The organism is Paenarthrobacter sp. CCNWLY172 (assembly GCF_037402035.1).
In the GTDB taxonomy this organism is placed as follows: domain Bacteria; phylum Actinomycetota; class Actinomycetes; order Actinomycetales; family Micrococcaceae; genus Arthrobacter.
Genome location: NZ_JBBEGB010000001.1, coordinates 515877 through 573547, shown reverse-complemented (window position 1 = coordinate 573547; position 57671 = coordinate 515877). Strand labels below are relative to the sequence as shown.

Sequence of the window (57671 nt, the reverse complement as noted above, 5' to 3'; positions counted from 1 at the left end):
ACCTTGCCGTCACCGGAGCCCTCTCAGATGGCGGGGACCTCACAGGCAGACAGTTGGCCGCTCCCTTGAGCCGGGGGCAGATCCCCACTGAGTCCAGCCTCCTGGGTCCCGGGCTTCTCACTGGATCACCCGTGGGCACCGCAGCCGTTCCCCTGCGGATGGCCGACCCGTCGTCCATCCAGCTCCTCTCCCCCGGCCAGTTGGTCACGGTGGTCCTCACGGCAGCCGGATCCTATGACGAATCCAGGGAAACACAAGTACTCGCCGGTCCCGTCCCCGTGCTCTGGACCTCAGCCCACGGGGGCAAGGCAGGCGAATGGCTGGGCACCAGCGACACCGAAGGCTTGGTAGTGGTTGCTGCGGATCCACAGCAAGCAGAAAAGCTTGCCGGCGCATCAACGCACGGCAAGCTTTTCTTTGTTTTGGTCAACCCGTGATGGGTGGTTCAGATGGCGGTGGACGGTCAGCCCCAGTGCGGCGGCTTTTGTTCCTTAAGCCACTGCTCATGGTCGTAACCGGACTCATCGCCCCAGCGCCGGGGATCGTCTTCCGCTGCTTTGGTGGGCAGAATGCCACTCACGCCTGGTTTGGCTGCGGCGGCCGTGGCGTCCGGAGTTTCTTCAGTGGTGTCGGCGGCGGGCGCGGAGGATTCGGTCTCGGACCCGCCTTCAAGACCGGTTGCTTCTTCCATCAGTGGTGCTTCTTTCCCGTTCTCTGCTTCGCTGTCTGCATCATTGGCAGCGTCGTCAATCTGGTCTGGTGCCTGCTGTGCCGGACTTGGAGCGAACGTTTGCTGCCCCTTGTCCACACTCAATTGTTCAACGTCCATGTCCAGGAAGCCATGCTCAGGCGACGCCGACCGCGGAATGTGATTCTCCAGCCCAAGGTAGGAGCCGATGCGATCCGCGCAGGACGAAGGATCAGTGAAGACCTCAATGGTCCACAGGGACATGTAGCGCCATCCCATGCGCTCCAGCAGCTGCGGACGCAGCCGGCTGCGTTCCCGGACGCTCATCCGCCGATAGCGTTCAGTGCCATCGGATTCGATCGCGACAGGTGTGGGGATTTCTGCTCCCTCCCGGCCGATCGTGTGGACGGGATCCGCCGCAGCTGCGATGTCCAGAACGCCATCGTAGAGATGCCAGACCCGGGCTCCCCGGGCCCGCAGGCGTTCTCCAAGGTCAGCAACCAAGGGATCCTCACCGAGCGCCTGCTCACTGGCAACAGCACGGGACGCGGGTGTACCGAGGTTGCTGTTTCCCGAGAGTTCCCGGTCCAGCAGCTCGTAGAAGTCCACTGCACCATGAGCCAGCCGATCGAGGTCAAGGTCCTCGGGACGGAAGCAGCTCAGGACGTGCATGGAACGCCGTGCGCGGGTCATGGCCAAAGCGAAACGGTTCCGGCCACCCTCAGCGGACAGCGGACCGAACGAATGGAGTGCCCGGCCATGTGGTGTGCGGCCGTAGCCAAGCGAGAAGATCACGTGGTCCCGTACCAGGCCTTGGGCCCGCTCCAGATCCACCACACGGAAGGACTCGGGACCGGCGCCAAAGAACGTGGACAGCAGGGGGTGGTTGGGCAGTTGAAGCCTGATGGCCTCGCCGATGCGGGCAGCATGGCGCAAGCTGGCAGTTACCACCGCCAGGGACGTGCGGGGACGCAGCCTTGCGTGTTCGAACACAAGGTCCACCACGCGATTGACCTCGGCAGTGACGGACTCGACGCCCTCATGGTCAGCACCCGGAAGCCCGGTGCCATCGGGGATGTACTCCACCAGGATGGAACGGTCCAGTCCTGTGACAGAGTTGCCGTCGGGCAGGCGGCGCAGGCCACCGTCGTAGTAATTCTTGCTCAGCTGAAGGATCAAGTCCTCGTCTACGGCGCGGTAGACCCAGTTCAGTTGCCAGGTCGGAAGGACCCTGGCCAGCGCCTTGAAGGCGCTGTCAACATTCTCGTGGCTGGCAACACCGGCTACAGGCGGTTCCACAGCAACGCTGAAGGTCCGTGCATGCGCAATCTTCGCATCACCGAAGGCCACCACCTGCTTCGCCCGGGCGATGGCAGGAAGTACGGCCTGCAGCGAGGTGGATTCGGCGTCGATGATCACCACGGCGTCAAACTTTTGCTCGGCCGGGAGGACACCAGTCAAGAGGTAGGGGCTGACAGACCAAACGGGCACCAGGAGTGGCACAAGCTCAGGCGCCTGGGCGCTCAGCGCCGGCAAAGTAACCCGGCCATCCTTCAGCAAGGCCCGCAGCAGTTCCGCCTGCCGGGGGTGCTCAAGCAGGCCTTGGCGCCATTTCTGTGCCAACTGCCACCGGAGACGGGCAGCACCACTGGCGATGTGGGCCTGGTCAGCAAGCCGGTATTCGGCTTCCAGGCGGCGCAGCGAATCGCCATCGGACATCGCCAGGTAGTCGTCGCCGCTGATCATGGCTTCCAAAGCGGATTGCCACCAGGCCAGATCCAATTCGGCGGCCACGGAGCCGGCAGGAACCTCGCGGGCAGCCAGGTCGGACAGCAACTCACCAAGGCCGTGCTCGCGCATTTCCTCGATCAGGAGGGTGCGTTCGGGAAGTGTCTCTAGTGTTGCCGTGTCAGCAACAAGCCGTTCCAGCCGCTCCATCAGTTCCAAGTACGGTGTCCCGTGCAGGGAGCCACCAGCGCTGGTGTGCTTGAGGGCAGCACCGAGGCGGTGCAGCTCGCCATCCAACTCCCGGTACAGCGCACCAAGATCGGCGAGCCCGGAAGGCACTGCCGGGTGGCGCTGGGTGGTGGCGTATCCGGCCCACAGAGCCCGCTGCTCCTGAACCAGGACGAGGGAGCTGTGGAGGTCGGCGATGTGGACTCCGGGCCGCACATATTCCTTGGCTACCCGGCGCAGGCGGGAACGCTGCATGGAAGGCATCTCCAAGTTGCGCTCACGGCGCCACGCGGAACTGGCAGTCGCGGAAATGAGGTCGTGCACCGGCCGGTCAAAGATGTCCGGGGTGAACTTATCCAGGCTCTCCCGGACGGCGATGAGCAGTTCGAGCTGCGCACCCCACTCGGTGAAGGTGTCCCCCAGCCGGATTTCAGCGTGATCGGACACCTGCTTCATCCGGTCCCGCAGGACGGGAAGCTTCTCCTCGGCCAGACGGGCGAGGTGTTGGGCTTCCTCGGTCTCCTTGCGCGTCACCAGTCGCGCTCCATACCAAGGGCTGGAAGTGGACGCCCTGCTGAAGCTGCCAAGCTCCGCTGCCCGGCGCAGGCGGCCGGCCAGTTCTTCACGGTCCTTGATGTTGTCCAGGACGCTGCGCTTCAGTCGGACCGTGGTGGAAGGCGCGGGATGGATGGACGTCAGTTCTGCCAGCGACTGCATGGCCTGGTACGGCGAGCAACCCCACCGCTCACGGACGTTGTGCAGCGAGGCTACATGGTCCATTAAGGCGTGGCGGTGTCCGGTGAGCGTCTGGTGCAAGTTGCCCAGTTGAGGCTCAAGCGCTTTTTCGTTGCGCATGATGGCGCGGACCAGCTGGCCTTTGAGCTGCTGCGGCGTGGTCCCGTTACCCGGGCGGAACAGCATGGAGTCGAGGCCGAGCGATTCCAAGTGGGCGGAGAGTCCCGCCAGGCTGGACTGCCTGTCCCCAACCACCAGTACGGATTTGCCTTCGCTGACCAGCGCACCGATCGCGTTGATGGCCGTTTGCGTCTGTCCGCTTCCCGGCGGGGTGCTCACTACCAGGGAATCTCCGGCCCGGACGGCATCCACCACGTACTGCTGGTCCGTGTCGGCGTCCAGCAGGAGGAGCTCATCTGCCGGATCACGCAGGTCGAGGCTCGGGAACCGGCCCGCCTTAATGGGCTCGGGCTCAATGTCACCACCGTTTGCCGCAACAGCAAGCGCTGCCACGGTGGGGTTGTTCATGTTGATCCAGGGATCATCAAGGTTTCCCGAGAGGTCAGCCAGGGTGGTGACCAGCAAGTTGAAATCCACCTCGGCGCCGTGAATCGGCTGGACGAGTGTGGCCAGGCGGTCAAGTACCGGCTGGGGATCGAACCGGGCCGTGTTGTAGGCCATGCGCGCCACGGCGTTGACGTCAAAGACTATGCCGTGGACTGACTTGAGGTGGCGCACCAGGGCAGGGTTCATGCGTGCCTGCTCGGTGAGCTGGAGTTCAAAATCGTCTTCACCCGGCCTGATGGTCAGGATGATGGAAGCGAGCATCACAGGGGCCGAGACACGCTGCGGTTTTCCGCCCACGGCAGAGGTCCACACCACGGTGCCCGCAGACAAATATCCGGCTTCAATGCCGCGATCATTGCTCAGCTCAAAGATCTTGGACCTGATGTTGCGGGCGGCACGGGCCGCCACCAAGTATTGCTGCCGGTCCCGGATCAACGTGGACAGACGGGTTCTGCGACCTGCCAGCAACTGCGCCAACCCCGAGGGGTGTGCGTTGCTCAAATCGATGGCGCCTTCGGGCGTCTTGACGAAACGCAGCATCGTGTCCGCCCCGGTGACGGGTTTAAGACCAGACAGCCATTTGCGGAGCTCTTCGGAGCCCTCTTCCTGGCCTTGACCTAATGACACAACTTCTGCCTTCTTTTCTGTACTAGCTTTAGACGCCTTGGACCATACCGGCATACCTTCGAGGGTAGCGGGAATACCTTGGCAGTCCGCTCCGCAACGCTGTTCCGACGCGAAATTCGCCGTCATTTCACAGGTGCCTGCCGATTTCACAGGCCGCGGCACCCGGTGGGTTCAAGCACAGTGGCCGGCCTCCCAGAGGAAGCCGGCCACTCAGAATGCTATTCCCACTCGATGGTTCCCGGTGGCTTGCTGGTGACATCCAGCACCACGCGGTTCACGCCGTCGACCTCATTGGTGATGCGGTTGGAGATCCGGGCAAGGAGGTCGTAAGGCAGTCGCGACCAGTCCGCCGTCATGGCGTCTTCGGAGGACACCGGACGCAGCACGATCGGGTGCCCGTAGGTACGGCCATCACCCTGGACACCAACGCTTCGGACATCGGCCAGGAGGACTACCGGCATCTGCCAGACGTCGTTGTCCAAGCCGGCAGCCGTGAGCTCCGCACGGGCAATGGCATCCGCCTTGCGCAGCAGGTCCAGGCGTTCCTTGGTCACTTCGCCCACGATGCGGATTCCCAAACCGGGGCCAGGGAACGGCTGGCGGCCGACGATTTCCTGCGGCAGCCCAAGCTGGGCGCCGACTGCGCGTACTTCATCCTTGAACAGTGCCCGCAGCGGCTCAACAAGCTCGAACTGCAGGTCCTCGGGAAGCCCGCCCACGTTATGGTGGCTCTTGATGTTGGCAGCACCTTCGCCGCCACCGGATTCGACGACGTCCGGGTACAGGGTTCCCTGAACCAGGAACTTGATCTTCTCGCCTTCGGCAGCAGCCTGGGCGATGATGGCCCGCTCCGCTTCCTCGAAGGCACGAATGAATTCGCGGCCAATGATCTTGCGCTTGGTTTCGGGATCGCTGACCCCGGCCAATGCTGACTGGAAGCGTTCCTGCTCATTGGCTACGTAGAGGTTGACGCCCGTGGCTGCCACGAAGTCGCGCTCAACCTGTTCGGCTTCGCCTTCACGCAGGAGTCCGTGGTCGACGAAGACACAGGTCAATTGGTCGCCAACGGCGCGCTGGACCAAAGCCGCAGCAACAGCGGAATCAACGCCGCCGGAGAGGCCGCAGATAACCTTGGAGTCCCCGATCTGCTGACGGATCCGATCCACCTGCTCTTCGAGGATATTGCCCGTAGTCCAGTTGGGGCTCAGACCCGCACCCTTGAACAGGAAGTTCTCCAGGACGTGCTGGCCGTGGACTGAATGCTTGACTTCGGGGTGCCACTGGACACCGTAGAGGCGCTTCTCGTCGTTGGCGAAGGCAGCCACCGGCGCACCAGCCGTGGAGGCGAGGACTTCGAAGCCCTCAGGGGCCTCGTGAACGGAGTCACCGTGGCTCATCCAGGTGTTCTGTGAGGAGGGGACGCCGTCCAGGATGGACCGGGCATCGCCTACGACAAGGGCTTCAGTAGCGCCGTACTCGCGGAGACCCGTCTGGGCCACCTTACCGCCCAACGCGTTGGCCATCGCCTGGAAGCCGTAGCAAATGCCAAATACAGGCACCCCGGCTTCGAAGAGATCAGCGCCGACGCTCGGGGCTCCCTCTGCGTACACGCTGGAGGGTCCCCCGGAGAGGATGATGGCTGCCGGGTTCTTGGCCAGAAGCTGCTCGGTGGTGAAGGTGTGCGGAACAATTTCCGAATACACATTCGCTTCGCGGACGCGGCGGGCAATCAGCTGCGCGTACTGGGCACCGTAGTCAACAACCAGCACCGGCTTCTGGGAAGTTTGGGGTGCGGTGGGAGTAGTCACCAGACAAGACTACTTTGCCGGGCCGCCCCGGTGCACGTTGACGAGGGCGGCCAGAGGCCAAAAAGGCCGCGTCGTTAGGCATCTCACAGTGCGTCAGGTCGCGTAGCCCGCAGCGGGACACTGTGGGCGGTCCTAGTAGCGCTTGGACGCCTGCGGGTTGGCTGCCAGTTCCGCTTCAACCTGCGCGTGGAATTTCTTCTCCACGATGAAGGACAGCAACGGAATGACACCACCCAGGGCCAGGAGGACCATCTTGGAGAACGGCCAGCGCATGAGGGACCACAAGCGGAAGTTGGAGACCAGGTACACCACGTACATCCAACCGTGCACGATCAGTACCGACGTGGAGATGTTGAACCCGCCGATCACGCCTTTGGGCTCGGACTCAGCGAAACCAAATCCGAAGGGCTGGCCGGTGACGGCGTTCGTGCCGCCAGCGAAGAGCGAGACTCCAAACCCATAGCGGGCGATCAGTTCCGCACACAGCAGGAGCAGCATGGCGCCGGTCAGGTACGCCATGACTTTGTAGAACTTCAACGCCGAACGGATCTGGGCTTCCGTTCCGCCGAACCGGCGCTTCTTGGGCTTGGATCCGGATTGCTCTGGCTGGATGGCCGGTTTTGGCTCAATCATTGCTGCACCTTTTGTTCTGGCTCTGGGTTTGTAGTTTCGTGGGCATCCACGGGATTGGCAGGCTCCGCCTCGTGGTCATCCCCGTATTCGTCGTCCTCGTCCTCTTCGAGGTCGCGCCGGTAGTCGTCCTTGACCAGACGCCACCAGATGAAGATCGAGAACCCGGCGAACACCACCCATTCCACTGCGTAGAAGAGGTTCAGCCAGTTGATCTGCTCTGCAGGCGGCTGGGGCGGGATGTTGAGGGCCTTGACGTCATCGCCAAGGGGAATGGCCACGCCGTCGGAAACCTCCGACGTCGCGGCGACAAAACCCGGGTAGCTGGACACTTCCCACAGGTTGATGAGCTCCGCGGCAGACACAGCGGACGCACGGCCTGGACCGGCGTCGACGTTTGGAACGGGCGCTTCAGAAGGAATAAGGCGACCAGTCAAGGTGATGGTGCCCGACGGCGGCGGGCCGGCCTGGTCGGCATCTGCCACCCAGCCGCGTGCCACGGGGATCCACGTCTGGGGCGAGGCAGCAACACCGTTCAGCGTCGGAGCGTCGTTGACAGCGAAAGCCGAGATTATCCAGAAGCCTTTTTGATTGTTGTACAGGCGACCCTCTACAAGAACCTGCTTGCCGGGATCATAGGCCCCGGTGGCGGTGACCATCTGGTCAGAGACCGAACCCGGGAAGAACTGGCCGGGTTTGAGGACGTCCACCAGCGGTTTGACTTCTTCGATGCTGGACGGCGCCGGGGGCTCGTGCTGGGCGGACCGGCTGAGCTGCCACTGGCTGAGCAGCACAAACACCCCGGATAACAGAAGCGCAAAGACCAGTCCTGCGATCCAGCGGGGTTTCAACGCGGTTTTCAACACCCCTTAACCGTACTTCGTCCGGCTGTAGAACAACGAAACGGCTGAGGCCTGCCCCGCCCTCTAGTGATCGAAGAACACCAAGCTGGAGTTGATGAGCTCAGAGATGACCTCGGGATCGTGGGCCCGCCGGAGGGACTCACGGAAAGACTCCTTGGACAATGAACGGGCCAGGGTAGCCAAAACCTCAAGGTGGTCGGAGAAGGAACTGGCAGGAGTGGCGATGAGGAGGATCAACGTCGCCGGGCCGTCGGTTGCCCCGAAGTCCAGGGCGTGGCCGAACTTGGTCACACCCACCGCGATGGAAATCCTGTCCACATATTCACTGCGCGCATGCGGGAGGCCGATGCCGCCCGGAAGTCCCGTAGCCAACTGGTGCTCACGGGAGTGCACCTGCTCCAGGAATCCTTCAAGGTTGCTGATCCTGCCGGCAGCGTGGAGCTTATGGGCCAGTTGGGCAGCGGCGTCGATCTTGTCCTCGGCGACGAGTTCAAGGATGACGGTGTCCGGGGTGGTCAGTTCCGCGTCATACCGGTCAAGTGGTTCAGCCAAGTCGTGTTCCCTCCAGTGTGGCCTTCCGGCCGCATTTTCCTGAGCCGGTCAGCGAAGGGGAACGATGTCATCCACTCCCATGCGCGCGGCATCTGCCGATTCATCGTCAGGCTGCTGCTGACTGAGCCGTTCAGCTTCCACGCGTGCCAGGTAGTGCTTGATCTCGCTTTCGCGCTGAGTCTCGCTCCAGCCAAGGATTTCTCCCATCAGCTTAGCCACTACGGGGAGGGCTGCCACACCCCGGTCCCACGATTCGATCGAGATCCGGGTCCGACGCGTCAAAACGTCGTGGACATGGCGGGCTCCCTCGTGGGTTGTCGCGTAGACGACTTCCGCGGCGAGGTAGTCATCGGCTCCGGGCAGTGGTTGCCCCAGTTCCGGTCGCTTGGAGATCAGTTCCAGCACTTCGGGGGTCATGGACCCGTAGCGGTTCAGCAGGTGCTCAACCCGGGCGACGTGGACCCCGGCTTCTTCGGCAGAACGCCCGCGGCGGTTCCAGGCAGCCTTGAACCCTTCGGCTCCCAGGAGCGGAATGGTCTCGGTGCAGCTGGAGGGAACACGCTCGTCCATGGCCCTGGTGGCCTCATCCACGGCGTCCTTGGCCATGACCCGGTAAGTGGTGTATTTGCCCCCGGCCACCACCACAAGCCCGGGAACGGGATGTGCCACCACGTGCTCGCGGGAGAGCTTGGCCGTGGAGTCGTTCTCACCGGCCAGCAAGGGCCGGAGGCCGGCATAGACGCCTTCCACATCCTCACGGGTCAGGGGACGCTTGAGGACCTTGTTTACGTGCTCCAGGACGTAATCGATGTCCTTGCTGGAAGCGGCCGGATGCGCCTTGTCCAGCGTCCAGTCGGTGTCTGTGGTGCCGATGATCCAGTGGCGGCCCCAAGGGATCACAAAAAGCACCGATTTTTCCGTGCGGAGGATCAGGCCCACTGTCGATTGGAAGCGGTCACGCGGCACCACCAAGTGAATGCCTTTGGAGGCGCGGACCTTGAGTTGGCCGCGATCCGTCACCATGGCCTGCGTTTCGTCCGTCCAGACTCCCGTTGCATTAACCACTTGCTTGGCCCGGACTTCGAAAACGCTGCCGTCTTCCTGATTCTCAAGCTTTGCCCCCACCACGCGTTCACCCTCGCGAAGGAAGTCCACCACCCGAAGCCGGTTGGCGGCATGGGCGCCGTAATGGGCCGCGGTCCTGACCACGTTGACCACCAGACGGGCATCATCCACTTGTGCGTCGTAGTAGCGGATGGACCCCACGAACGCGTCGTCCTTAAGACTGGGAGCCGCGCGCAGGGTTCCGCGCTTGAAAAGGTGCTTGTGCATGGGAACGCCGCGGCTGTGCCCGGAGGTCAGGCCCAACGTGTCGTAAAGCATGATTCCGGCACCAACGTAGGGACGTTCCCAGAACCTGCGCGTCAGTGGATACAGGAAGGGCACAGGGCGGACCAGGTGGGGAGCGATCTGCTGGATCAGCAGTCCCCGTTCCTGCAAAGCCTCCTGGACGAGGCCGAAATCAAGCATTTCCAGGTATCGAAGACCTCCGTGGATGAGCTTGGAGGACCTGGATGAGGTGCCGGACGCCCAGTCCCGGGCCTCCACAATGGCTACGGTAAGGCCGCGGGTCACGGCATCAAGGGCAGCTCCGGCCCCCACCACGCCGCCACCAACAATCAGGATGTCGAGCTCTTTGCCAGGTTCGGCAGTGGCTTTCAGGACTTCGATCGATGCGGCACGGGCTTCCGGGCTCAAGGCTCCCGGAGAACCGGCATGTGGACCGCCTGCGACATTGCTCATCGGACCCCTCCTCAAACGCAACAGCTGGTAGTCCCCTACCCTACTTGCTGCCCGCCGCATTGGGCAGGGCAATGGCAGGCAGCCATTGACGCGGGAATTGCCCCAAACGGAGAAAGCCCCTGTTGCGCCGACAGGAATCGGCGGCCAACAGGGGCTTTCAGGGCAGTTGTCAGTTGCCTGCGTAAGGCGACACAACGACGTCGACCCGCTGGAACTCCTTGAGGTCCGAGTAGCCGGTGGTTGCCATGGACCGGCGCAGGGCACCGATGAGGTTGGAGGTGCCATCGGTGTGGTGGCCGGGTCCGAAGAGGACTTCCTCCAGTGGACCGACAGTTCCCACGTTGACGCGGTCGCCACGGGGTGATTCCAGGTGGTGTGCTTCCGGACCCCAGTGCCAGCCACGGCCGGGTGCCTCTTCCGCGCGGGCCAAGGCACTACCGAGCATGACGGCGTCGGCGCCCATGGCGATGGCCTTGACGATGTCGCCCGAGCTGCCCATGCCGCCGTCGGCAATGACGTGGACGTACCGGCCGCCCGACTCGTCCATGTAGTCGCGGCGCGCCGCGGCGACGTCGGAAATCGCCGAGGCCATGGGCGAATGGATGCCCAGGGCACGGCGGGTGGTGGTGGTCGCACCGCCGCCGAAGCCCACCAGGACGCCAGCCGCGCCAGTGCGCATGAGGTGCAGGGCAGGAGTGTACCCGGCTGCGCCACCAACGATCACGGGGACGTCGAGTTCATAGATGAATTGCTTGAGGTTCAGCGGTTCGTGGTTCTTGGACACATGCTCAGCTGAGACCGTGGTTCCACGGATCACAAAAATGTCAACGCCGGCAGCCACCACTGTCTTGTAGTGTTCCTGGGTGCGCTGCGGGGTCAGGGAGCCGGCCACAGTGACGCCCGCGGCACGGATTTCCGCGAGGCGGGAACTGATGAGTTCCGGCTGGATGGGTGCTTGGTACAGGTCCTGCATGCGGCGGGTAACGGCAGTGCTGCTGGTCTCATTGGCCAGGGCGGCAATTTCGTCGAGCACCTTCTGTGGGTCCTCATAACGGGTCCATAGACCTTCGAGGTCCAGGACACCGAGACCACCGAGCCGACCAAAAGCAATTGCCGTGTCAGGGGACATCACGGAGTCCATGGGGGCAGCGATCACCGGGGTGTCGAACTTATAGGCGTCGATCTGCCAAGAGACAGAGACGTCCTTCGGGTCGCGCGTCCGGCGGTTCGGGACGATCGCGATGTCATCCAGGGAGTAGGCACGACGCCCACGCTTGCCACGGCCAATCTCAATCTCATAAGTCACGGCTCTTACTTTACTGGACCCCTCCCGGAACCCCGATTCGACACAAACAAGTGAACACTTCAGACAATGCTCGAAAGGACCCGAGGATGGCTCACATGATCGTGCCACTTCGTAAACTGGACGCAGAACCGCTAAGAGAAGGCACAAATGACCGCCCTGACCGAAGAATTCCAAGGCATACCGAACGCCGGACATGAGCTCATTGCCCTCGGCTCCCCTGTCCGCGCAGGCCTGGAGCTGTACACAAGGTGAGCTACCAGACAGGCCCCGCGCCTCTCCCCCACGCCGCCCGGCCCCTCGACTATTGGCTATCGACCGAACTCGCCGCAATAACGCCGGCCGGTGCGCGCTCCCGGCTTCGGGAGATCGCTGATGCGCGAGGTTCCTACATGGGCGCTTGGGCCGCCGGCATTGGCATGGGCGCAGTCCTCATCCTCCTGGGTGTCATCCTCGCCATCCGGTTGGGCACGCTGGTGCCGGTTCCTTCCCTCGGCCTTCCTGGAGCGGCAATCACCGCACTCTGCTGCGTCTTCTACGCACGGGCGCGCGACCGGTTGCCGCGAACAAGCCGGTTGATCGTCAATCGTGGGCCCGGGAGCTTGCGTAGTGCACTTTCATTCGTGGGATTCATCCTGCTCGTCTTCATAGGACTGTTCGCCCTCACGGCGAAACCAACGGCCTGGGAGGATCCAGCCCTCCTGCAGACGCTGGTCACCGTTCTTGCATTCCTCGTCTGCCTTCTGGTGGCCGCGATCATCGTCCCGGCAACCATTGTGGGCCGTTCCCGTGAATCGCTTCGCAGCAAGGCTGCGAATGATCCTCGCTTCAGGGCGCTCCTGGAACAGGACCTCGCCACCTGGCGTGACCCCTATGGCGATGCCGGATACGGGCCGCTCTAAGACTCAGGGCGTGTTCTGGCTGGTTTCGTCCGCGGAGAGCTGGGATTCGAACATCCGGAAGTAGCGACCCCTTAATGCGACCAATTCCTTGTGGGTCCCCTGCTCCGCGATCCGGCCGTCTTCCAGCATGTACACAATGTCTGCCTTCTCTATGGTGGCAAGGCGGTGGCTGATGGCGATGATGGTACTGCTTCTGTCAGCGAAGAGCCGCGTGAAGATGCGGTGCTCGGCCAAAGCGTCAATGGCCGAGGTGGGTTCATCCATGACCATGAACGAGGCGTCGCGATAGAAGTTGCGTGCCATGGCCAAACGCTGCCATTGGCCCCCGGACAGGCCGCTGCCCTTGCGTCCGCGAGGGTCCTCCATCCAGTTGCTCACATGGTTTTCCAACCCATTGGGCAGTTTGTTGATGAACTCCATGGCTTCTGCGTCCGAGGCTGCCCGCCGGATACGGTCGTCATCGCGTGGCTGGTCCACGTCGCCGAGGTAGATGTTCTCCGCGGCAGTCGCGAACTCGTACTTCAGGAACTCCTGGCTCAGCACGGCCAGGTGCCGGTGCCAGCTGGTGACATCGATCCCGGCAAGGTCCACGCCGTCCAGCAGCACTTGGCCAGAATCGGGACGATACAAGCCCGCCAGGATACGGATCAGCGTGGACTTTCCTGCCCCGTTCTCGCCAACGATCGCAATATGCTGGCCAGCCTGGATAGTCATGGAAATACCCTTGATGACTTCGATGTCGCTTCCGGTATAGCTGAACCGGATGTCCCGCAGCTCCACCGTTCCGGGCGAGGAAACGATGGGCTTTTCGTTGCCACTGGGAACTGGCAGGGCCATGAACAGCTCATAGTCCTTGAGGTTGGCGAGGTCCTCGTCAATGGAGCTCAGCGAAGATACGAGGCTGTTGGCCGTGGACAGCGCCCGGCTGACGATCTGCTGCACGTAGAGGAACTGACCCACGGGTTGTGCCCTGGCGATGATCTGACCAACGACCCAAATCAAGGACACCACCTCGGCGCCGTACTGCAGTGAGTCGGCAGCCAGCTGTTTGGGAATGTACCGCTTCTGGAAATCCAGGCGCCGCCGCTCGTCAGCATCCCGGAGCCGTGACCGGAGGTCCATGAGGTAACCCACGATTCCGTAAAGACGCATCTCGGCAATATGTTGGGGCCTCAGGAGGTTCTGTTCAATCATTCGGCGTTGGCGGCGCGAATCCACTTGGGTGTTCCAATGCGCGATTTGCTCGCGGGACAGTTTGAACTGCAGGTACACACTGGGCACGATCGCCACCAGGACAATGACGGCGATCCACCAACTGACCAGGACCAACGCACCGATGGCGAGGATCACAGAGACCAACTGGGTGAAGATTGCGGCAATCCTGTCCAGGACCCGGGCGTAGCTATCCGAGAACCGCTTCGCACGGTCGTAAAGGTCCACCGTTTCTTTGTCGTCATAACGCCAGAACTCCAGCGCCAGGAATCGCTGGTACATCATGTCGCCCACAATCGCTCCCACCTTGAAGCTCATGAGCTGTTGGATGTAGCGGTCAACACTGCTGAAGGCACCCCAGAACAACCCCAGCGCGGCGGTGATGATGACGTACAGGATTGCCTGCGGACCGGCGTTCGGATCTCCCGCATACCCGGCCGCCAAGGCGGTGGTGGTCAGGGCAGCAAAGTAGGTGGTGACCAGCGGAAGCGTGGCAGAGATCAGCGAGCCAAGCACCTTCATGATCACCGCGACGGGCGCGGCTTTGAAACTCACCTTCAGGACCTGCCCGACGGCGCGTGCGTACGGCCGCAGCGCCAACTTTCGGGGCGGCGTCCTGCCCGGTTGGGCTGGGTTCAGCCGGATGGATTCCGGATGCCGCGGTTGCGCGGGCTTTTCAGACATGATCCCAGCCTATTCTCACGGGCCGACATTTCTGCCTGGGCGGTTAAACAGCTGTTCCCCGTGGAGGTGCCTCCGCGGGGAACAGCTGTTAAGACAGGTGATGGATCAGCGTGAACCGTAGTTGGGTGCTTCCACCGTCATCTGGATGTCATGGGGGTGCGATTCCTTCAAGCCTGCCGGCGTGATCCGGACAAACTTGCCGCGAGCCTTCAGCTCGGGGATGGTGGGAGCGCCCGTGTAGAACATGGTCTGGCGGAGGCCGCCCACCAACTGGTAGGCCACTGAAGCCAACGGCCCGCGGAAGGCCACCCGGCCTTCGATGCCTTCAGGGATGAGCTTGTCATCGCCGGAGACGTCAGCCTGGAAGTAGCGGTCCTTGGAGTAGGACGTGTTCTTGCCACGGGACTGCATGGCGCCCAGGGAACCCATGCCGCGGTAGCTCTTGAACTGCTTGCCGTTGACGAAGATGAGATCGCCCGGGGATTCCTCGCAGCCAGCCAGCAGGGAACCGAGCATCACGGTGTCGGCACCGGCAACCAGTGCCTTGCCGATATCGCCCGAGTACTGCAGGCCGCCGTCGGCAATCAGCGGAACGCCTGCCGGGATGGCGGCCTTGGCGGATTCGTAGATGGCGGTGATCTGCGGAACACCGACGCCGGCAACAACGCGGGTGGTGCAGATGGAGCCCGGGCCCACGCCTACCTTGATGCCGTCGGCGCCGGCGTCGATCAATGCCTGGGCACCCTCGCGGGTGGCAGCCTGACCGCCGATGATGTCCACGTGGGCAGCAATCGGGTCCGATTTGAGGCGGCGGATCATGTCCAACACACCTTGGGAGTGGCCGTTGGCGGTGTCCACGAACAGCGCGTCCACACCGGCGTCGATCAACTTCATGGCGCGTTCCCAGCCATCGCCAAAGAAGCCGATGGCGGCACCCACGCGGAGGCGGCCTTCGTCGTCCTTGGTGGCCAACGGGTACTGCTCCGCCTTGGTGAAGTCCTTGGTGGTGATGAGGCCCTTGAGGCGTCCCTGCTCGTCAACGAGGGGAAGCTTCTCGATCTTGTTGGTAGCCAACTTGTGCGAGGCTTCTTCGCGGCTGATGCCCACATGCCCGGTGATGAGCGGCATTTTGGTCATGGTGTCGCTGACGCTGCGCAGCGGGAATTCTGATTCCGGAATGAAGCGGGTGTCGCGGTTGGTCACGATGCCCAGCAGGCGCCCGTCGGTGTCCACTACGGGAAGGCCGGAAACGCGGTAGCGGGAACACAGCTCGTCGAGTTCTTCCAGCGTGGCCTGGGGGCCGATGGTCAGCGGGTTGGTGATCATGCCCGATTCGCTGCGCTTGACGCGGTCCACGTGCTCGGCCTGGTCGTCGATGGACAGGTTGCGGTGGACAACGCCCAAACCGCCCTGACGTGCCATGGCGATGGCCATGCGGGACTCAGTCACAGTGTCCATCGCTGCAGACAGCAGCGGGGTCTGCACGGAGATCCGCTTGGAGATACGGGAAGACGTGTCGGCATCGGACGGGATGACGTCCGTGTGGCCCGGGAGCAACAGGACGTCGTCGTACGTCAGGCCAATAAAGCCAAAGGGATTGTGTTCGGGCTGGGTCATGAGTGTGCGCCTCTTACCTGGGTTCTGGGGGCTTAACTGGTAGGGGTTGCAACTGATGACCAGCCCGTCATTACGGGACTGGCCTGTGCAGAAGGTATTGGATAAATACTAGAACCTCCGCGCCGATCGCCATATTCCGCGACGCCCCAGTGTGAGCAAGAGCACTGGACTTAGCCGCCGGACCACCCGGTGGCAGCAAGGAGACGCTCCTCGAACATGGGGATCATGCTCTGCACATAGGTTTTGGTGAGGTGGTTATCGTCCTTATAGACGTAGACATTGCCCACCACTGCCGGACAAGTGCCCTGTTCGCAGATGAAGTCGCTCATATCCATCAGGTAGAGCCTGTCCACTTTGCCCACATAGTCGTCCAACGGCGACGACGCGGCCAGGGACTCTTCCAGCGGGGCGTTGCAGTCCGGCGAATCAGGACCCTTTTTCTGCACGCACTCCGGCATGTTGATGCTGAAGCGGGGGTTGTCTCGGACGCCCACAACGTCGATGCCTGCATCGGTGAAAGGCCGGATGCCTTCAAGGTAGCCAGGGACTTCGGTCTCAAAGGGCGCTGTGGCATGGGTCAACGACGCTACCGTGAACACAGCATCCGGTTGGTGTTCCATGACGTAGGCGGCGCTTGCCTTGTTGAACTCGTTGCATTCGTCGGACCGTTCAGGGGACTCGGCGCCGAACCGGCAACTGCCTTTCAGGAGCGTCACCACTTCCCACCCGTGCTGCTTGGCGATGGGGCCCAGTGCAGCCATGTACTGCTGGGCGTGTGAATCACCAAGCACCACGATCTCCTTGGTCACTTCCTCGGGTTCATCGTTTTGGAGGCAGCCCTCCAGCAAAGGGTCCGTGGGCACGTTGTCCCCACTGCACAGACCGTCAATGTCTGCCCATTCGTCCTTCATCGCTGCCGGCGCCGGGATGATCATCGCTTCCTGGGTGGGTTCCCCCATGAACTCCGGGGACAATGCGGCTGCCCCCGGGGTCAGCTCCTTGGGCTGGCCGGCGATCGCCGCGCTTTCGGAAGCGATGGCACCCTGCCAGGCAGTAACGGGGATCGCCAGCAGCGCACCGCAGGCGGCAATCACGACGGCGGCACGCCAGGACCGCACGTCGGGCCACTTCCAGCGGCGCATGGGGACCTCCACGTATTTGGTGGTGGCAACGGCCAGCACCATGGAGAAGGCCATGATCCCCAGCCCTTGCAGGAGGTTGGGCGTGGTGGTCCCGGAGACCAACAGGAAGAACACCAGGACCGGCCAGTGCCACAGGTAAAGGGCGTAGGAGTTATCCCCCACCAGGACCAGCGGCCGCGAGCTCAGGATACGGTCCACGCCGAAACGGCTGGTGCTCTGCCCGGCGATGATGACCGCCGCCGCGGCAAGCGTTGGCCAGAGCGCGATGAACCCGGGGAAGGAGCGGTCCACGGTGAGGACCAGACCGCAAGCGAACATGGCGGTGATACCGGCCCACCCCAGGAAGACGCGGAGCCGGCGTTGGGGCTTCAAGTACGGAAGAGCGAGGGCGAGCAACGAGCCCAATGCGAACTCCCAGAGGCGGGCACGGGTGTCAAAGTACGCCACTGCCTGGTTGTTGGTGGTCTGCTCGATGGAGAACATCAGTGATGCCACGAAGACGGCCCCGAAGGCCCCGACGAGGAGCGTCCGGTGGGCTATGGCCTTCCGGCCCGGGAAGAGCTTGGCCAACTGCGGCTGGATCAAGGCAACAGCGGCAAAGACCAAGGGCCACAGGATGAACACCTGGCCCTGGACGGACAAGGACCAAAAATGCTGGAGGGGGCTCGCTCCCGAGTGGTCCTGGGCGTAGTAATCCACAGCGGTGTCCGCCAGCTGCCAGTTCTGTCGGTAGAGCAGCGATGCCCAGGCCTCAGCCAGGACATCCGGCCAACGGCTCTGCGGGATGAAGGCCCAAGTGGCGGTCAGGACCCCCAACAGGACCACGACGACGGCGGGCAGCAGCCGCTTGAAAACGTGCAGCCAGTGCCGCAGGAGCCTCAGTGGCTTCCCGTTCTCGAGTTTGCGTGTGAAGGACAAGGTCAGCAGGAAAGCCGAAATGAGCAGGAAGACGTCAACACCGCCGGAGACCCGGCCAAGCCAAATATGGTAGGCGGCCACCATCAGCACAGCCAAGGCGCGCAAACCCTGGACCTCCGGGCGGAAGCCGGGCTTCGCCGTCGTGCGTTTCTCCTGAACAGGTGCCGTCTCCGCAGTTGGAGCGTCCATCATCGCTGCCACCCGGTCGCGGCAAACCACCTTTCCTCAAACATCTCAGCCATGCTGGTCACGTACGTCCTGGACAGGTGGTTGTCATCCAAATACACGAACACGTTTCCCACCACGCTGGGGCAGGTGATGCCGTCGCAGAGGAGGTCGGTCATGTCCAGGAAGGCTGCGTTGCCAAACGTTCCCTGCACGGCTGCGAAGGGGCTCTCCGCGGCCAGGACCTCGGGTTGGTCGGACCTGCAATCGGCGCTGTCCACGCCTTTGGACAACGCACATTCGGTGACGTTGTAATCAAAGCGGGGGTTGTCGCGGATGGCCACCACCTCGATTCCGAGGTCATTGAAGTTGGTCACCGTCTGCTCAAAGCCGTACACCAACTGCTCGTCCGGTGACGACGGGGACGCCATGGTTCCCACCATGAAAACAGTGTCAGGCGCCTTCTCCGCTGCGTAGCGGAAAGCGGCGGCGTTGAAATCATTGCAACCGGCATCGGCATCCGGGTTCTCCGGCATGAAATGGCATCCGCCCAGCAAGAGGGCAGTCACCTTCCAGTGTTCAGCCTCGGCAAGGGGGCCAAGCGCGGCCAGCCACTGCTGGGAGTGGGAGTCGCCCAACACCAGGATTTCCCTGTCGGCGTCCTCCCCCACGCCATTCTGCTGGCACTTGTCCCGCAGTTGCTTGTCCTCCGGCTTGGCATCGCCCTCGCACGGACCCGACAGCGTTGCCCAATCTTCCGGAAGTTGCTCGGCGGTGGGCAGCGTCTTGGCGCCATCGCTGACCAGATCCACGTAACCGGGGACCAGAGCGTGGGCACCGGGGTTGTCGTTGAACGCTTGGGCCTGAGCGGCTTTGAGGTCCATGTCCTGCTTGTACTGGAACCCCAAGAGCGGCGTGCACGCCACGGCGAGGCAGGCCGCGATGGCGATGGCCGAACGGCGGCGCTTGACCTCGGGCCACTTCCATTCCCGGAACGGCTTCTCCACATACTTGGTGGTCAGGAATGCCAGCACCAGCGACAGGGCGATGATGACGGTTCCCGACAGCCAGCCAGCATGATCCTTGCCGCTCCATGCCAGGGCGATCACCAGGATGGGCCAGTGCCACAAGTAAAGGGCATAGGAGTTGTCGCCCAGCCGGACCAGGAACTTAGAACTCAGGATCCTGTCCACGCCCAAACGGCTCCCGGTTTGGCCGGCGGCAATCACGGCAACAGCAGCCAGAGTGGGCCACAGGGCAACAAAGCCGGGGAATGCCGTCTGTACCTGCAGCAGGATGCCGCAGCTGAGCATGGCGGCCACGCCGATCCATCCCATGATGACCCGGACTGGCTTGGAGAAATTCAAACCCGGAAGAATCAGCGCCAGCAATGTGCCCAGGGCGAATTCCCACAGGCGCGCAAACGTATCGAAGTAGGCAACAGCCTGGTTGGTGGCCGTGAAAATGATGGAGTAGGTGAGGGAGAGGACAAAAATAATCGCAAAGACATACGCGAGAGTTGCCCGGTACCTCAAACTGAACCGGCGGCAAAGAACTGCGACGGTGGCGAAAATGACCGGCCACAGGATGAACACCTGGCCCTGGATGGAGAGGGACCAGAAGTGCTGGAGCGGACTGGCGAGGCTGTGGTCGGTTGCATAGTAATTCACAGCCAGGCCCTGCAGGAGCCAGTTTTCGAAGTAGAACAGCGAGGCCCACGCCTGGTGGACCACCTCCACCCACCGGGTGGGCGGAAGGAAGGCAAACGTCGCCGCGAGCGTGGCCAGAAGAACCACCACCACGGCGGGAAGCAGCCGCCGGAACAGGTGCAGCCAGTGACGCACAAGGTCCATGGGCCGGCCCTGTTTATAACGGCCGGTGAACTGCAGCGTCATAAGGAAGGCGGAGATCAGGAGGAACACATCCACGCCGCCGGAAACCCGTCCGATCCAGATGTGGTAGCTGACCACCATCAGGACGGCCAGTGACCTGAGGCCTTGGATCTCGGGGCGGAATTTCGACTTTGCAACGGGTCCGGAAGACCGCCTGCCGGCGCGGGCAGGGGCTGGGATCGTTGGCATAGTCACGTTAGGCAGTTCCTCAAAAGCTGTGGCACAAAGCATCAATCATACGCGGTTCAGCGGCCCCACCCCAGTCGGGACCATCTCGTGGACCGTCTTCCGAAGGTCAATTAGCCCAGGTCCAGCTATGCATTTTCCCAGTCCTGCCTGTGCGTGGCCTGTGCCCGAATCACAGCCAAGCGCACGTGATGCAACTACGCTGGAGCCGGGTCGGAGGAAGGAAATCCATGATCGTGCAGCTGCGCCTTTGCGTGCCAACGGAGTTGTCCGAGGCCGTCGTGAAATGTTGCACCGATAACACCGGAGCCGCCGAGGTGGCCGTCCACAAAGATGCTTCTGTGGTGCCACCTGGCGACGTGATCACCGTTCAGCTGGCCCGGGAATCCGCGGAAGAACTGATCGAGCGGCTTCATGGGCTCAAGGTTCCGGACCTGGGCTCCATCTCCATATCGTCGCCGGACCTCGTCCTGTCCAAACGCGCTGACGACGCTGAGGCAGCCGCCCCCGGAGAATCGGCCGACGCCGTCATTTGGGACGAGGTTTCCAGGCAAACCGGCGAGGACTCGAAACTGACGTGGAGCTTCCTGGCATTCTTGGTCATAGCGGCCCAGTTGGCGGCGATCGGCATTGTGACCGATTCAACGATCGCGATTGTGGGCGCAATGGTGGTGGGACCCGAGTTCGGACCGCTCGCTGCGTTGGCCGTGGGGCTGGTGGAACGTAAGTGGCGATTGGTACGTGCCTCGATGCTCGCCCTGGGTGTCGGTTTTCCCCTCGCGATGCTGGTCACGGCCGTTGCAGCCTGGCTCTCAGTGCCCCTCGGATTGTTTCCCGAGGACACACTGGATCGGGGATCAGCCGTGGAGTTCATCTACCATCCGGGTCCCTACTCGCTGATCGTGGCCGCACTCGCTGGAGCGGCGGGAATGCTGTCCATGATCAGCCACCGGTCCTCAGCTCTGGTGGGTGTGTTTATTTCCGTCACGACTGTTCCGGCTGCAGGATACGTCGCCGTTGCGGCGGTTCTGGGTGAATACAGCAAGGCGGCCGGATCAGCGATGCAGCTGGCACTCAACCTGGTGGGCATAGTGTCAGCTGCGGCTGCGGTCTTGGTGTTCTACCGGCTCGTCGGCATGCGGGTCTCCTTGGCCCGGCGACCGTCGGGCTCCGGACGCCGCTCCGTTGCCAACCGGCGGGCCAGGTAGCGGGCGTCCCGACAGACTCCGGGAAGTGTTGCCGAGGCTGCCGCGAAGAGGAATTCCTGACCGATGAAGAACACGCCGGGAACGTCCTCGGCCACTCCCCTGGTTTGCCTCGGCTCTCCCTGTTCGTCAAAGACCGGCAGTTTCACCCACGAGTACTCCTCCTGATACCCCGTGCACCAAATAACGTTCGTGGCCTCCACCTTTGTCCCGTCTTCCAGGACCGGCAAGCCTTCCGAAACCCCTGCCAGCCTTGGAACCAGCTGCACACCCGCTGCGGCCAGGTCCTTGGTCTTGGTCCGGATCAGCGGCGCCGCCATGGATTTGAAGCCCGGGGCGGCCTTGCGTCCGATCGGCGTGTTGAGCGTTAGGACCCGGACGCCAAGGAACTTCACTATTGGCAGGGCGAAACGTGCTGCGGTACGGCCGTGCTTCATGGGCATTTCGCCGCTTGGCTTTCCTGCAAGAACGGTGGAATGCGACCCTGCAACGTCAAGGGCGATCTCCGCTCCCGAGTTTCCGAGACCTACCACCAGCACTGTTCCGTCCCTCAACTGCCCTGGGTTCTTGTAGGCCTGGGAATGCAGCTGGACTATGTCCGGATCAAGCTCTCCTGCGAAAGCGGGCCGTTTCGGAAGATGGTGTCCGCCGGTCGCAATCACCACGTTGCGCGTGCGCCAGAGCCGGTCCCCTGCCGCGACAACAAACCCCCCATCCTCGGAGCTGATTTCCTCCACATGGACATGGGACACGAAGGGGAGGTCAAAACGACGCACATACTCCTCCAGATAGTCAGCCAGTTGATCTTTGGTGGGAAAGGCAAGACGGTCTCCTGGGAAAGGCCAACCCGGAAGCCCGTCATATTTGGCGGGTGTGAACAGCTTGAGCGAGTCCCAGCGTTGACGCCAGGCATCCCCTGGCCTTCCGTGCTGATCCAGAATGAGGAAGTCACGGCCTTCCTTGGCCAACCAGTATGCGAGCGCGAGCCCGGCCTGGCCACCTCCCACGATGACGGTGTCTACCTCTTGAAGTTGGTTCGATGTCATGATGCGCTCCTTTCGTGTTGCAGTGGATCCTTTGTTGTTTGGTCCAACTTGTTGTTTGGTCCAACCGGTCAATGCACCCCATGCGGTATGTGAACCTCCGCTGGACTGGCTTCGTGCACCTCAGACGGCCCGGCCTCGGGCGTCTTCCGGTACCGCAGGCACCACGCGAGCATCAGTGCGGATGCCACCACATAGAAGGCGTGCAGAAGCCATACAGGGCCGGCCGGAAGATCAAAGACATAGAACGAGTGCACGGCATTGGCGATGTTGGTCAGGGCAATGTTCCCCAGGCTGTAGGACGCCACATCCTTTGTTCGGACCGCCTTGAGAAGCATGGGCAGCATGCTGGCGGCGAAGAGCACGGTTGAAACGGTGCCGGCAAGCAGTGGAATGTTCATAGGGCCAAGCTATGAGCCCAGCCCCTCCCGTCGCGTCGGCAGAATGACGCATTCGATTCCACACGGTATGGGTATTTCTGCGCAGCAGGTGACAGAGGGTCCTGTGGAACGGTGCGGGAGGTGACGGGGGTTCAGTGGATCAGGCCATGCTCGAAGGCGTAGCCCGTGGCGGCGGTCCTGGACGGCACAGCAAGTTTGGACAGGATGTTGCTGACATGCCTGGCCACGGTCTTTTCGCTGAGATACAGCTCCCTGGCGATGGTACGGTTCGCGTGGCCACTGGCAACGAGCTGCAAGACTTCCAGCTCACGGCTGGTCAGCGGAGAACTGTTCTGACGCTTCTCGCCCGTGAGCTCCAAAACATGGGCCACTGCAGGCGCCGCTCCGAGATCGGCAAACTCATCTTTGGCAGCTTCAAACTCCATGGCAGCCGAGTCCGGATCTCCCAGCTGCGAGCAAGCACGCCCCGCCAGGACCCTGCAACTGGCCGCGCCGTACGGAGCCTCCAGGCTGTACCAAAGACGCCACGCCTTTCTCGCCACTGACAGGGAAGCGTGCGGTTTGCCCTCGGCAAGCAGCACAGTGGCTTCCGCCTGGCCAGCGAGCGCCTGCTCGAGGGGCATGCCGCCGCCTTCCGGGGACCCGAACTCGTCTGCGGCGGCCCGAGCCGCCTTGACGTCTCCGGCAGCAAGTTCGACGTCGACGACGGCGGGGAGGAGTCGACGGCGGTTGGCTGGGTCAGAAAGGGAAAGGGCACGGCGAAGCATGGACTGGGCTTGTGGCTCTTTGCCCTGCCCGGCCAGGACGAGTGCCAGCCCCGGCAGGGCCTCGAATCCGGTCTCAGCGGCCTTGGCATAAGCTGCCATGGCTTCATCGTCACGGCCGGTCAGGCGAAACAGCTCGCCCTGGAGGTACCACGCGCCCCAGACTGCTTCCGGGTCGCCATGGCGGGAACGGTCCTGGGCGATCCGGAGTGCGGCCGTGGCATCCTCCCAGGCACCGTGGAGGATGAACAGTTCGGCCCTGTGCGACTGGCACTGCCCGCTGAACATGACCATGTCCGGTTGCTGTCCGCACCACCGGGCAAGTGCAGCTGTCCACTCGTGGGCACGCTTGACGTCCAAGGTCAGGCGACAGCTTCCGATGACTGCACAGTAGATAATGCCGGACGGAATGGGCGACACTTCGCCGGCGGTGACGGAAACCATGACGTTGTCCAGGAACTCCAGGCCCTCAGCGGGAAAACCCAACGCGATCCGTGCTGTACCCACGCCCAGCTGGCCCAAGGCCGTCAGGTCCCGGTCGTGGAAGCGCTGCCCCACAGCCAAGGCACGGCCAAAAAGCTCGTTGCCGGCTTCCGGGTTTCCCCCATACAGCGCGCCCAGCGCCGATGGGATCAAAAGGTAGCCCTCCGCTTCGGTGGGGTCATCCATCCCATCCACCAACTGCTTGGCCCTGGATAACCAGCCGGAACCACGTGCGGGTTCCCCGAGGTTCATAAGGTACAGGACCAGCCACGCAGCGCAGCGGGCAGCTCCGGCAATGTCCCCCATAGTCACGTACTCGTCATGTGCCCGCGTCAGATAGGCCACACCTTCCGATTCCTTGCCCAGGAGCATGGCAACCGAGGCAACAAGCTCAATGTCCTGGGGAGGCAGGCCGCCTTCGGTATCCGCCCGGGCGAGGCAGTCCAAGGCATCGCTCCAGCGATGCTCGAAGAACGCCGAGCGTCCGAGATCCAAGGTTGTGGCCGGCATAGTCGTTACTCATCCCGCGACCGGGAACAGCCCGGTTGGCGCACCCAAGCCGCCGTATAAGCGTCAGGTTACTGCCGTCGTCGAACGCTCACAATAGCTGGAGAAGGCGTGCCTGCCGGCAGCCTCCAAGACGCACGAAGCCCCGGCCACGCGAACGTGACCGGGGCTCCAGTGAAACAGGCTGCTAGTGGCTGTGGCCTGCGTGTGCGTCCTCTTCCTCAGCCGGCTTCTCGGCAACCAGGGTCTCGGTGGTGAGAACCAGGGCAGCGATGGAAGCGGCGTTGCGGAGAGCCGAACGGGTGACCTTGACGGGGTCGATCACGCCAGCGGCGATCAGGTCCTCGTACTCGCCGGACTTGGCGTTGAAGCCGTGGTTGGCTTCGAGCTCGGACACCTTGGCAACAACAACGAAACCGTCGAAACCGGCGTTCTGGGCGATCCAGCGCAGCGGCTGAACCAGGGCGCGGCGGACGATGCCCACAGCAGCCGCTGCGTCACCTTCCAGTGCCTTGACGGCCGGGGACTCGTCCAGTGCCTTGAGGGCGTGGATGAGGGCGGAACCGCCACCGGAAACGATGCCTTCTTCGAGAGCTGCGCGCGTAGAGGACACAGCGTCCTCGATGCGGTGCTTCTTTTCCTTCAGCTCAACCTCGGTGGCAGCGCCAACCTTGATCACGCCGATGCCGCCGGCCAGCTTGGCCAGGCGTTCCTGCAGCTTTTCCTTGTCCCAGTCGGAGTCCGTCCGAGTGAGCTCAGCGCGCAGCTGGGCAACGCGGTCAGCCACGTCCTCAGCCGTGCCGGCGCCGTCAACGATGGTGGTGTTGTCCTTGGTCACCGTGATGCGGCGTGCGGTACCGAGTACCTCAAGGCCAACGGTGTCCAGGCTCAGGCCAAGGTCCGGGGAAACAACCTGGGCGCCCGTGAGCGTGGCGATGTCCTGGAGCATGGCCTTACGGCGGTCGCCGAAGCCCGGAGCCTTGACGGCAACAACGTTGAGGGTGCCGCGGATGCGGTTGACGATCAGCGTCGAGAGGGCTTCGCCTTCGATGTCTTCGGCGATGATGAAGAGCGGCTTGTTGGCCTGCAGTGCCTTCTCCAACAGCGGCAGGAAGTCCTGCAGCGATGAGATCTTGCCCTGGTTGATCAGGATGAGGGCGTCCTCGAGGACGGCTTCCTGGCGCTCTGCGTCGGTGACGAAGTACGGGGACAGGTAGCCCTTGTCGAACTGCATGCCTTCGGTGAGGACCAGCTCGGTCTGGGTGGTGGAGGACTCTTCAATGGTGATGACACCGTCCTTGCCCACCTTGCCGAACGCTTCGGCGAGGAGCTCGCCGACTTCGTCGCTCTGCGCGGAGATGGCTGCGACGCTCGCAACCTGGGTGCCTTCAACTTCGCGGGCGTTCTCCAGGAGGCGGGCTGCGACGGCTTCAACGGAAACCTCGATGCCGCGCTTGATCTCGCCCGGAGCGGCGCCGGCGGCAACGTTGCGCAGACCCTCCTTGACCAAAGCCTGTGCCAGCACGGTGGCCGTGGTGGTGCCGTCGCCTGCGACGTCGTTGGTCTTGGTGGCTACTTCCTTGGCCAGCTGGGCGCCAAGGTTCTCGTAGGGGTCGTCAAGCTCAACTTCACGCGCGATGGTGACGCCATCGTTGGTGATCGTGGGAGCGCCCCACTTCTTGTCCAGCACGACGTTGCGGCCGCGCGGGCCAAGCGTCACCTTGACAGTGTTGGCGAGCTTGTCGATACCGGCCTCAAGAGACCGGCGGGCAGCATCGTTAAAAGCAAGCTGCTTTGCCATGGTTGTGTCCTTTCAAGACAGAAAACCCGCACCGCTGACGGTCGGAAATGATTTCCAACGCGACGGCGGTGCGGGGCTCCGGGAAGTTACTTTACGACGATCGCAAGGACGTCGCGGGCGGACAGAACGAGGTACTCGTTGCCGCCGGTCTTGACTTCGGTTCCACCGTACTTGGAGTAGATGACGACGTCGCCAACAGCTACGTCAACCGGTACGCGGTTGCCGTTGTCATCGAAACGGCCGGGGCCGATTGCAACAACTTCGCCTTCCTGCGGCTTTTCCTGTGCGGAGTCCGGAATAACCAGGCCGGAAGCCGTGGTCTGCTCTGCTTCGAGCGGGCGAACAACAATACGATCCTCAAGAGGCTTAATCGAGACCGACACTCGGACTCTCCTTTTCATGAGCTGATTCATGGACTAAGAACTAGGGTGCCGGAGCGTACATCCGCCGTCGCGGTGCCGGAAGACGCTTGGCATTTATTAGCACCCTCCGGGGGAGAGTGCTAACTAGACTCTATGTAAATCGTTAGCACTCGGTCAAGGTGAGTGCCAGCATTTCGTCATGGGTGAACGCAGCTCACCGTCCCGTGAGGTCATCCAGGTCATAGTCCTGGCCGTCGTCATCCTCGTCCAGCGGGGCATTGCCGCGGTTCAGGTACAGGAGCACAGCGGCCGCAACAGCAACGACGCCGGAAATCACCAGGGTGATCATCCCACCGGTGCGGGCGCCGCTGTAGAGCTCGCGGATGTCCCGTGCTTCGTCGGTAGCATCATTGACGCTCTTGCCGGCGACGGAATAGGTGGCCGCGTTGAAGGAATCCAACGCGAAGATGATGATCAGCAAGCCGATGCAGACCACAGCGATCACGGCCCCCGCTATGAGGGCGGGTCGCGCGAACTTCATCATGGTGGAGGGTTGCGGGGCTGCGGTGTCTTCCATGAAAACAACCCTATCCGGCTGATTCGCCCGTCACGTTGTCAAGTGCCGCGCCGTTAGGCTTGATTCCATGCCTCACGCACCGCAGGAACAGATCGCACCCTTGCTGACCACTGAAGGATGGGAACTCCTGGCCTCCTTGGGGCCCTACCGCGAGGCCGACGCTTTCAGCACCAACGCGGATCTCCGCAAAGCCGGCCACTCCGCCGAGTTGGTGGCCGCAGTCCTGACGCAATCACGGTTGCGTACCCGAGCCGAGGCAAAGTTCGGCGAGTTCGCGCGGCAAATGCTGTTCACCCAGGCCGGCTTGGAGCAGGCCACACGGTTGAACGTCGCAGCCCGGCATGCCGAACGCTTCGCCAAGGCCGGCATTTCCCATGTGGCCGACCTCGGATGTGGCCTCGGCGCCGATTCCATGGCGATGGCGTCCATGGACATCTCAGTGACAGCCGTTGAAATGGATGAAACCACTGCTGCCTGCGCCACCATCAACCTCATCCCGTTCCCGCACGCCACCGTGGTGCACTCGGATGCCACGTCCGTGGAGCTGGACGGGATCGACGGCGTGTGGCTGGATCCTGCACGACGCACCACGTCCACGTCGGGGACCAAGCGGATTTGGGACCCTGAGGCTTTCTCTCCCCCCTTGTCCTTCGTGGAGAAGCTGGCAGCCACCGGACGTGCCATTGGCGTCAAAATGGGGCCCGGCATCCCCCATGATTCCGTACCCTCAGGCTGTGAGGCCCAATGGGTCTCGGTGGGCGGGGACGTCACCGAAGTGACCCTTTGGTTCAACGGCGTAGCCCGCCCCGGCGTGCGGCGGGCGGCCCTGGTCATCGGCAGCCAGGGCGCCGCTGAAATCACCAGCGGCGAAGACTTCGACGCAGGTCCCGCAGCCGCCGTCGGGCCTGTTGAAGGTTTCTTATACGAACCGGACGGCGCAGTCATCCGCGCAGGCCTGGTAGCCGACATCGCCGAAAGGCTGGGCGGGCACCTGGTGGATGAGCACATCGCCTACATCTGCGCGCCCGAACTGCACGACACTCCGTTTGCCCGGGCCTATAAGGTGCTTGAGGTGATGCCCTACAACGTCAAGGCCTTGAAGACGTGGGTAAAGGCCAACGGCATCACCGTGCTGGACATCAAGAAGCGCGGCACGGCCGTGACTCCCGAGGAGCTGCGCAAGCAATTGCTTCCCGCCAAACCATCAAAGGGCAAGGACGCAAAAACAGCCACCCTGGTCCTCACCAGGATCGGTGAGGAAAGAGTGGCTGTTGTGGTGGAGCCGGTGACCGGCTAGCACCTCATCGACGGGAGAACTCCGAGGCTTCGCGGACCTGCCCGGCACTGGGGCGCACACCCGTGTACAGCACAAATTGTTCTTCGGCCTGGATGGCGATGACCTCGGCACCGGTGATGACCTTCTTGCCGGAGTTCCTGGCGGCGGTGATGAGCGGCGTCTCAGAAGGCAGCGCTACGACGTCGAAGACCACCTGGGCAGCGGCGACCGTGGCGTCGTCGAAGGACTGCGCGGTCTCATCCGCACCCGCCATCCCCAGCGGGGTGACGTTGATGATCAGGTCCGCTGTTGAGCCGTTGACGTCGTCCTGCCACCCGAATCCGTAGAGATCCGCGAGTGCTCGTCCAGTGGTTTCATTGCGCGCCACGATAGTGACGGCGGTGAACCCTGCGTCCCGGAGCGCTGCGGCAACTGCTTTTGCCATGCCTCCGGCACCCCTGAGAAGGACAGTGTGGCTGCTGGGAACCTGGTGGTCCTTCAGGAGCCGGGCAATGGCGATGTAGTCCGTGTTGTAAGCAGTGAGGACGCCGTCGTTGTTCACGATGGTGTTCACCGAATCGATGGCTTTGGCTGAAGGGTCCATCACGTCAACCAGCGGGATCACGGCTTCCTTGTACGGCATGGACACCGCGGCACCCCGGATGGGGAGGCCGCGGATGCCCGCTACCGCGAGGGTGATGTCAGTGGGCGCGAATGCCTTGTAAACAAAGTTCAGGCCGAGCAGATCGTAGAGATAGTTGTGGAACCTGGTCCCGATATTGCTGGGCCGGGCCGCAAGCGAAATGCACAGGGACATGTCTTTGTTCAGGATTGGCATTCCCCCATTAAACGCCCTGTTGGTAGAGCCGTGTATTCATTGCACCTTTTACCCTGCCGCGGGTTAGCCCTGGCGCGCCTTCATCCTGGGGTTGTTCTTGTTGATGACGAAGGTACGCCCCCGCCTGCGCACGATCTGGGCGCCGGGGATCTTCTTGAGGGCACGCAGTGAATTCCTGACCTTCATGGTGTTTCTCCTTTGATGTGGGTGTGGGTCTTCGATTTAGAGGGCGTCGCTGAGTTCCAGGGGGTCGTCCCAGACGCCGGAGTCCAGTGTCATTTCGGCCTCCGTCAGTTGGCAGCCATCCAGGAGCTCGCGGATTTCCGTGGGGTCGATGTCCTCTGAGCGTCCGGTGATGGCAAGCACGGTGCCGCGGTCTCCGTGGTGTGGGTGCCAGTCCAGGAACGCGTCGACGTCGGCGCCGGCCTTTGCGGTTGCCTCGCCATGGCCGGACCCTGCAGAGTCGGCCAGCCAGTTCCCGGTACTTTCGAGCCAGACCCTGGGGCCAATGCCCTGGACGGCGATCCGCCGCGTGGGCGCGGAGGCGATCCATAAGCGGCCGCGCAGCCAGTGCGTACCGATGGCCAGCTGTGGCAGGGCATCCCGGAAGCGTCCGGGGTGAAGGGGACGGCCCGCTTTGTGCAGCACGGTCCGGAAGGGACCAGGTGTTTCACTCAGGGGCACACGCACGACGCCGGGCCGGTTACGTGCCGCTGCTTCAGCATCGTCGAAGCAACCCGGCCGGAATTCCCCGGCCGAGCCGACGGCATTGGCATGGGGCGCCAACTGGCCCAGCAGTTCCAAGCCGACCAGCCACGCCTCCGATCCTTCCCGCGGATCCCCGGTCAATACCGCTCCCAGACCCGGGGAAACCATCACGGTGTCCACCTGGCCGAACTCACCAATCAGGAATTCGCCACTGGTGCGCTCATCCTGGGGCATGGAGGTGAACCCGGATTCGAACAGGGTGTGTCGGTCCCAGATGTGGTCATCCAAATCCGCCGGGTCCATGGCCAGCACCGCATTGTCCATGACAGCCGGCTGGCTGAGTCCACGGCGAAGTTCTGCGACGGCCACGCCTGCGGCAACTCCCGGCGGGAGGCCCAGGACCACGTGGTCGAAGCCGCAGGCGGCGAGGCGTTCCGCCGTCGGGACTACGTCAAGCCGGACGGTGCAGCTGAGGCAACCATGCTCCAGGACCGTGGTTTCGCGTTCGAACAGCTGACCGCCCCGATAGACGCGTCGAAGGACCAACGAACCGTCCAGGAGATCGTGGAGGACAACCACGGAGTTCTCATGGGTTCGGCCGAGCCTTGCGGCGGCTGCCTCCCGGCATTGGCTGTCCAGGGAACTGACGACTGTGAGGTGCATGGCTCGAGTCTAATGCGAATAGTTCTCATTAGCAAATGACGGCATGCTGCGACGTCGGTTCCTGTCGATATCACCGGTGTTCCTGCTGCATTAGACTTGATCCGACCGCTGGCGGCCCCGCAGCGGGGAACCGTGCCCGGCTGACACAACACAAGGCCGGAAAGTACAAATTGAGGGGACTACTTGCAGATTGATTTTGCGCCATCCAGGCAATCGACACTGGGTGTGGAATGGGAGTTGGCGCTCGTCAATGCACGTACCGGGGAACTGGTATCGGTGGCGAACGATGTCCTGAAAGGCGTCGCCGCCAACCACCCGGACCTCAATGAGGACGACGAACACCCCCACATCAAGCGCGAGCTGCTCCTCAACACCGTTGAACTTGTCACCGGCATTTGCGAGACCGTCAAGGACGCCAAAGAGGACCTTGGCCGTTCCCTCGCCGCGGTGCGCGAAGTCACCGATCCCATGGGCGTTGAAGTGTTCTGCGCAGGCAGCCACCCCTTCAGCCCTCCCCTGCTCCAGCCCGTCACGGACAAAGAGCGCTACGCCAAACTTATTGAGCGGACCCAATGGTGGGGACGCCAAATGGTCATCTACGGCGTCCACGTCCACGTAGGCATTGACCGCCGGGACAAAGTCCTCCCCATCCTCGACGGCCTGGTCAACTACTTCCCGCACTTCCAGGCATTGTCCGCCTCCAGCCCTTACTGGGCAGGGGAAGAAACCGGGTACGCCTCCCAGCGTGCCCTCATGTTCCAGCAACTCCCTACCGCCGGGTTGCCCTTCCAGTTCGAAACCTGGGAGGCGTACGAGTCCTACGTCCAGGACATGTTCACCACCGGAGTCATCGACTCAACGTCAGAGATCCGCTGGGACATCCGCCCCGTCTCAAACCTGGGCACCATCGAAATGCGCATCTGTGATGGCTTGGCCACACTTGAAGAAGTAGGCGCCATTGCGGCGCTGACCCAGTGCCTCGTGGACGAGTTCTCCTCCATCCTGGACACCGGCGGCAGCATCCCCACCATGCCGCCATGGCATGTGCAGGAGAACAAGTGGCGTGCCGCGCGGTATGGCATGGAAGCCATCATCATCCTCGACGCCGAGGGCAACGAACAACTGGTCACCGAACACCTTGCAGAAACCGTTGCGCGGCTTGAACCTGTGGCAGAAAAGCTGGGTTGCTCCGAGGAACTGGCAGACGTCCTGAAGATCATCGAACGTGGAGCCAGCTACCAGCGCCAACGGCGTATTGCTGCCGAGCACAACGGGGACCTGCAGGCAGTGGTCATGGACCTCGTTCAGCAAATGCGCAAGGGACCGGACGCCTCGTAGGTGGAGACTGTGCCTGCTTGGGCGCTAACCTAGGCAGGCACAGAAACCGTAGTTACCGGCATGGAGGAATCCGGCGCAAACGCTATTCCGCTCGGTCCAACTCCGGCCATGATCAGTTGGGCACCGAGGGCCGCCACCATGGCACCGTTGTCCGTGCAAAGGTCCAGCGGCGGAACGTGAAGCGTGATCCCGGCCGACGCACAGCGTTGCCCGGTCAGTTCCCGAAGCCGTGAGTTGGCTGCAACTCCCCCACCCAGCAACACATCGGTGATGCCGTGCTCTTTGCAGGCGAGGACCGCCTTGGAGCTGATCACGTCCACCACGGCTTCCTGGAACGCGGCGGCGATATCCGCCACGGGCACTTCCTCGCCACGGGCCTCGAACTGTTCAACGCACCGGGCCACCGCCGTTTTCAGGCCGCTGAATGACCAGTCATAGCGGTGCGGGCCCTTCTCCTCCGCCGTACCCATGTATTTGGGCTGCGAGAGGCCGCGCGGGAAGCGGATGGATTTGGGATTGCCTTGGCGTGCCAGTTTGTCGATGGCAGGTCCACCCGGGTAGCCGAGGCCAAGGATGCGGGCCACCTTGTCATAGGCTTCACCCGCGGCGTCGTCGATGGTTGAGCCCAGCAACTCAACGTCATCGGTGATGCTCCGGATCCGCAGGATTTCCGTGTGCCCACCCGATACCAGCAGGGCTCCGAGATTTTCAGGCAACGTTCCGGCACCCAGTCCGGCGGCAGCACCGGCGTCGTGCTTGCCATCCGGTGATGTCCGCGCATCCAGCAGCCCCACGCCAACGTGCGCCACCAAGTGGTTAATGGCATACAGCGGCTTACCCGTGGCAACGGCCAAGGCCTTCGCCGCACAGACGCCCACCATGAGCGCGCCGGCGAGGCCGGGTCCCGACGTGACGGCAATGGCATCAATGTCGTCCAACGTGACACCAGCCTCATGCAGGGACTCCTGCAAGGTGGGGACAAACGCGTCCAGGTGCGCACGCGAAGCGATCTCCGGGATGACGCCACCAAAACGTACATGCTCTTCCATGGACGAGGACACCGTGTTGGTGAGCAGGGTGGTGCCCCGCACGATCCCTACGCCGGTCTCGTCGCACGAGGATTCAATGCCGAGCACCAATGGTTGCTGGGGCTGTTCCGGATGCGCGCCGCTCACGCTGTGTCTCCTTCGTGGGGTTTGTTCAGTTCAAGACGCATGATCAGTGCATCCGTGCCGTCCCGGTAGTAGCGGGGTCGGACGTGGATCTGCTCGAAGCCGAACCTCACATAGAGTTGCTGGGCCCGGGGGTTGTCTGCCCGGACCTCCAACAGGACGTCAGCCGCCCGGCGCCGCCGGGCTTCGTCGATGAGTTCGGTCAAGACGGCGGAGCCGATGCCCTTGCCTTCAAACTCAGGCACGACGGCGATCGTCTGGACGTCCGCGATCGGCTCGATGCACATCAACCCTGCATAAGCCACGATCTCTCCGGCGACCTCAGCCACCACATAACGGCGGGTCTCGGGCTGCGCCAATTCATCGAAGAACATCTGCAACGGCCAGGCGTCCACGGGGAACAACCGGCGCTCCAGGGTCTCTACGGCCGGGATATCAGCTTCCGTCATGTCGCGCAGGGAAACCCCTGCGAGCTCCAGCTTGGGTGACAATTTCACAGTTCGCCTCCCCTCACAGCGCACGCTTCCGGGGCCCGGGAACCTGCGCGTCGGATTCCCGCAGGTACAGCGGAGTGGAGTCCAGCAGCGCCTGCCCGGCAGTGAGCCTGGCCAAGGCAAACTGGCCCAGCGATGCTGCGTCAGGTTGGGTCTGGGCAAAGTCCTCGTTGGCCTTCAGGACCTCGGCGTACAAACCTGCGCCGGCGCCGAACACCGGCAAATCCGGAAGCCCGGATGCGAAACCCACATGCGGCCCGTCAACAAGCTCCGGCAGTTGGCCGTCTGCCAAGGTATAGCGCGCCCAGTAAACCTCCTTGCGCCTGGCGTCGGTGGCCACCAGGAATTCAGGAGCAGCGGACGTGGACTCGGCCACCTCAAGGGCGATCGCGTCCAGGCTCATCAGGCCATACAGGGGCTTGTTCCAGACGAAGGCCAAGGTTCGGGCGGTCGCAATGCCGGACCGCAGGCCCGTGAACGGGCCCGGTCCCACTCCGGTGACGATTGCATCGATATCGGCACCCGTGACGCCCGCTCCGGCCAGGAGCTTTTCGATCCCGGGAGCCAGGACTTCGGCATGGCTGCGGGTGTCCTCAGTCGCGAAGGAATCCACCACGCTTTCCATGGCGTCGTCGGAAATCAGTGCGGCACTGGCCACCGCAGAGGTGTCTATGGCCAGGATCAGCATCAGTTGCCTTTCTCTGGTGCCGGGGTTTCAAGAAGCCGTGGAGCTTCGGCCCAGCGCGGACCGTATCCACGGAAAACCAGGGTGCGGGGTTCGTCGTCGTCATCGGTATCGAAGTCCATGACGTCACCGGCTGCTGCGGTGGCGGTCGCCGGGCTTTCCCCACCAACTGACCTGTGCAGGTCAACCTCCAGGCGGCTGTCCGAGAGGTGCTCCACCCGGTCCCTGCCCCATTCCACCACGGTCACCGCGGTGTCCATGGTGTTTTCCAGATCGATGTCGTCGATCTCCGCGGCCGATTCCAGCCGGTAGGCATCCACATGGACCAGGTCCGGGCCGCCGGGCCTGGGGCCATCGGCCAGATTGGGGTGGATCCGGACCAACACGAACGTGGGGGAAATGATGCCGGCCCGGACGCCAAGGCCTTCGCCCAGCCCCTGGGTGAACGTCGTCTTTCCCGCACCCAGTTCGCCGGTCAGGACCAGGAGATCTCCGGCCTCAAGCACCCCGCCCACGGCTGCTGCGAGCGCATGCGTCTGCTCCGCCGTCGTGACCGTCAACGTGCGCTCCCATTGGGGTTCACTCACAGTGCTGCCGCCTCTGTCGCATGGCCGGCAGCCTTGTGGGCCTCTGCCTGCGCACTTACCTCGTTGAGGTAAGTGCGTGGCACGCGCGGGCTGATGCGGGTAACAATTTCATAGTTGTTGGTCCCCGCGGCCGCGGCCCAATCGTCAGCCGTGGGACCACCGTTGGCACCGTCTCCGAGCATGACGGCTTCCGCGCCCTTGAAAGAAGCTGCCTCTTCGGGCGTCAGCGCTCCGAGGTCGATGACCATCTGGTCCATCGCGATCCTGCCCACTACGGGGTAGTTGGTGCCGTTGACGCGGACCGGCCCGCCGGTGGCAATGCGCGGGACACCGTCGGCGTAGCCCAACGGCACCAGGCCCAGCGTGCTTTCCCCGCTGGTCCGGTAGTTGAGGCCGTAGGAGACGCCCTGGCCCTCGGGTACCTTCTTGCAGTTGGACAGCAGTGTCCGGACCGTCATGGCAGGATGCAGGCCAAGCTCGGCGGAGGTTGCCCCTTCGAAGGGCGAGAGTCCGTAGATGCCAAGGCCCACACGCACAAGATCGAAGTGCGAGTCCGGGCGGGACAGCGTGGCGGGGGTGTTGGCGATGTGCCGGACTTCCATGTCCACTCCGGCGTCCTCGGCCATGGCGATTGCCTCACGGAAGACGGCCAGTTGCTCATCGGTTTCCGGCCTGTGCGGCTCGTCAGCCACAGCGAGGTGCGAGAAGATACCCACCACACGCAGCAGGCCTTGATCCTGGTACTCCATGGCCTGGCCAACCAGTTGGTCCCAATCGGCGATGGGGCAGCCGTTACGTCCCAGGCCGGTGTCCACCTTGAGGTGGACGCGTGCGGGCCGTTCCTGTTCGCGGGCTGCGGCGACCACGGCGTCCAACTCCCAGCCGGAAATTCCGACGTCGATGCCGGCGGCTACTGCCGCTTGGAAGTTGCTTTCACGGGTGTGCAGCCAGGCGAGCAGGGGGGCATCCACTCCGGCGGCGCGCAAGGCCAGCGCCTCGGAGATATGCGCGACACCGAGCCAGGCGGCACCGGCGTCGAGTGCTGCGCGTGCCACTTGGACGGCTCCGTGACCGTAAGCATCCGCCTTCACTACGGCCATGACCGTAGCAGGGGACGCAATGGCGACGAACTGACGTACGTTGTGCCGCACGGCTTCGAGGTCAATCACAGCGGAGCGTTCCAGCACCGCCGACTTTGTTATGGAGGCTTTCGACCCGATACCGATATCTGCAGCTGCTTCGTAAGTCACCCTAGAGATTCTAGTGGTGCCGGTGAATTCGGGTTAACTGCCGGCCAGCCGATTCCCTGCTGCGCGTCGGGATTGCGCGTCATTACTGCGCGTCCGACAAATGCGCGATCGTCGCCCGTGCGCGGCGCTGGGCTTCCGCCGGGATGTCCTTGACGATAGGTTCCAGGAACGCGAAACGCCGAAGCCACTGGCTGGATTGGCGTTCCTTCCGCGCATTGGCCCGCTGCCACCAGTCGGCGATGTCTCCCCACCCGGGGGCGGCCAGGGAACCGCCTACTTCCTGGACGGCCAGGGAGGCACAGAGGTTCGCGAACCGGAGCCGGTCCCCCAACCTCCACCCCGCCAGGCACCCCACAATGAAGGCCGCCCCAAAACAATCTCCCGCACCGGTGGGATCGTAGGCGGACACCGGAAGGGAAGGCACCCATTCTTCTTCGCCGGTCTCGGAGTCCACCGCCACGGCACCCTGTGGGCCGAGCGTCACCACGGCAACGGGGACCCGGTCTGCCAGGGCGTACAGCGCCGCCCAAGGGTCCGCCTTACCGGTGAAGGCCATGGCTTCGGGCGCGTTGGGCAGGAATGCATGGAAGTTCTCCAAAAGATCCAGGCGCCTTTCGGACCACTCCCCCGTGGGATCCCAGCCCACGACGCCAAAAAGCCTGGTGCCCGCTTCCTTCGCCGCCAGCATCCACGGTTCCAGTTCCTCACCCAGGTCAGCGACGGCTGCGAGCGCCTTGGGCGGTTGTCCTATCAGCTCGGAGGAACTCACGGGGGCGGGGTGCCCGTGGGTGACCATGGACCGGTCCTGGTTGACGCAGAGCGACACGGTAACGGGTGAGTGCCAGCCCGGTATCTTTCTGGACAGCGAGAGGTCCACGTGTTCCTGGCTTTCAAGGATCTGCCAGTTGTAGTCGCCGTAGCCGTCGTCCCCGAAGGTCGCGGCGAGGTTGGTGCGCAGGCCCAGGCGCGCAGCGGCGATGGCCTGGTTGGCTACGCCGCCCGGGCAGCTTCCCATGCCTTCGCTCCAGATCTCCGTGCCGGGCTCAGGCGAGTGCGGAAGACCCGTGAAGATGATGTCCTGGAAGACGGTTCCGGTCAGGAGGAGGTCGCACTGCTGGTCCGTAGGGGACCTTAGGGAGGCAAGGGGATCAAACCGTCGCTGGGGCATAGCGTCCATGCACCGCAGACTACGCTGCACCGTAGTGGGCTGCATAGATGTTGAGGCCTGCATAGACTCGGGTCATGCGGCTCATGATCGCCGGTGGTGGCGGCTTCCGGGTACCCCTTGTCTACCGGGCTTTATGCGCGGGCCCGTTCGCCGGACTGGTGGACGAGTTGGTGCTGTACGACGTCGACGCCGGACGGCTCGCAGCCATCGAGGCCGTGATTGGGGACATGCCCCCGGCCGGCGGTTCCACTCCCGTCGTCGTGGTGTCCACGGACCTGCGGGAGGCCCTCACTGGGGCGGACATGGTCTTTGCTGCCATCCGACCCGGTGGCACCGCCGGCAGGATCGCCGACGAACGCGTGGCCTTGGACCTCGGTCTCCTTGGCCAGGAAACCACAGGCGCCGGCGGCATCTCCTATGCCCTGCGTTCGATCCCCCGCATGCTGGAACTGGCCAAGGCGATGCGACGCCACTGCCCCGAGGCGTGGCTTATCAATTTCACCAACCCCGCCGGCATGGTCACCGAAGCACTGGAGCCGGTGCTGGGGCGCAAAGTAATCGGTATCTGCGATTCCGCCGGTGGCCTGGTCCACCGGGCGGCGCGGGCTGTTGGCGCGCCGCTCACAGAAGGAACGCTCGACGGCGTGGGCTACTTCGGCCTGAACCACCTCGGTTGGCTGTATCGGCTGGCACCCGGCGGGCAGGATCTGCTGCCGGGCCTGCTTTCCGACCATGCGGCCCTTGAGTCCCTGGAAGAGGGCAGGCTGTTTGGGCAGCACACCTTACTGCAGCTTGGCTGCCTGCCCAACGAATACCTTTACTACTACTACCAAACGGCGCAGGCTACCGACGCCATCCGCCGGCAGCAGGAAACGCGTGGAGCGTCCATACACCACCAGCAGAGTGCCCTGTATCCAGCCCTGGCAAAGGCCCCGCACGCCTTTGAGCTGTGGGACGGCGCCCGCCGGGCCCGCGAGGAAGGTTACCTGGCCGAGGCGCGTACGCATGGAGAGCAACGGGACGAGTCTGATCTCGCAGGCGGCGGCTATGAGCGCGTGGCGTTGTCCGTGATGCGGGCACTGTCCGGCGGCGGTTCTGCCCAGCTGATTTTGAACGTGCCCAACGCGCCGGTGCTGCCGTCAGGCGCCCTGGCCACAGCGGAGGTGGCCGTGCCCGGGCTGCCGCCGGACGCCGTCGTCGAGGTTCCCTGCGAGGTAACGCCCGACGGCGCGTTGCCGCTTGCGCAAGCACGGCCCGGCGGGCAGTTCCTCACGCTGATGCAGCACGTCAAGGAGGTGGAACGACTGACCATCCGCGCCGTGGCCCATGGAGAGCGCAGCGCTGCCGTGGGTGCCTTCGCGGCGCATCCATTGATCGGATCGGCGGAGCTGGGCGAACTACTCCTCACCGGGTACGAGGCAGCCTTTCCCGAACTGGCGCAGTTGTGGGGCCCTAAAGCTTCCGATACATGACGTGCAGGCCGACGTACCCGATCTCCGGGTGGTCAAAGGCCTCCGGGACCGTAGCGAGGATCCGGAAGCCCATGGACTGCCACAGCCACACTGCCCGGACGTTGCTCTCCACCACGGCGTTGTACTGCATTGCGTAGAAGCCCGCCGCCTTGGCCTCACTCAGCGAATAGGCGCAGAGGGCGCGGGCGATGCCTTGGCCTGAGTTGTTGGCCCCCACCATGTACCCGGCGTTGGCAATGTGGTTGCCGCCACCGGCTTGGTTGGCGTGGAACTCTCCTGTTCCCAGGATCTGGCCCGTGTCCTTGCCCACGGCCACGAACGTCTGGCCGGGAGCGTCCTTGGTCCACTTGTTCCTGGCCGCTTCCTCGGAGGTGTCGCGATCCCAGGTGAAGGTCTCGCCGGCCCGGATTACCGGCTCCAGGATGGCCCAGATACCGGGCCAGTCTTCAGGGGTGGCTTTGCGGATGTCGAAAGTCTGTTCTTGGCTCACAGCGGCCACGCTAGCAGCCTTGTCCAGAACACCGGGTTGCCGTGGGGTGGCTTTGATCAGCAGGAGTAGTGTTTTCTGCAGGGCAAAGGCGTGTTGGCTGTTTGCTGTTTGCTGTGAGTGTCAGGAGGAATGCGGTGCCGTTGATCCGTCGTGTGGCGTTCCTGTCCTTGCACACCTCCCCCATGGAGCAGCCGGGTGCCGGTGATGCCGGTGGAATGAACGTCTACGTCCGGGCGTTGGCCATGGCACTCGCGGAGTCCGGGGTGGAGGTGGAGATCTTTACCCGTTCCACCAAAGCGGGCCAAGCCGCCGTCGAGCATCCAGGTCCCGGCGTCTGCGTCCACAACGTCATGGCCGGGCCGCGCCGGAAACTGCCCAAAGAAGAATTGCCTGCCCTCCTGCATCAGATGGTGGAAGAAATCGACAGGATCCGGGGAAGCCAACTTCACGGCCGCTACGATGCCATCCATTCGCACTACTGGGTTTCCGGGGTGGCAGGGCTTGAGTTGGCCCAGCTTTGGGGTGTTCCGCTGGTCCACACCATGCACACCATGGCCAAGGTCAAAAACCTGGTCCTCGAATCCGGCGAACGCCCCGAGCCCCGGCGCCGCGAGGAGGGTGAGCAGCGGATTGTGGATGGCGCAGCCCGGCTGGTGGCCAACACTCCTGCCGAGGCCGAAGAACTGGTGTCCCACTACGGTGCCGATCTTGACCGGATCGACGTCGCGCCGCCGGGCGTGGACCTCAAAGTGTTCACACCGTCTTTCCGGCGGAAGTCGCGATCCTTGCGGGATGTCAGGCCGGACAGTTTCCATATCCTCTTCGCCGGCCGCATCCAGCGGCTCAAGGGCCCCCAGGTGTTCGTCAAAGCCGCGGGAATCCTGCGCAAGCGCAGGCCGGACATTGACCTTGAGATGACCATTCTGGGATCTCTTAGCGGGGCCAAGGATTTCAACCTTCAACACATTATCGAAGACGCCGGACTGGCCGACGTCGTTACTCATCGGCCGCCTGTCGTGGCGCCGGAGCTGGCCAGTTGGTTCCGTTCAGCAGACGTCGTTGTCATGCCCTCGTTCAGCGAATCCTTCGGTTTGGTGGCCTTGGAAGCACAGGCGTGCGGTACACCTGTGGTGGCCACCAATGTGGGTGGCCTGTCCCGCGCAATTTCCGACGGGCGCACGGGCATGCTGGTGGACGGGCACGACCCCTCCGACTGGGCAGACGCCCTGGAAGACCTCTACGATGACGTCCAGACCCGGGAAGACATGGGCCGGTTGGCGGCCACCCATGCCGAATCCTTCGGATGGCAACGGACGGCAGCCATCACCTTGGAAAGCTACCGCGAAGCAGTAGGTGGCCTGCTGGTTCCCCGGCGCTGAGTCTTCGCCGGATCCCCCGCCGGGACTGATAGATTGTCGCGCACAGCGAACCAACGCCTGCAGCACCAACCCCGCTGCGGGGACACCCAGCCGAAGGACAACGATGTCTGAGAACAAGGTCATGTCTGATCTTGAAATTGCCCGCAACGCCACCATCCTGCCCATTGTGGACATCGCCCAACGCGCGGGCATCACAGTGGATGCCCTTGAGTTGTATGGGCCCTATAAGGCCAAGATCAATCCAGCCAAGCTGGTCCTCCCGGCACGCACAGTACCTGGCAAGGTGGTCCTGGTGTCTGCCATGTCCCCCACCCCGGCGGGTGAAGGGAAGTCCACCACCACCGTGGGGCTCGCAGACTCGCTGGCACGCGCGGGACACAAAGTGATGATCGCCCTGCGCGAGCCATCCTTGGGTCCCATCCTGGGCATGAAGGGCGGAGCCACCGGCGGTGGTTACTCGCAGGTGTTGCCGATGGATGACATCAACCTGCACTTCACCGGCGACTTCCATGCGATCACTTCCGCCAACAACGCCCTCATGGCACTGGTGGACAACCATATTTTCCAAGGCAACGAACTCGGTATCGATCCCCGCCGCATGACCTTCAAACGCGTGCTGGACATGAACGACCGTGCCCTGCGGGAAGTAGTCATCGGCCTCGGCGGCCCTGTGCAGGGCGTGCCCCGGCAGGATGGCTTCGACATCACTGTCGCGTCCGAAATCATGGCGGTCTTCTGCCTGGCCACGGACCTGGACGATCTCCGCTCGCGGCTGGGTCGGATCACCTTCGGCTACACCTACGATCGCGCGCCGGTCACCGTTGCCGACCTCGGCGTTGAGGGTGCCCTGACCATGCTGTTGAAGGACGCCATCAAGCCCAACCTCGTCCAGACCATCGCCGGGACACCGGCTTTGGTCCATGGTGGCCCGTTCGCGAACATCGCCCACGGCTGCAACTCGTTGATCGCCACCAGAACGGCCATGCAACTCGCAGACATCGTGGTCACGGAAGCGGGATTCGGAGCAGACCTCGGCGCCGAAAAGTACATGGACATCAAGGCGAGAATCGCCGCGGTGGCGCCATCCGCCGTCGTGGTGGTTGCGACCATCCGGGCCCTCAAGATGCAGGGCGGGGTCCCCAAGGACCAACTCAGCCGACCGAACGTCGAAGCCGTGGCCGCCGGGGTGGAGAACCTCCGGAGACACGTCCGCAACGTCGCTAAGTTCGGTATCTCCCCCATTGTCTCCATCAACAAGTTCGCCACGGACACCCCCGAAGAACTGGAGTGGCTGCTCGCCTGGTGCGCCGCGGAAGGTGTTGAAGCCGCCGTCGCCGACGTCTGGGGCCGGGGCGGCGGAGGCGACGGCGGTGACGACCTCGCTGCCAAGGTCGCAGCTGCGCTTGACGCGCCCTCCGATTTCCACCACCTGTACCCGCTGGAAATCCCTGTGGAGGACAAGATCAGGACCATCGTGCAGGAGATCTACGGGGCCGACGGCGTCGAGTTCTCGGTTCCCGCCCTGAAACGCCTCGCGGAGATCGAAAAGAACGGTTGGTCCGACTTCCCCGTCTGCATGGCCAAGACACAGTATTCCTTCACGGACGATGCCTCCCGGCTGGGGGCGCCCAAGGGATTCACCGTGCACGTCCGCGAGCTGATCCCCAAGACCGGCGCCGGGTTCATTGTCGCGTTGACCGGCGCTGTCATGACCATGCCCGGACTGCCCAAGGAGCCGGCCGCGATGCGCATGGACGTGGACCCCGAAGGACAACCCACCGGCCTCTTCTAGCGCTCTCTCACATCCCACGCCCTTCCAACCAACGCTCTCTCACATCCCGCGCCCTTCCGGCCAGCGCTCTCTCACTCTTTTGAGAAAAGTGAGCGAGCGTCCGCACCAAACCCAAGGGACGTGAGAGAAGGTTCGGAGAATGGCAAACGCCCCCGTATCGGATACGGGGGCGTTTGGTGTGACAGAGGTGTTTAGCGCTCGATGTCGCCGCGGATGAAAGCCTCAACCTTCTCGCGGGCGAGGTCGTCGTTGAACTGCTCCGGCGGGGACTTCATGAAGTAGCTGGAAGCAGACAGCAGCGGGCCGCCGATGCCGCGGTCCAGGCCGATCTTGGCGGCACGGATGGCGTCGATGATGACACCTGCGGAGTTCGGGGAATCCCAAACCTCGAGCTTGTATTCGAGGGACACCGGGGCATCACCGAAGTTGCGGCCTTCGAGGCGGACGAAGGCCCACTTGCGGTCATCGAGCCAGGCAACGTAGTCGGACGGCCCAATGTGGACGTCATCGGCGTGCAGCTCGGCCTCAACATTGGAGGTCACAGCCTGGGTCTTGGAGATCTTCTTGGATTCGAGACGATCGCGCTCCAGCATGTTCTTGAAGTCCATGTTGCCACCGACATTCAGCTGGTACGTGCGGTCCAGCGTAACGCCGCGGTCTTCGAAGAGCTTGGCCATGACACGGTGCGTGATGGTGGCACCGATCTGGCTCTTGATGTCATCGCCCACGATCGGGACACCGGCCTCAGTGAACTTGTCAGCCCACTCCTTGGTTCCGGCGATGAAGACCGGGAGTGCGTTCACGAACGCAACACCGGCGTCGATGGCGCACTGGGCGTAGAACTTTGCAGCCTGGTCCGAACCGACGGGCAGGTAGCAAACCATGACGTCAGCCTTGGCCTCGCGCAGCGCTGCGACGATGTCCACGGTTTCGTCCGGTGCCTCAACAATGGTCTCGCGGTAGTACTTGCCCAGGCCGTCCAGGGTGTGGCCGCGCTGGACGGTGACACCAGTGGCGGGGACGTCGGCGATCTTGATGGTGTTATTTTCGCTGGCGCCGATGGCGTCGGCCAGGTCCAGTCCAACCTTCTTGCTGTCGACGTCGAAAGCAGCAACGAACTGGACGTCGTTGACGTGGTACTGGCCGAACTCGACGTGCATCAGACCCGGGATCGTGGCCTTGGGGTCAGCGTCGCGATAGTACTGAACACCTTGGACCAGCGATGCGGCGCAGTTACCTACGCCGACAATGGCAACACGAATCGGATGTGAAGACACGGAACTCCTTTTGAGAACTAAACCTCATGTGCCAGGCGCAGCCCTGACTGAGTCCAGGGCACGACTGATTGGCACGGCGCCATTCGGCGCACTCTTGCATTGTAACCAACACAGCAGGGGCCGGCTTTGTTCCCGGCCGGCCCCTGCTGTTTTATGGCGAAACTTCCGAGGCTACTTCTGGGCCCACCGGTTGATGTCCGACTCCACAGCGAACTCGTCGATCGCCGTCAGCTCATCAGTGGTGAACTTCAGATTGTTGATGGCGCTGAGCGTGTCCTCCAACTGGGCCACGCTTGAGGCACCCACCAATGCGGAGGTCACCGGCGAGCCCTTCGGCTGGTCGCGCAGGATCCAGGCGATGGCCATCTGGGCCAGCGTCTGCCCGCGACCTTCGGCGATGGCGTTCAATCCCCGGACCCGGTCCAGCTTCTCCTCGGTCAGCTGTGCTTCGGACAGGAACCGCTCCTTGGCGGCCCGTGAATCGGCCGGTACGCCGTTGAGGTAGCGGTTGGTGAGCATTCCTTGGGCGAGGGGCGAGAACGCGATGGAACCGGCGCCTACTTGGTCCAGTGCCTCGTAGAGATTGGGCGTGCCGTTCTCCGTCCAGCGGTTCAGCATGGAGTAGCTGGGCTGGTGGATGAGCAGCGGGGTTCCGAGCTCCTTGAGGATCCGGGCAGCTTCAAGGGTCTGCTCCGGGGTGTAGGAGGAGATGCCAGCGTAGAGCGCCTTGCCTGATCGAACAGCGTAGTCCAAGGCACCCATTGTTTCTTCCAGCGGAGTCTCGGGGTCGGGACGGTGGCTGTAGAAAATATCCACATAGTCCAGGCCCATGCGCTCCAGCGACTGGTCCAGGCTGGAAATCAGGTATTTGCGGGATCCCCACTCGCCGTACGGGCCGGGCCACATGTAGTAACCGGCTTTGGTGGAGATGACCAGTTCGTCACGGTACGGCTTGAAATCATCCTTCAGGTGGCGCCCGAAGTTGGTCTCGGCTGAGCCGTCCGGCGGTCCGTAATTGTTGGCGAGGTCGAAGTGGTTGACACCGAGATCGAAGGCGCGGCGCAGGATGGCACGCTGTTCGTCAAAACGTTTGTCATCGCCGAAGTTGTGCCAGAGTCCCAAGGAGATGGCGGGGAGCTTGAGTCCACTGCGTCCGACGCGGCGGTAGGGCATGGTTTCGTAGCGGTTTTCCGCGGCCGAATAAGTCATACGTACTATCCTGCCACTGCACAATCCAGGGTGACGGCGGTGTCCGCCATGTGGGCGCCGTCACCCCGGATTGTGTATGGCTTAGTTGACGCGCACGACGGCGGCGCTCCCGCCGGGAAGCGTCAGTGTTCCCTCATCGAGGACTGCTTCATGGTCAGTGGCCAACAATATGGAGCCGCTGAGGGGTGTCCCGAGTGCCTCGTCACCGAAGTTGCACACCACCCGGACAGTGCCGCGGGAGATCTGCAGCCAGTGTTCGTCGTCGTCGTATTCCACCACTGTGCTGCCGAAGCCACCGTCCACCAACTCGGGGGTGTTTCGGCGCAGTTGTGCTAAATCCTTGTACAGCTGGAGCAGGCGTGCATGGTTTCCCTCGCCGGCTTCTTCCCACTTGAGTTTGGACCGGAGGAAGGTTTCCGGGTCCTGTGGGTCCGGCACCACCGCGGGGTCCCACCCCATGCGTTCGAACTCCTTGATGCGGCCCTCTGCGGTAGCCTTCCCGAGCTCGGGCTCCGGATGGGAGGTGAAGAACTGCCACGGCGTAGACGCACCGAATTCCTCGCCCATGAAGAGCATGGGCGTAAATGGAGATGTCATGGTCAGCACAGCACCGATGGCCAGCTTCCCATAGGACAGCGACGCGGTGAGGCGGTCACCGATGGCGCGGTTGCCGATTTGGTCGTGGTTCTGGAGGCAGACAACCAAAGCTGACGGGTGCGCCAGATCCCTGCGGATGGGCCGGCCGTGGTGCCGTCCGCGGAAGCTGGAGTAACTGCCATCGTGAAGGAATCCATGCTCCAGCACCTTGGCCAGGACCGCCAGTGAATCGAAGTCCGCGTAGTAGCCGGTGGTTTCCCCGCTCAGGTTGACGTGAACGGCGTGGTGGAAATCGTCGCTCCACTGCCCATCAAGTCCGTAGCCGTTGTCCTTGCGTGGATATATGAGGCGCGGGTTGTTCAAGTCCGACTCAGCGATCAAAGTCCGGGGAATTCCCGTCTCGGCCTCGATCTGATCGCCCAGAGCCCCGAACTCCTCCAGAATGTGGACGGCCCGTTCGTCACGCAGCGCGTGGACGGCATCGAGGCGGAGACCGTCCACATGGTAGTCACGGAGCCACATCGCCGCGTTCTCCAGGATGTAGCGCCGGACGTCGTCCGAGCCTGGGCCATCCAGGTTGACGGAGTCACCCCACGTATTTCCCTCCCCTGATTTCAGGTAGGGGCCGAACTTGGGCAGGTAGTTTCCGCTGGGTCCAAGGTGGTTGTAGACGACATCCTGGATGACGCCCAAGCCGGCAGCATGCGCGGCGTCCACGAATCGCTGGTACGCCGCTGGGCCGCCGTAGGGCTCATGGACGGCGTACCAAAGCACTCCGTCGTAGCCCCAATTGTGGACACCGTTGAAACCGTTGACCGGAAGTAACTCGATGAAGTCCACGCCAAGGTCCACCAAGTAGTCCAGCTTGGCAGCGGCGGCATCCAGCGTTCCTTCCGGTGTGAAGGTACCCAGGTGAAGCTCATAGATGACGGCTCCCTTGAGCTGCCGTCCCTTCCAAGCCGAGTCCTGCCACTCATGGATGGAGGGATCGAACGTGGCGGACAACTCGTGCACTCCGTCCGGCTGCCTCCGCGAGCGCGGATCAGGGAACGGACCCTCTCCGTCCACGATGTACCCGTACGGTACACCGTCACTTTCCTGGCCAGCCACATCAGCCGGCGCCCGCCACCAGCCCGGGGCGGCGGCGTCGTGGTGTTCCATGGGGTACTCACGTCCATCGGCAACAAGCCGGACCGAGTCGGCGTTCGGCGCCCAGACGTCGTAGCGGTTTTTTCCAGCAGCGTGCTCCAGCATCATGCTCCCTTATGCGTGTTCAAGCGTGCGTTGCAGTGATGGTTTGCGGTGGTGGGGATCAGTCCGTAGGCACCAGCAGTGCCACGGGGTACTGCTCCAACAACGTGGCCAATTGGACAGTGCCGGCACTGTATGTGTGTCCGGTGAGTTCGTCCCGGGCGTTGACGGACAATTCGATGATTGTGTCCCGCCAGCCGCCTTCCCGCGCAAGCCGCTTGGGCAGTCGGGTGGCAACCGTGAGGGCACCGCGCCGATCAGCTCCGCGGTCGAAGGCCACTACGTGATCTGCGGCCGCACCTTGTGCGACCACCGGCAGGTATCCGCCGAAGAGCTCAGGCCGATCGCGCCGCAACCGCAGCGCACGGGACACCACCAGCAGCTTGGCTGCCTCATCCGTGAACTGTGGCGCAGCGCCGTTGTCCAGCTCCGCCAAGGCAGTCATACGGGCCTGGAAGTCAACGGGCCGCCTGTTGTCAGGATCAGTCAGGGAGCCGTCGCGGAATTCCGTGCCCTGGTAGACGTCAGGAACCCCGGGCATGGTCAGCTGGACCAGCTTGGCCGACAACGAGTTGGACGTCCCGTACGGTTCGAGCTCAGCGACAAAGTTGGCCAGCGCCGCTGCAACCTCCGGCACATCAAAGACAGAGTCGACGGCGGCAGCCAAGTGGCGCTCGAAGTCCTGGTTGGGGTCGGTCCAATTTGTCGAGTTACCGGCCTCGCGCGCCGCCTTCAGGGCATACGACTGAAGACGCCCGCGGTCTGCCGGCCACGCACCAACAATTGACTGCCACACCAGCGCGGCCAACGGGCCGTCCGGAATCGGGGCCAACTCCTGCACTGTCCCCAAGAAGAGTTCCCACTCCGGGACGGCCTCGGAAATGACCGAAATACGCGCCCGGGCGTCCTCGCTTCGCTTGGTGTCATGGGTGCTCAGCGTGGTCATGGACAACGGCAGGACCTGCTGGCGGCGGGCCATGCGCTCATGGAAGACCCCGCTGGACACGGCGAATTCGGTGGGATCGGCCCCTACCTCGGTGAGGGTACCCAGACGGGTGTAGCGGAAGAAGGCTGTGTCCTCCACACCCTTGGCCATCACCATGCCGGAGGTCTGCTGGAAACGCCGGGCCAAGGCGCCGGTGGAATCGAGCAGCAACGGCGTCAGGTCTTCCAATACCGCCTTGAGATCTGCACGGTTTTCCGCGGCATGGCGGATGGATTCCACCAGGACGTCCTGACCGTACGGGAGGTAGGTGCGGTAGATCGGGAAGCAGCAAATGACTTCCGCGATGGCATCGGCCACCTTGTCCGCCGGCAAGTCCATGGAAGGAGGCACCAGGCGTGCGAGCCTCAGAATCTCTGACCGCAGGATGCCATCCGCAATACGGCGCTTGGTCCCGTGGATCATCTCCTCGTAGTCCGCCGGGGCATCCGCATCCCGCAGCCTGGCGTCGAGGGAATCGAGGTATTCCTCAGCTGCGGGGTCCACGAAAAGCCGGTCCACGTCAGCGAGGGCGTCATAACCGGTGGTACCTTCGCAGTCGAAGGTGTCCGGCAACTGCTCCCCCGGCTCCAGGATTTTCTCGACAAGCAGGTACGCGCCGCCCGTTGCTTCCCGCAGCCTGGCCAGATAGCCCTCGGGATCCGCCAGGCCGTCCGGATGGTCGATCCTGAGCCCATCCACCAGTTCCTCACGGAACCACCGGACGATCTCTTCATGGGACTCGTCGAAGACCCATGGGATCTCCACCCGGACACCAGCGAGGGTATTCACCGCGAAGAACCTGCGGTAGTTCAGTTCGGCGTCGGCCCTGCGCCAGCCGATGAGCTGGTAGTGCTGCCGGGCGTGGACGTCCTGGGGACTGTCACCAGGGGCAAAGGTGCCCTCGGCCAAGGGAAAACGGTGATCGTAGTAGTGCAGTTCACTGTCCACCACAGTGAGTTGCTCCAAGTCCTCATCGCTGCCCAGGACCGGAATACGGATTTTCCCCCCACCGAAATCCCAATCGACGTCGAAGGCCTCGGCGTACTTGGACCCGGGTCCTTCCTTCAGGAGCTGCCACCACCAGGCATTCTGCCCGGCCGAGGCTACACCCATGTGGTTGGGCACAATGTCGGCCAGAATGCCCAAGCCCTGTTCCCGGGCCGCCTTTGAAAGTGCAGCGAGCCCCTCGGGACCACCGCGCGAGGGATCCACGGTGGAGGGATCGGTGACGTCATAGCCGTGATCCGATCCCTCCTCCGCGGTCAGGATGGGCGAGAGATAGACCCAGTCCACCCCGAGGGTCCGCAGGTAGCCCGTGAGCTCCGCCGCGTCCTGGAGTGTCAATTCTGGCCGGATCTGGAGCCGGTACGTCGAGACGGGAGTCCTCATGAATCCGCCTTCTTCGTTGCTCCGGACTCCTCGTCGGCCGGGGCGTCTCCCTTGTAGTCGAAGGGCAGCGACGTCACAGCAGGAGCCGTGATGGACGCCGTTTCCGGAGTGCTCGTCTGGGTCAGCGCAGCCAGTGATGCTGCCACGGAGTGGTCAGGCTCTATCTCGGGAGTGCTGTGCGCACGCAGTACTACCAGGGACTTGGCACCGACCATGAGGATCTGGTCCGGCTTGACGACACCCGCCTCGGCACCTTCTCCGGCGGTGTCGATCATGACATCCCATGCCGGTGCGTATTCATCCGAGGGAATCCGGAAGCCTACCTCGTCCTGATCCGCGTTGAAGTAGAGCAGGAAGTTGACGTCGGTAATGCGCCGTCCTTGGTTATCACGGCCGTGAATACCATCGCCGTTCAGGAAAACACCAACGGAGCGTCCCAGCGCTTCATCCCAATCCGAGGGACTCATGGTGCTCGCGTCAGCGTCCAACCATACGATGTCCGGCAGACGTTCGCCTTCGCCTCGGAGCACCGGGCGTCCATCAAAGAACCGGCTTCGTCGAAGGCTGGGGTGCTTGGCACGCAGTGCGCACACGGCAGCGGTGAACTCGATGAGCGGCTGGTCCACGTTCTCCCAGTTGATCCACGTCAGTTCAGAGTCCTGGCAGTAGCCGTTGTTGTTGCCGCGCTGTGTCCTGCCGAGCTCGTCGCCGTGGAGCAGCATGGGTACACCTTGCGAGAGGAACAGCGTGGCGATGAAGTTGCGCTGTTGGCGCGCCCTCAGGCCCAGGACTGTGGGGTCCTCGGTGGGTCCTTCGGTGCCGCAGTTCCACGAGCGGTTGTGGGATTCGCCGTCGTTGTTGTCTTCGCCATTGGCCTCATTATGTTTTTCGTTATAGGAAACGAGGTCGGCCAGGGTGAAGCCATCGTGGGCCGTGACGAAGTTGATCGATGCTACCGGACGGCGCCCCGAGTGCTCATAAAGATCTGCGGAGCCGGTCAACCGGGACGCGAATTCACCCAAGGTGGACGGTTCCCCGCGCCAGAAGTCGCGGACAGTATCGCGGTACTGGCCGTTCCATTCGGTCCACTGCGGCGGGAAGTTACCCACCTGGTAGCCGCCGGGACCAACGTCCCACGGCTCGGCGATGAGCTTCACCTGGGAAACCACCGGATCCTGCTGGATGAGTTCGAAGAAGGTTGAAAGCTTGTCGACGTCGTAGAACTCGCGGGCCAGCGTGGACGCGAGGTCGAACCGGAAACCGTCCACGTGCATCTCGGTCACCCAGTACCGCAGGGAGTCCATGAGCAGTTGAAGGGAGTGCGGGCTCCGGACATTCAGCGAGTTTCCCGTGCCGGTGTAGTCCATGTAGTACTTCTGGTCGTCTTCCACCAGGCGGTAGTACGCGGAGTTGTCAATCCCCTTGAAGGACAACGTGGGTCCCAGGTGGTTGCCCTCTGCCGTGTGGTTGTACACCACGTCCAGGATGACTTCGATGCCCGCAGTGTGCAGGGCACGCACCATGGCCTTGAAGTCCTGGACCTGCTGGCCGGTATCGCCCTTGGAGCTGTAGCTGTTGTGGGGCGCAAAGAAACCAATGGTGTTGTAGCCCCAGTAGTTGTTCAAACCCTTGTCCTGCAGAATGCCGTCGTTGACGAACTGGTGCACCGGCATCAGTTCAATGGCGGTGATTCCCAGTTTCTGCAGGTGCGAGATGACCGCAGGGTGGGCCACACCGGCATAAGTACCACGCTGTTCTTCGGGTACCTCCGGGTGCATCTGCGTCAAGCCCTTAACGTGGGCCTCGTAAATGACCGACTTGTGGTACGGAATCCGCAGAAGCTTGTCTCCGTCCCAGTCAAAGAACGGGTTGATGACGACGCCCAGCATCATGTGCGGTGCGGAGTCCTCATCATTGCGGGAATCCGGGTCCCCCAGGTTGTACGAGAACAGCGCCGGGTCCCAGTCGATCTGCCGGTGGATGGCCTTGGCGTAAGGATCCAGCAGCAACTTGTTGGGGTTGAAGCGCTGACCGGCGTCGGGGTCGTATGGCCCGTGCACACGGTAACCGTACTTTTGCCCCGGCTGAACCTGCGGAAGGTAGCAGTGCCATACGTAACCATCCACCTCGGTGACTTCCACGCGGACTTCCCCGCCGTCGTCGTCAAAGAGGCACAACTCTACTCTTTCGGCCTTCTCGCTGAACAGCGCGAAGTTGGTGCCGGTGCCGTCAAAGGTGGCACCCAGCGGATAAGCCGATCCAGGCCAGACTTCCATGCGTTCTCCTCTTGATGATGCGAACAACTGCTGCAAGCCTACTCATGACCCATGACACGGACAGTAACCTTAGGGTCTTGGACGGTCGCATTCCGCGTTGAGCGAACCGATGACGCCTGGTACCGCTGCCATGATCGCCGACGCTGTAATGGGGCCGCCGGCCAATTCCGCGGACGCTGCCGTTCCTGCGCGTCCATGGACGCTCGCCGCAACAGCCGCCACAGCAGCCCAGCGGTCGGCAACGTCCAGTCCCAAGCCGGCATAGGCGCCGTCGTCGTCCTTGATCGTTTCCGCGCTCTGCGCCAGCAACGCGCCCAGCACTCCCCCCAGGACATCCCCGCTTCCCGCAGTCGCCATCCACGCGGTGCCCTCGGATTGGCTGAAAACAACGCCCGACGGCGACGCCACCAGTGTGGTGGCTCCCTTCAGGAGCACGGTGGCGCCCGTTTGTTCGGCGGCCTGCCGTACGAAATGCAGCGGACGCGACTCCACGTCATCACGGGTCACAGCTACCTCCCCCGTGGAGGGAAGGGAGTCCAGAAGTGTAGCCAGTTCTCCAGCGTGTGGCGTCAGTATCCAATGGGGCGGGCAGCGCTCAGGAAGGAGGCTCAGTGCACCAGCATCCACCACCACCGGCACATCGGCGGCCAGGGCAGCCGCAGCAGCGTCCCTCGCGCGCTCCAGCTGCCCTTCCCCAGCAACGCCCGAGCCCAGCAACCACGCCTGGACGCGGCCGGGTTTGTCGGGTTCCCAGAGGGCTTCGGGGGTTTGGGCGAGCACCAACTGTCCCACCGTTTGGGGGCCGGCGTAGCGCACCATCCCAGCTCCTGCGAGGGCTGCGGCATGCACACCCAAGACAGCAGCACCGGGAAACCGAACCGAACCGGCTACGACGCCCAGGACACCCCGGGAGTATTTGTGTGCCCGGCGGCCAGGATGGGGCAGTACTGCCCCTACATCCTGGGAGGTGAGGCGGCGGAGCTCCGGCTGCTGGGACGTTAGCGATCCTTCGATGCCGATCTCCACCACGTGCACCCGCCCGGCACTGCCCTCACCGGGATCGGTCATCAGCCCCGCCTTCACGCCTCCAAAGGTGACTGTGACGTCTGCTTCCAGCACCGGCCAGTGAACTTCACCGCTGTTGGCGTCCAGGCCGCTGGGGAGATCACAGGCCACTACCAACCGTGGACGCAGTTCCTGGAGGCACGCAACCAGTTCCGCTGAAGGGCCACGCAGGCCCCCACGCGCACCCGTCCCGAGCAGGGCATCGATGACCACATCGCCAGCGGCGCACAGGACCGCGAGTTCTTCAGCATTCCCGGGTTCGAGGTACAAGGTCCTCCCGTTGGCTGCGGCAAAAGCAGCCAACGCCTCCGGGTGTACTTCAGCCGAGGCGAGTACCGCCGTCGTTCGCATCCCCCGGCGGGCCAGCAGGGCCGCGGCGAAGAGACCGTCCCCGCCATTGTTGCCCTTGCCTGCCAGGACAGTCACACTGGTGCCCGCCAGCCTGCGCCGGGTTTTGACCTCGCGCACCACCGCTTGGGCCAGCCCGAACGCTGCCCGTTGCATAAGAACAGCGCCCTCACCGGCGTCAAGGAGCGGTTGTTCCGCATCCCTGATCTGTTGTCCGGTGAAGGCGCTGATCATTGCTGTTGAGAGTCCGTCTAGCCCTCGGCGAGGACAGTCGCCATAGCGATGCCGCCGTCGTGGCTCATGGACAGGTGCCAGCGCTTGACGCCCTTGGCCTCGGCGACTGCCAGCACAGTTCCCTTGACCTGGACTGTAGGACCGTTCTCATCGAGACCGATCCAGCAGTCCTGCCAGTTCATGCCCGCGGGAGCACCCAAGACCTTGGCCACGGCTTCCTTGGCCGCAAAACGTGCGGCCAAGGAGCGGGTGTTGAGTTCCCGTTCGGCAGGAACAAACAGGCGGTCCCGGAGTCCGGGCGTCCGTTCCAGCTGCCGGCCGAACCGTTCGATGTCTACGACGTCTACGCCAATGCCAACAATCATGGCGTTATTCTACGGTCACGCTCTTGGCGAGGTTACGCGGCTGATCCACGTCATAGCCCTTGGCTCCGGCCAGTTCAGCAGCGAAGATCTGCAGCGGAACGGTAGTGAGCAACGGCATCAGCAGCGTGGGCGTTTCAGGTACGTAGAACACATGCTCTGCATAGTCCTTGACCGACTCGTCGCCTTCTTCAGCGATCACCAGGGTACGGGCACCACGTGCACGGACTTCCTGGATGTTGCTGACCACCTTGGAGTGCAGGGAGTCGCGGCCGCGCGGAGACGGCACCACAACGAAGACCGGCTGGCCGTCGTCGATCAAGGCGATCGGACCGTGCTTGAGCTCACCGGCGGCGAAGCCTTCAGCGTGGATGTACGCGATTTCCTTGAGCTTCAAAGCACCTTCGAGGGCAACCGGGTAGCCGACGTGGCGGCCCAGGAACAGCACGGACTTTTCGTCCTTCATGCTGCGGGCGAGCTCGCGCAGGGGGCCTGCGTTGTCCAGGATTTTCTGGATCTTGGCCGGGATCTTGTTGAGGTCCGCGAGGACGTCCTTGATCTGGCCGGAGAAGATGTTGCCGCGCAGCTGAGCCAGGTAAAGGCCCAGCAGGTAGGCGGCAGTAATCTGCGCCAGGAATGCCTTGGTGGAGGCCACCGCGATTTCCGGACCGGCGTGCGTGTAGAGCACGGCGTCGGATTCGCGCGGGATGGTGGAACCGTTGGTATTGCAGATGGAGATCGTCTTGGCACCCTGTTCACGGGCGTAGCGGACGGCCATCAGCGTGTCCATGGTCTCACCGGACTGGCTGATGGAAACCACCAGTGTGTTGGAGTCGACGATCGGATCGCGGTAGCGGAACTCGTGGGCGAGCTCCACCTCCGTGGGGATGCGGCACCAGTTCTCGATTGCGTACTTGGCAACCAGGCCGGCGTACGCCGCGGTGCCGCAAGCGAGCACGATGATCTTGTCAACCTGCTTGAGGAGCTCCGGATCGATGCGGACCTCGTCCAGGGTCAGCTTGCCATCAAGATCCGAGCGGCCCAGGAGGGTCTGCGCAACGGCGTCAGGCTGGTCGTGGATTTCCTTCTCCATGAAGGAGTTGAAGCCACCCTTTTCGGCAGATGCCGGGTCCCAGTCAACGTGGTATTCCTTGCCTTCGGCGGGAGCGCCGAAGAAGTCGGTGATCTCCACGGAGTCCGCGGTGATGGTGACGATCTGGTCCTGGCCCAGTTCCACGGCACGACGGGTGTAGTCGATGAAGCCGGAGACGTCGGAGCCAAGGAAGTTCTCGCCTTCGCCCAAGCCAACCACCAGCGGGGAGTTCCGGCGGGCAGCTACGACGACGTCCGGCTGGTCTGCGTGGACTGCAAGAAGGGTGAAAGCGCCTTCGAGTCGCTGGCAGGCCAGGCGCATCGCTTCGGTGAGGTTTCCGCCGTCGCCGTTGAGCTGGGTGCGGAAGATGTCGCCAACCAGCGCGGCGGCAACCTCGGTGTCGGTTTCGGACTCGAAGGTAACCCCCTTGGCCAGCAGTTCCTGCTTGAGCTCTGCGAAGTTCTCGATGATGCCGTTGTGAATAAGTGCAAGGCGGCCGCCGTCAGAGAGGTGCGGGTGCGCGTTGCGGTCGGTCGGTCCGCCGTGGGTGGCCCAACGGGTATGGCCGATGCCAGTCAGGGATTCAGGTACTGGATTTGCTTCCAGTTCACTGATCAGGTTGCTCAGTTTGCCGGACTTTTTACGGGACGAGATTGCCCCGTCAGCCACCACTGCGACGCCTGCGGAGTCATAGCCGCGGTACTCAAGACGACGCAGCCCTTCCACGACGACGTCAAGGGCGCTGTGACCAGCTGCCTTGCGAGACGAATTGCCAACATAGCCTACGATTCCACACATGGGTACAAGCCTAACGGCTAGCGCAAACAACTGACGTGGGACATCCCAGCTCTTCCCCTTGCCGCTATGATGTCCAGCCCCCACAATTCACCCTCCCGTCGTCGCGCATTTCCTGATCCGCCGCGTGGAGGGCAGAATCATGAGCGTGACTTTGCAACGCACCGAAGCTAATGGCGACGGCGCTTCCCCGTTTGTAGAGCTGGACCGTCAAACGTGGTCCAGGCTTGCAGCGCAGATGGAGCAGCCCCTCAACGAAGAGGACATCTTCCGTCTCCGCGGCCTCGGCGACCCCTTGGACATGAAGGAAGTCAGGGAGGTTTACCTCCCGCTTTCGCGGCTTCTGCACCTGTATGTAGAGGCTTCCCACCAGCTTCATGCTGCAACAACCACGTTCCTGGGCGAACAGACCCAGCGCACTCCGTTCGTGATTGGCGTCGCCGGTTCTGTGGCGGTTGGCAAGTCCACCATCGCCCGCGTGCTCCGGGAAATGCTCCGGCGATGGCCCGGTACCCCCAACGTGGAACTCATCACCACGGACGGTTTCCTCTATCCCTTGGCCGAGCTGAAGCGCCGGCACCTTCTTGAACGCAAGGGTTTTCCCGAGTCCTATGACCGGCGGGGGCTCCTCCGCTTTGTGTCGGAAGTCAAAGGCGGCGCCGAGGAAGTCCGCGCACCCTGGTATTCTCACGTAACGTACGACATCGTGCCGGGCAAGGAAGTGGTGGTCCGGCGTCCCGACGTCCTGATCGTGGAAGGGCTCAACGTCCTCGCCCCCGCCCGCCCCCGGATGGACGGAAAACAAGGACTGGCCGTCAGCGACTTCTTCGATTTCTCCATCTACGTGGACGCCAAAACCTCCTACATCGAGGAATGGTACGTGGACCGTTTCCGCAAACTGCGCACCACCGCCTTTGCGCAGCCGGAATCCTACTTCCACCGCTACGCCACGCTCTCCGACGACGACGCCGAATCCACCGCCCGCGGCATTTGGAAGCGCATCAACGAACCCAACCTTGAAGAAAACGTGCTGCCCACCCGTGGGCGCGCCCAGCTGGTTCTCACCAAGGACGCCGACCACTCCATCCGCCGCATGCTGCTGAGGAAGGTCTAAGGTGGCCGATCCCCAGCCGCTGCCCAGCCGGCGCGCTTTTGCAGGCTTGATCGCCGCTGGCGCTGGGATGGCAGCGTTGTCCGCGTGCACGCCGGAAGCTGCCGCACCCTCCCCCGCCGCCGCAACCGCCGCCAGTGGGGCTGCTGCGCCTTCTACGGCCCCTTCCAGCTCCCCCGCCATGGAGCCGGCAACGGTCGCGCCTGAGACGGCCGCGCCGTCGCCCAGCGCCACGCCTTCCAGTGCCGCGCCCTCCAGCGCAGTTACATCGCAGCATTCGCTGTCGGACCCCGCCAGCCCCTGGGTCATCGTCAACAAACACCGCCCCCTCAACCCCCAGGACTTCGTCCCAACCGATCTGGTACAGCCGAACATCCGCCTCGCCGTCAGCGGCGAAGCCGCCCTGCTGAACAGCACGACGGCGGCTGCCGCAGAAAAGATGTTCAGTGCTGCTGCGACGGAAGGCGTCGTTATGGCGTTGGCATCGGGCTACCGCTCCTACTCAACCCAAGTGGCCACGTACGGCGGCTATGTCGCCAGCACGGGCCAAGCCGCAGCCGACCGCGCCTCGGCCCGCCCGGGACACTCCGAACACCAAACAGGTTGGTCCTTCGACATTGCCGACGGTGGTGGGGCCTGCAGCTTCCAGCCGTGTTTCGCTGAGCAACCGGCAGCGGTGTGGTCGAAGGCCAACGCCCATAAGTTCGGTTTCGTGGTCCGCTACCCATGGATGTTCCACGACATCACCGGGTACTTTTACGAGTCGTGGCACCTGCGTTACATCGGGGTGGAGGCAGCAACTGACATGGTCACGCGGGGCATCGTGACGCTCGAAGAGTATTTCGGCCTCGAAGCGGCCCCGGATTACCTTTAGCCCTTAAATGGCTTCGGCCCGCTCCCCTGCCAGGCAGGGGTGCGGGCCGAAGCTCGTTCCGGCTTCTTTAGACAGCCATCTCGCTGGAAGCGCCGAGGCG

General features: G+C 63.2%; 46 protein-coding genes (2 of these 46 cut by a window edge). 10 read left to right on the top strand and 36 right to left on the bottom strand.

All coding sequences use genetic code 11. The annotated features are described in order from the left end of the window. Window positions 1–437 carry the 3' portion of a Flp pilus assembly protein CpaB gene (gene cpaB / locus WBN73_RS02565; RefSeq protein WP_207594181.1) on the top strand. It extends 367 nt beyond the left edge of the window, so 437 of the gene's 804 nt are visible here — the last part of the coding sequence; its start codon lies beyond the left edge, outside the window; it ends in the stop codon at window positions 435–437. A 26-nt stretch (window positions 438–463) separates the two neighbouring features. On the opposite strand, the gene WBN73_RS02560 is transcribed toward cpaB, so the two are convergent. The 7 genes from WBN73_RS02560 to WBN73_RS02530 all read right to left on the bottom strand — a co-directional run bounded on the left by WBN73_RS02560 (window position 464) and on the right by WBN73_RS02530 (window position 11535). After that, complete coding sequence (locus tag WBN73_RS02560) at window positions 464–4627, bottom strand: AAA family ATPase (protein ID WP_337339429.1); 4164 nt, start codon at window positions 4625–4627, stop codon at window positions 464–466. A gap of 164 nt (window positions 4628–4791) precedes the next feature. Further along, the gene (gene guaA / locus WBN73_RS02555; RefSeq protein WP_011775506.1) at window positions 4792–6381 is read right to left on the bottom strand and encodes a glutamine-hydrolyzing GMP synthase; all 1590 of its coding nucleotides are present in this window, start codon (window positions 6379–6381) and stop codon (window positions 4792–4794) included. A 132-nt stretch (window positions 6382–6513) separates the two neighbouring features. After that, window positions 6514–7014 (bottom strand): DUF3817 domain-containing protein, encoded by a 501-nt coding sequence (locus WBN73_RS02550; RefSeq protein WP_261609457.1) that lies wholly within the window; start codon window positions 7012–7014, stop codon window positions 6514–6516. Continuing rightward, window positions 7011–7877, bottom strand: a complete 867-nt coding sequence (locus WBN73_RS02545) for an SURF1 family protein (protein WP_337339378.1) — start codon at window positions 7875–7877, stop codon at window positions 7011–7013. Before WBN73_RS02545 ends, WBN73_RS02550 begins: the two co-directional genes overlap by 4 nt. Window positions 7878–7937: 60 nt before the next feature. Beyond that, window positions 7938–8426: a PTS sugar transporter subunit IIA gene (locus tag WBN73_RS02540; RefSeq protein ID WP_089595745.1), complete on the bottom strand. Its 489-nt coding sequence runs from the start codon at window positions 8424–8426 to the stop codon at window positions 7938–7940. A gap of 48 nt (window positions 8427–8474) precedes the next feature. Further along, window positions 8475–10229 carry a glycerol-3-phosphate dehydrogenase/oxidase gene (locus tag WBN73_RS02535; protein ID WP_207594185.1) on the bottom strand — a complete coding sequence of 585 codons (1755 nt, stop codon included), beginning with the start codon at window positions 10227–10229 and terminating at the stop codon, window positions 8475–8477. Between the two features lie 169 nt (window positions 10230–10398). Further along, complete coding sequence (locus WBN73_RS02530) at window positions 10399–11535, bottom strand: GuaB3 family IMP dehydrogenase-related protein (RefSeq protein WP_207594186.1); 1137 nt, start codon at window positions 11533–11535, stop codon at window positions 10399–10401. A 248-nt stretch (window positions 11536–11783) separates the two neighbouring features. Between WBN73_RS02530 and WBN73_RS02525 the strand changes: the two genes are divergently transcribed. Beyond that, the gene (locus WBN73_RS02525; protein ID WP_337339377.1) at window positions 11784–12434 is read left to right on the top strand and encodes a hypothetical protein; all 651 of its coding nucleotides are present in this window, start codon (window positions 11784–11786) and stop codon (window positions 12432–12434) included. Window positions 12435–12437: 3 nt separating this feature from the next. On the opposite strand, the gene WBN73_RS02520 is transcribed toward WBN73_RS02525, so the two are convergent. The 4 genes from WBN73_RS02520 to WBN73_RS02505 all read right to left on the bottom strand — a co-directional run bounded on the left by WBN73_RS02520 (window position 12438) and on the right by WBN73_RS02505 (window position 20253). Continuing rightward, complete coding sequence (locus tag WBN73_RS02520; RefSeq protein ID WP_337339376.1) at window positions 12438–14330, bottom strand: ABC transporter ATP-binding protein; 1893 nt, start codon at window positions 14328–14330, stop codon at window positions 12438–12440. Window positions 14331–14435: 105 nt separating this feature from the next. Then, a complete protein-coding gene (gene guaB / locus WBN73_RS02515) occupies window positions 14436–15947 on the bottom strand; it encodes an IMP dehydrogenase (RefSeq protein ID WP_207594189.1) in 1512 nt (503 codons plus the stop codon). A gap of 170 nt (window positions 15948–16117) precedes the next feature. Next, entirely contained in the window at window positions 16118–18199 is a 2082-nt protein-coding gene (locus tag WBN73_RS02510) for an acyltransferase family protein (RefSeq protein ID WP_337339375.1), read from the bottom strand. Continuing rightward, entirely contained in the window at window positions 18196–20253 is a 2058-nt protein-coding gene (locus WBN73_RS02505) for an acyltransferase family protein (RefSeq protein ID WP_242703642.1), read from the bottom strand. The genes WBN73_RS02510 and WBN73_RS02505 overlap by 4 nt, the downstream gene beginning before the upstream one ends. 227 nt (window positions 20254–20480) lie before the next feature. On the opposite strand from WBN73_RS02505, the gene WBN73_RS02500 reads away from it, so the two are divergent. Next, a complete protein-coding gene (locus WBN73_RS02500) occupies window positions 20481–21458 on the top strand; it encodes a DUF389 domain-containing protein (protein ID WP_337339374.1) in 978 nt (325 codons plus the stop codon). Here WBN73_RS02500 and WBN73_RS02495 read toward each other — a convergent pair. From WBN73_RS02495 to WBN73_RS02470, 6 genes are all read right to left on the bottom strand, one after another. Next, window positions 21371–22501: a flavin-containing monooxygenase gene (locus WBN73_RS02495; protein ID WP_337339373.1), complete on the bottom strand. Its 1131-nt coding sequence runs from the start codon at window positions 22499–22501 to the stop codon at window positions 21371–21373. The genes WBN73_RS02500 and WBN73_RS02495 overlap by 88 nt on opposite strands. Window positions 22502–22569: 68 nt before the next feature. Beyond that, a complete protein-coding gene (locus WBN73_RS02490) occupies window positions 22570–22899 on the bottom strand; it encodes a hypothetical protein (protein WP_337339372.1) in 330 nt (109 codons plus the stop codon). 131 nt (window positions 22900–23030) lie between these two features. Then, window positions 23031–24656, bottom strand: a complete 1626-nt coding sequence (locus tag WBN73_RS02485; RefSeq protein WP_337339371.1) for a helix-turn-helix transcriptional regulator — start codon at window positions 24654–24656, stop codon at window positions 23031–23033. Between the two features lie 184 nt (window positions 24657–24840). Further along, window positions 24841–26454 carry a chaperonin GroEL gene (gene groL, locus WBN73_RS02480; RefSeq protein WP_089595752.1) on the bottom strand — a complete coding sequence of 538 codons (1614 nt, stop codon included), beginning with the start codon at window positions 26452–26454 and terminating at the stop codon, window positions 24841–24843. Between the two features lie 86 nt (window positions 26455–26540). Then, on the bottom strand, window positions 26541–26837 hold the full coding sequence (gene groES / locus WBN73_RS02475) for a co-chaperone GroES (RefSeq protein WP_011775524.1): 297 nt from the start codon (window positions 26835–26837) through the stop codon (window positions 26541–26543). Between the two features lie 193 nt (window positions 26838–27030). Beyond that, a complete protein-coding gene (locus WBN73_RS02470) occupies window positions 27031–27393 on the bottom strand; it encodes a hypothetical protein (protein WP_207594196.1) in 363 nt (120 codons plus the stop codon). A gap of 67 nt (window positions 27394–27460) precedes the next feature. On the opposite strand from WBN73_RS02470, the gene WBN73_RS02465 reads away from it, so the two are divergent. Beyond that, window positions 27461–28690, top strand: a complete 1230-nt coding sequence (locus WBN73_RS02465; protein WP_207594197.1) for a class I SAM-dependent methyltransferase — start codon at window positions 27461–27463, stop codon at window positions 28688–28690. 4 nt (window positions 28691–28694) lie between these two features. On the opposite strand, the gene WBN73_RS02460 is transcribed toward WBN73_RS02465, so the two are convergent. From WBN73_RS02460 to WBN73_RS02450, 3 genes are all read right to left on the bottom strand, one after another. Then, window positions 28695–29507, bottom strand: a complete 813-nt coding sequence (locus WBN73_RS02460) for a shikimate 5-dehydrogenase (protein ID WP_337339370.1) — start codon at window positions 29505–29507, stop codon at window positions 28695–28697. A 63-nt stretch (window positions 29508–29570) separates the two neighbouring features. Beyond that, a complete protein-coding gene (gene ykgO / locus WBN73_RS02455; protein ID WP_011775528.1) occupies window positions 29571–29693 on the bottom strand; it encodes a type B 50S ribosomal protein L36 in 123 nt (40 codons plus the stop codon). Between the two features lie 36 nt (window positions 29694–29729). Next, the gene (locus WBN73_RS02450) at window positions 29730–30878 is read right to left on the bottom strand and encodes a GTP-binding protein (protein ID WP_337339369.1); all 1149 of its coding nucleotides are present in this window, start codon (window positions 30876–30878) and stop codon (window positions 29730–29732) included. 183 nt (window positions 30879–31061) lie between these two features. Here WBN73_RS02450 and WBN73_RS02445 point away from each other — a divergent pair, with 183 nt between their 5' ends. Further along, entirely contained in the window at window positions 31062–32216 is a 1155-nt protein-coding gene (locus WBN73_RS02445; RefSeq protein WP_337339368.1) for a glutamate--cysteine ligase, read from the top strand. Window positions 32217–32245: 29 nt separating this feature from the next. On the opposite strand, the gene tsaD is transcribed toward WBN73_RS02445, so the two are convergent. The 6 genes from tsaD to WBN73_RS02415 all read right to left on the bottom strand — a co-directional run bounded on the left by tsaD (window position 32246) and on the right by WBN73_RS02415 (window position 37581). Continuing rightward, entirely contained in the window at window positions 32246–33391 is a 1146-nt protein-coding gene (gene tsaD / locus WBN73_RS02440; protein ID WP_207594201.1) for a tRNA (adenosine(37)-N6)-threonylcarbamoyltransferase complex transferase subunit TsaD, read from the bottom strand. Next, window positions 33388–33885 carry a ribosomal protein S18-alanine N-acetyltransferase gene (gene rimI, locus WBN73_RS02435; protein ID WP_089595758.1) on the bottom strand — a complete coding sequence of 166 codons (498 nt, stop codon included), beginning with the start codon at window positions 33883–33885 and terminating at the stop codon, window positions 33388–33390. Before rimI ends, tsaD begins: the two co-directional genes overlap by 4 nt. Before the next feature lie 13 nt (window positions 33886–33898). Beyond that, entirely contained in the window at window positions 33899–34570 is a 672-nt protein-coding gene (gene tsaB, locus WBN73_RS02430; protein WP_207594202.1) for a tRNA (adenosine(37)-N6)-threonylcarbamoyltransferase complex dimerization subunit type 1 TsaB, read from the bottom strand. After that, entirely contained in the window at window positions 34570–35154 is a 585-nt protein-coding gene (gene tsaE / locus WBN73_RS02425) for a tRNA (adenosine(37)-N6)-threonylcarbamoyltransferase complex ATPase subunit type 1 TsaE (RefSeq protein WP_207594203.1), read from the bottom strand. The genes tsaB and tsaE overlap by 1 nt, the downstream gene beginning before the upstream one ends. After that, complete coding sequence (gene alr / locus WBN73_RS02420) at window positions 35151–36404, bottom strand: alanine racemase (protein WP_207594204.1); 1254 nt, start codon at window positions 36402–36404, stop codon at window positions 35151–35153. Before alr ends, tsaE begins: the two co-directional genes overlap by 4 nt. A gap of 82 nt (window positions 36405–36486) precedes the next feature. Continuing rightward, window positions 36487–37581 (bottom strand): carbohydrate kinase family protein, encoded by a 1095-nt coding sequence (locus WBN73_RS02415; RefSeq protein ID WP_242703353.1) that lies wholly within the window; start codon window positions 37579–37581, stop codon window positions 36487–36489. Window positions 37582–37646: 65 nt separating this feature from the next. Here WBN73_RS02415 and WBN73_RS02410 point away from each other — a divergent pair, with 65 nt between their 5' ends. Then, the gene (locus WBN73_RS02410) at window positions 37647–39044 is read left to right on the top strand and encodes a 6-phospho-beta-glucosidase (RefSeq protein ID WP_337339367.1); all 1398 of its coding nucleotides are present in this window, start codon (window positions 37647–37649) and stop codon (window positions 39042–39044) included. On the opposite strand, the gene WBN73_RS02405 is transcribed toward WBN73_RS02410, so the two are convergent. Next, window positions 39025–39543, bottom strand: coding sequence for a GNAT family N-acetyltransferase (locus tag WBN73_RS02405; RefSeq protein ID WP_207594207.1), 519 nt, complete (start codon window positions 39541–39543; stop codon window positions 39025–39027). The genes WBN73_RS02410 and WBN73_RS02405 overlap by 20 nt on opposite strands. A 125-nt stretch (window positions 39544–39668) precedes the next feature. Between WBN73_RS02405 and mshA the strand changes: the two genes are divergently transcribed. After that, window positions 39669–40913: a D-inositol-3-phosphate glycosyltransferase gene (gene mshA / locus WBN73_RS02400; protein ID WP_337339366.1), complete on the top strand. Its 1245-nt coding sequence runs from the start codon at window positions 39669–39671 to the stop codon at window positions 40911–40913. 103 nt (window positions 40914–41016) lie between these two features. After that, the gene (locus WBN73_RS02395) at window positions 41017–42705 is read left to right on the top strand and encodes a formate--tetrahydrofolate ligase (RefSeq protein WP_337339365.1); all 1689 of its coding nucleotides are present in this window, start codon (window positions 41017–41019) and stop codon (window positions 42703–42705) included. A 191-nt stretch (window positions 42706–42896) separates the two neighbouring features. Here the strand turns inward: WBN73_RS02395 and WBN73_RS02390 are convergent, their stop codons facing one another. The 8 genes from WBN73_RS02390 to glmS form a co-directional block, all read right to left on the bottom strand. Then, window positions 42897–43982 (bottom strand): inositol-3-phosphate synthase, encoded by a 1086-nt coding sequence (locus tag WBN73_RS02390; protein WP_207594210.1) that lies wholly within the window; start codon window positions 43980–43982, stop codon window positions 42897–42899. A gap of 171 nt (window positions 43983–44153) precedes the next feature. Beyond that, entirely contained in the window at window positions 44154–45191 is a 1038-nt protein-coding gene (mgrA, locus tag WBN73_RS02385; RefSeq protein WP_207594211.1) for an L-glyceraldehyde 3-phosphate reductase, read from the bottom strand. Window positions 45192–45272: 81 nt separating this feature from the next. Next, window positions 45273–47042 carry a malto-oligosyltrehalose trehalohydrolase gene (gene treZ / locus WBN73_RS02380; RefSeq protein WP_207597609.1) on the bottom strand — a complete coding sequence of 590 codons (1770 nt, stop codon included), beginning with the start codon at window positions 47040–47042 and terminating at the stop codon, window positions 45273–45275. 58 nt (window positions 47043–47100) lie between these two features. Then, window positions 47101–49413, bottom strand: a complete 2313-nt coding sequence (gene treY / locus WBN73_RS02375; RefSeq protein ID WP_207594212.1) for a malto-oligosyltrehalose synthase — start codon at window positions 49411–49413, stop codon at window positions 47101–47103. After that, window positions 49410–51689, bottom strand: coding sequence for a glycogen debranching protein GlgX (gene glgX / locus WBN73_RS02370; RefSeq protein WP_207594213.1), 2280 nt, complete (start codon window positions 51687–51689; stop codon window positions 49410–49412). Before glgX ends, treY begins: the two co-directional genes overlap by 4 nt. Window positions 51690–51758: 69 nt before the next feature. After that, window positions 51759–53336: an NAD(P)H-hydrate epimerase gene (locus WBN73_RS02365; protein ID WP_337339364.1), complete on the bottom strand. Its 1578-nt coding sequence runs from the start codon at window positions 53334–53336 to the stop codon at window positions 51759–51761. 17 nt (window positions 53337–53353) lie between these two features. Beyond that, a complete protein-coding gene (locus WBN73_RS02360; protein WP_337339363.1) occupies window positions 53354–53701 on the bottom strand; it encodes a holo-ACP synthase in 348 nt (115 codons plus the stop codon). 4 nt (window positions 53702–53705) lie between these two features. Beyond that, complete coding sequence (gene glmS, locus WBN73_RS02355; RefSeq protein ID WP_207594215.1) at window positions 53706–55589, bottom strand: glutamine--fructose-6-phosphate transaminase (isomerizing); 1884 nt, start codon at window positions 55587–55589, stop codon at window positions 53706–53708. Between the two features lie 139 nt (window positions 55590–55728). Here glmS and coaA point away from each other — a divergent pair, with 139 nt between their 5' ends. Together coaA and WBN73_RS02345 are read left to right on the top strand one after the other, a co-directional pair. Next, entirely contained in the window at window positions 55729–56700 is a 972-nt protein-coding gene (gene coaA / locus WBN73_RS02350) for a type I pantothenate kinase (protein WP_011775550.1), read from the top strand. 67 nt (window positions 56701–56767) lie between these two features. Beyond that, window positions 56768–57571: a M15 family metallopeptidase gene (locus WBN73_RS02345; RefSeq protein WP_337339428.1), complete on the top strand. Its 804-nt coding sequence runs from the start codon at window positions 56768–56770 to the stop codon at window positions 57569–57571. Window positions 57572–57638: 67 nt separating this feature from the next. On the opposite strand, the gene glmM is transcribed toward WBN73_RS02345, so the two are convergent. Further along, window positions 57639–57671, bottom strand: partial view of a phosphoglucosamine mutase gene (glmM, locus tag WBN73_RS02340; protein ID WP_207594216.1) — the 3' portion only. It continues 1332 nt past the right edge of the window; 33 of the gene's 1365 nt are visible here — the last part of the coding sequence; its start codon lies off the right edge, out of view — the gene reads right to left on this strand; the stop codon is at window positions 57639–57641.

Bases quoted from the DNA above. Each gene is read 5' to 3' on its own strand.
- WBN73_RS02520 (WP_337339376.1), bottom strand. From the start codon at position 14,330: ATGTCTGAAAAGCCCGCGCAACCGCGGCATCCGGAATCCATCCGGCTG.
- WBN73_RS02365 (WP_337339364.1), bottom strand. From the start codon at position 53,336: ATGATCAGCGCCTTCACCGGACAACAGATCAGGGATGCGGAACAACCG.
- groL (WP_089595752.1), bottom strand. From the start codon at position 26,454: ATGGCAAAGCAGCTTGCTTTTAACGATGCTGCCCGCCGGTCTCTTGAG.
- tsaB (WP_207594202.1), bottom strand. From the start codon at position 34,570: ATGCTGATCCTGGCCATAGACACCTCTGCGGTGGCCAGTGCCGCACTG.
- WBN73_RS02550 (WP_261609457.1), bottom strand. From the start codon at position 7,014: ATGATTGAGCCAAAACCGGCCATCCAGCCAGAGCAATCCGGATCCAAG.
- WBN73_RS02470 (WP_207594196.1), bottom strand. From the start codon at position 27,393: ATGGAAGACACCGCAGCCCCGCAACCCTCCACCATGATGAAGTTCGCG.
- WBN73_RS02395 (WP_337339365.1), top strand. From the start codon at position 41,017: ATGTCTGAGAACAAGGTCATGTCTGATCTTGAAATTGCCCGCAACGCC.
- WBN73_RS02345 (WP_337339428.1), top strand. From the start codon at position 56,768: ATGGCAGCGTTGTCCGCGTGCACGCCGGAAGCTGCCGCACCCTCCCCC.
- WBN73_RS02465 (WP_207594197.1), top strand. From the start codon at position 27,461: ATGCCTCACGCACCGCAGGAACAGATCGCACCCTTGCTGACCACTGAA.
- WBN73_RS02490 (WP_337339372.1), bottom strand. From the start codon at position 22,899: ATGAACATTCCACTGCTTGCCGGCACCGTTTCAACCGTGCTCTTCGCC.
- WBN73_RS02505 (WP_242703642.1), bottom strand. From the start codon at position 20,253: ATGCCAACGATCCCAGCCCCTGCCCGCGCCGGCAGGCGGTCTTCCGGA.
- treZ (WP_207597609.1), bottom strand. From the start codon at position 47,042: ATGCTGGAGCACGCTGCTGGAAAAAACCGCTACGACGTCTGGGCGCCG.
- WBN73_RS02410 (WP_337339367.1), top strand. From the start codon at position 37,647: ATGCGGCTCATGATCGCCGGTGGTGGCGGCTTCCGGGTACCCCTTGTC.
- WBN73_RS02485 (WP_337339371.1), bottom strand. From the start codon at position 24,656: ATGCCGGCCACAACCTTGGATCTCGGACGCTCGGCGTTCTTCGAGCAT.
- WBN73_RS02500 (WP_337339374.1), top strand. From the start codon at position 20,481: ATGATCGTGCAGCTGCGCCTTTGCGTGCCAACGGAGTTGTCCGAGGCC.
- WBN73_RS02360 (WP_337339363.1), bottom strand. From the start codon at position 53,701: ATGATTGTTGGCATTGGCGTAGACGTCGTAGACATCGAACGGTTCGGC.
- glmS (WP_207594215.1), bottom strand. From the start codon at position 55,589: ATGTGTGGAATCGTAGGCTATGTTGGCAATTCGTCTCGCAAGGCAGCT.
- ykgO (WP_011775528.1), bottom strand. From the start codon at position 29,693: ATGAAGGTCAGGAATTCACTGCGTGCCCTCAAGAAGATCCCCGGCGCC.
- guaB (WP_207594189.1), bottom strand. From the start codon at position 15,947: ATGACCCAGCCCGAACACAATCCCTTTGGCTTTATTGGCCTGACGTAC.
- WBN73_RS02535 (WP_207594185.1), bottom strand. From the start codon at position 10,229: ATGAGCAATGTCGCAGGCGGTCCACATGCCGGTTCTCCGGGAGCCTTG.
- WBN73_RS02460 (WP_337339370.1), bottom strand. From the start codon at position 29,507: ATGCCAATCCTGAACAAAGACATGTCCCTGTGCATTTCGCTTGCGGCC.
- glgX (WP_207594213.1), bottom strand. From the start codon at position 51,689: ATGGAAGTCTGGCCTGGATCGGCTTATCCGCTGGGTGCCACCTTTGAC.
- WBN73_RS02415 (WP_242703353.1), bottom strand. From the start codon at position 37,581: ATGGACGCTATGCCCCAGCGACGGTTTGATCCCCTTGCCTCCCTAAGG.
- WBN73_RS02510 (WP_337339375.1), bottom strand. From the start codon at position 18,199: ATGATGGACGCTCCAACTGCGGAGACGGCACCTGTTCAGGAGAAACGC.
- WBN73_RS02560 (WP_337339429.1), bottom strand. From the start codon at position 4,627: ATGCCGGTATGGTCCAAGGCGTCTAAAGCTAGTACAGAAAAGAAGGCA.
- treY (WP_207594212.1), bottom strand. From the start codon at position 49,413: ATGAGGACTCCCGTCTCGACGTACCGGCTCCAGATCCGGCCAGAATTG.
- WBN73_RS02450 (WP_337339369.1), bottom strand. From the start codon at position 30,878: ATGCACCTCACAGTCGTCAGTTCCCTGGACAGCCAATGCCGGGAGGCA.
- WBN73_RS02495 (WP_337339373.1), bottom strand. From the start codon at position 22,501: ATGACATCGAACCAACTTCAAGAGGTAGACACCGTCATCGTGGGAGGT.
- coaA (WP_011775550.1), top strand. From the start codon at position 55,729: ATGAGCGTGACTTTGCAACGCACCGAAGCTAATGGCGACGGCGCTTCC.
- mgrA (WP_207594211.1), bottom strand. From the start codon at position 45,191: ATGACTTATTCGGCCGCGGAAAACCGCTACGAAACCATGCCCTACCGC.